The 56,068-nt window shown below is 73.0% G+C and carries 52 protein-coding genes (1 of these 52 only partly in view); 35 read left to right on the top strand and 17 right to left on the bottom strand.

Annotation, left to right across the window (positions count from 1 at the left end):
* The 3 genes in view from ACQP26_RS28715 to ACQP26_RS28705 are tightly spaced (at most 9 nt apart) and all read left to right on the top strand, a layout consistent with a single transcriptional unit that may run on beyond the window.
* On the top strand, window positions 1–788 hold the 3' end of the coding sequence (locus ACQP26_RS28715; protein WP_433494469.1) for an L-aspartate oxidase. It extends 904 nt beyond the left edge of the window; 788 of the gene's 1,692 nt are visible here — the last part of the coding sequence; the start codon falls outside the window, past its left edge; its stop codon occupies window positions 786–788.
* Window positions 785–1,681, top strand: coding sequence for a carboxylating nicotinate-nucleotide diphosphorylase (gene nadC, locus ACQP26_RS28710; RefSeq protein ID WP_281579578.1), 897 nt, complete (start codon window positions 785–787; stop codon window positions 1,679–1,681). The genes ACQP26_RS28715 and nadC overlap by 4 nt, the downstream gene beginning before the upstream one ends.
* A 9-nt stretch (window positions 1,682–1,690) precedes the next feature.
* Entirely contained in the window at window positions 1,691–2,449 is a 759-nt protein-coding gene (locus tag ACQP26_RS28705; RefSeq protein WP_013288955.1) for a type III pantothenate kinase, read from the top strand.
* A gap of 52 nt (window positions 2,450–2,501) precedes the next feature.
* On the opposite strand, the gene ACQP26_RS28700 is transcribed toward ACQP26_RS28705, so the two are convergent.
* Window positions 2,502–3,248: a class I SAM-dependent methyltransferase gene (locus ACQP26_RS28700; RefSeq protein WP_281579579.1), complete on the bottom strand. Its 747-nt coding sequence runs from the start codon at window positions 3,246–3,248 to the stop codon at window positions 2,502–2,504.
* 93 nt (window positions 3,249–3,341) lie between these two features.
* On the opposite strand from ACQP26_RS28700, the gene lysS reads away from it, so the two are divergent.
* The 3 genes from lysS (at window position 3,342) to ACQP26_RS28685 (ending at window position 8,353) form a co-directional block, all read left to right on the top strand.
* A complete protein-coding gene (gene lysS / locus ACQP26_RS28695; protein ID WP_433494468.1) occupies window positions 3,342–4,850 on the top strand; it encodes a lysine--tRNA ligase in 1,509 nt (502 codons plus the stop codon).
* 120 nt (window positions 4,851–4,970) lie between these two features.
* Window positions 4,971–5,321, top strand: a complete 351-nt coding sequence (locus ACQP26_RS28690; RefSeq protein ID WP_332367310.1) for a histone-like nucleoid-structuring protein Lsr2 — start codon at window positions 4,971–4,973, stop codon at window positions 5,319–5,321.
* A gap of 494 nt (window positions 5,322–5,815) precedes the next feature.
* Window positions 5,816–8,353 (top strand): ATP-dependent Clp protease ATP-binding subunit, encoded by a 2,538-nt coding sequence (locus ACQP26_RS28685; RefSeq protein ID WP_124779086.1) that lies wholly within the window; start codon window positions 5,816–5,818, stop codon window positions 8,351–8,353.
* 208 nt (window positions 8,354–8,561) lie between these two features.
* On the opposite strand, the gene ACQP26_RS28680 is transcribed toward ACQP26_RS28685, so the two are convergent.
* Window positions 8,562–9,461, bottom strand: coding sequence for an A/G-specific adenine glycosylase (locus ACQP26_RS28680; RefSeq protein ID WP_281579581.1), 900 nt, complete (start codon window positions 9,459–9,461; stop codon window positions 8,562–8,564).
* A gap of 96 nt (window positions 9,462–9,557) precedes the next feature.
* Here ACQP26_RS28680 and ACQP26_RS28675 point away from each other — a divergent pair, with 96 nt between their 5' ends.
* From ACQP26_RS28675 to ACQP26_RS28665, 3 genes are all read left to right on the top strand, one after another.
* A complete protein-coding gene (locus ACQP26_RS28675) occupies window positions 9,558–10,070 on the top strand; it encodes a glycine cleavage system protein R (protein WP_013288949.1) in 513 nt (170 codons plus the stop codon).
* Window positions 10,067–10,630 (top strand): peptide deformylase, encoded by a 564-nt coding sequence (locus tag ACQP26_RS28670; RefSeq protein WP_269703668.1) that lies wholly within the window; start codon window positions 10,067–10,069, stop codon window positions 10,628–10,630. Before ACQP26_RS28675 ends, ACQP26_RS28670 begins: the two co-directional genes overlap by 4 nt.
* Window positions 10,631–10,735: 105 nt before the next feature.
* On the top strand, window positions 10,736–11,509 hold the full coding sequence (locus ACQP26_RS28665; RefSeq protein WP_433494467.1) for a hypothetical protein: 774 nt from the start codon (window positions 10,736–10,738) through the stop codon (window positions 11,507–11,509).
* Between the two features lie 8 nt (window positions 11,510–11,517).
* Here the strand turns inward: ACQP26_RS28665 and disA are convergent, their stop codons facing one another.
* From disA to ACQP26_RS28645, 4 genes are all read right to left on the bottom strand, one after another.
* The gene (gene disA / locus ACQP26_RS28660; protein WP_013288946.1) at window positions 11,518–12,708 is read right to left on the bottom strand and encodes a DNA integrity scanning diadenylate cyclase DisA; all 1,191 of its coding nucleotides are present in this window, start codon (window positions 12,706–12,708) and stop codon (window positions 11,518–11,520) included.
* A 129-nt stretch (window positions 12,709–12,837) separates the two neighbouring features.
* Window positions 12,838–14,286, bottom strand: coding sequence for a DNA repair protein RadA (radA, locus tag ACQP26_RS28655; RefSeq protein ID WP_030272015.1), 1,449 nt, complete (start codon window positions 14,284–14,286; stop codon window positions 12,838–12,840).
* A 104-nt stretch (window positions 14,287–14,390) separates the two neighbouring features.
* The gene (locus ACQP26_RS28650) at window positions 14,391–15,131 is read right to left on the bottom strand and encodes a hypothetical protein (RefSeq protein WP_269703671.1); all 741 of its coding nucleotides are present in this window, start codon (window positions 15,129–15,131) and stop codon (window positions 14,391–14,393) included.
* Between the two features lie 141 nt (window positions 15,132–15,272).
* Entirely contained in the window at window positions 15,273–16,103 is an 831-nt protein-coding gene (locus ACQP26_RS28645; RefSeq protein WP_433494466.1) for a UbiA family prenyltransferase, read from the bottom strand.
* 45 nt (window positions 16,104–16,148) lie between these two features.
* Between ACQP26_RS28645 and ACQP26_RS28640 the strand changes: the two genes are divergently transcribed.
* The 4 genes from ACQP26_RS28640 (at window position 16,149) to ACQP26_RS28625 (ending at window position 19,969) form a co-directional block, all read left to right on the top strand.
* Window positions 16,149–16,907: a methyltransferase domain-containing protein gene (locus ACQP26_RS28640; RefSeq protein ID WP_269703673.1), complete on the top strand. Its 759-nt coding sequence runs from the start codon at window positions 16,149–16,151 to the stop codon at window positions 16,905–16,907.
* A 41-nt stretch (window positions 16,908–16,948) separates the two neighbouring features.
* Entirely contained in the window at window positions 16,949–18,115 is a 1,167-nt protein-coding gene (locus ACQP26_RS28635) for an acyl-CoA dehydrogenase family protein (protein WP_433494465.1), read from the top strand.
* 147 nt (window positions 18,116–18,262) lie between these two features.
* On the top strand, window positions 18,263–19,324 hold the full coding sequence (locus ACQP26_RS28630) for a type III polyketide synthase (protein ID WP_433494464.1): 1,062 nt from the start codon (window positions 18,263–18,265) through the stop codon (window positions 19,322–19,324).
* A 39-nt stretch (window positions 19,325–19,363) separates the two neighbouring features.
* The gene (locus ACQP26_RS28625; protein WP_269703676.1) at window positions 19,364–19,969 is read left to right on the top strand and encodes a hypothetical protein; all 606 of its coding nucleotides are present in this window, start codon (window positions 19,364–19,366) and stop codon (window positions 19,967–19,969) included.
* Between the two features lie 39 nt (window positions 19,970–20,008).
* Here ACQP26_RS28625 and ACQP26_RS28620 read toward each other — a convergent pair whose 3' ends face one another.
* A complete protein-coding gene (locus ACQP26_RS28620) occupies window positions 20,009–20,701 on the bottom strand; it encodes a hypothetical protein (protein WP_433494463.1) in 693 nt (230 codons plus the stop codon).
* Between the two features lie 328 nt (window positions 20,702–21,029).
* Between ACQP26_RS28620 and ACQP26_RS28615 the strand changes: the two genes are divergently transcribed.
* From ACQP26_RS28615 to ispF, 3 genes are read left to right on the top strand one after another with little or no spacing between them, the layout of a single operon-like run.
* Complete coding sequence (locus ACQP26_RS28615) at window positions 21,030–21,515, top strand: CarD family transcriptional regulator (protein ID WP_013288937.1); 486 nt, start codon at window positions 21,030–21,032, stop codon at window positions 21,513–21,515.
* A 53-nt stretch (window positions 21,516–21,568) separates the two neighbouring features.
* Window positions 21,569–22,264 carry a 2-C-methyl-D-erythritol 4-phosphate cytidylyltransferase gene (gene ispD / locus ACQP26_RS28610; RefSeq protein ID WP_269703679.1) on the top strand — a complete coding sequence of 232 codons (696 nt, stop codon included), beginning with the start codon at window positions 21,569–21,571 and terminating at the stop codon, window positions 22,262–22,264.
* Between the two features lie 50 nt (window positions 22,265–22,314).
* Window positions 22,315–22,797: a 2-C-methyl-D-erythritol 2,4-cyclodiphosphate synthase gene (ispF, locus tag ACQP26_RS28605; protein WP_269703681.1), complete on the top strand. Its 483-nt coding sequence runs from the start codon at window positions 22,315–22,317 to the stop codon at window positions 22,795–22,797.
* A 37-nt stretch (window positions 22,798–22,834) separates the two neighbouring features.
* Here ispF and ACQP26_RS28600 read toward each other — a convergent pair whose 3' ends face one another.
* Complete coding sequence (locus tag ACQP26_RS28600; RefSeq protein ID WP_269703683.1) at window positions 22,835–23,365, bottom strand: hypothetical protein; 531 nt, start codon at window positions 23,363–23,365, stop codon at window positions 22,835–22,837.
* Window positions 23,366–23,539: 174 nt separating this feature from the next.
* On the opposite strand from ACQP26_RS28600, the gene ACQP26_RS28595 reads away from it, so the two are divergent.
* The 3 genes from ACQP26_RS28595 to ACQP26_RS28585 are packed head-to-tail and all read left to right on the top strand — an operon-like array spanning window position 23,540 to window position 27,036.
* Complete coding sequence (locus ACQP26_RS28595; RefSeq protein ID WP_269703685.1) at window positions 23,540–24,892, top strand: BTAD domain-containing putative transcriptional regulator; 1,353 nt, start codon at window positions 23,540–23,542, stop codon at window positions 24,890–24,892.
* 50 nt (window positions 24,893–24,942) lie between these two features.
* Window positions 24,943–25,950 (top strand): tetratricopeptide repeat protein, encoded by a 1,008-nt coding sequence (locus ACQP26_RS28590; RefSeq protein ID WP_433494462.1) that lies wholly within the window; start codon window positions 24,943–24,945, stop codon window positions 25,948–25,950.
* Between the two features lie 45 nt (window positions 25,951–25,995).
* A complete protein-coding gene (locus tag ACQP26_RS28585) occupies window positions 25,996–27,036 on the top strand; it encodes an NAD(P)-dependent alcohol dehydrogenase (RefSeq protein ID WP_281579587.1) in 1,041 nt (346 codons plus the stop codon).
* 55 nt (window positions 27,037–27,091) lie between these two features.
* Here ACQP26_RS28585 and ACQP26_RS28580 read toward each other — a convergent pair whose 3' ends face one another.
* The gene (locus ACQP26_RS28580; RefSeq protein WP_269703688.1) at window positions 27,092–28,258 is read right to left on the bottom strand and encodes a homogentisate 1,2-dioxygenase; all 1,167 of its coding nucleotides are present in this window, start codon (window positions 28,256–28,258) and stop codon (window positions 27,092–27,094) included.
* Window positions 28,259–28,352: 94 nt separating this feature from the next.
* Between ACQP26_RS28580 and ACQP26_RS28575 the strand changes: the two genes are divergently transcribed.
* The 5 genes from ACQP26_RS28575 (at window position 28,353) to ACQP26_RS28555 (ending at window position 32,711) form a co-directional block, all read left to right on the top strand.
* Complete coding sequence (locus tag ACQP26_RS28575; RefSeq protein WP_433494461.1) at window positions 28,353–29,219, top strand: hypothetical protein; 867 nt, start codon at window positions 28,353–28,355, stop codon at window positions 29,217–29,219.
* Window positions 29,216–30,415: a fumarylacetoacetase gene (fahA, locus tag ACQP26_RS28570; RefSeq protein WP_433494460.1), complete on the top strand. Its 1,200-nt coding sequence runs from the start codon at window positions 29,216–29,218 to the stop codon at window positions 30,413–30,415. Before ACQP26_RS28575 ends, fahA begins: the two co-directional genes overlap by 4 nt.
* Window positions 30,416–30,589: 174 nt before the next feature.
* The gene (locus ACQP26_RS28565; protein WP_433494459.1) at window positions 30,590–30,799 is read left to right on the top strand and encodes a DUF397 domain-containing protein; all 210 of its coding nucleotides are present in this window, start codon (window positions 30,590–30,592) and stop codon (window positions 30,797–30,799) included.
* A 111-nt stretch (window positions 30,800–30,910) separates the two neighbouring features.
* The gene (locus tag ACQP26_RS28560) at window positions 30,911–31,393 is read left to right on the top strand and encodes an SRPBCC family protein (RefSeq protein WP_433494458.1); all 483 of its coding nucleotides are present in this window, start codon (window positions 30,911–30,913) and stop codon (window positions 31,391–31,393) included.
* Window positions 31,394–31,460: 67 nt separating this feature from the next.
* A complete protein-coding gene (locus ACQP26_RS28555; RefSeq protein WP_433494457.1) occupies window positions 31,461–32,711 on the top strand; it encodes a PQQ-binding-like beta-propeller repeat protein in 1,251 nt (416 codons plus the stop codon).
* 58 nt (window positions 32,712–32,769) lie between these two features.
* Here ACQP26_RS28555 and hisC read toward each other — a convergent pair whose 3' ends face one another.
* The 4 genes from hisC to hppD are packed head-to-tail and all read right to left on the bottom strand — an operon-like array spanning window position 32,770 to window position 36,859.
* Window positions 32,770–33,873: a histidinol-phosphate transaminase gene (hisC, locus tag ACQP26_RS28550; RefSeq protein ID WP_269703698.1), complete on the bottom strand. Its 1,104-nt coding sequence runs from the start codon at window positions 33,871–33,873 to the stop codon at window positions 32,770–32,772.
* Window positions 33,870–34,883, bottom strand: coding sequence for an RDD family protein (locus ACQP26_RS28545; RefSeq protein WP_433494456.1), 1,014 nt, complete (start codon window positions 34,881–34,883; stop codon window positions 33,870–33,872). The genes hisC and ACQP26_RS28545 overlap by 4 nt, the downstream gene beginning before the upstream one ends.
* Before the next feature lie 55 nt (window positions 34,884–34,938).
* Window positions 34,939–35,643 carry an RDD family protein gene (locus tag ACQP26_RS28540; protein WP_433494455.1) on the bottom strand — a complete coding sequence of 235 codons (705 nt, stop codon included), beginning with the start codon at window positions 35,641–35,643 and terminating at the stop codon, window positions 34,939–34,941.
* A 10-nt stretch (window positions 35,644–35,653) separates the two neighbouring features.
* Window positions 35,654–36,859, bottom strand: coding sequence for a 4-hydroxyphenylpyruvate dioxygenase (gene hppD / locus ACQP26_RS28535; protein WP_013288921.1), 1,206 nt, complete (start codon window positions 36,857–36,859; stop codon window positions 35,654–35,656).
* 140 nt (window positions 36,860–36,999) lie between these two features.
* Here hppD and ACQP26_RS28530 point away from each other — a divergent pair, with 140 nt between their 5' ends.
* The 6 genes from ACQP26_RS28530 to ACQP26_RS28505 all read left to right on the top strand — a co-directional run bounded on the left by ACQP26_RS28530 (window position 37,000) and on the right by ACQP26_RS28505 (window position 46,119).
* On the top strand, window positions 37,000–37,488 hold the full coding sequence (locus tag ACQP26_RS28530; protein WP_269703705.1) for an Lrp/AsnC family transcriptional regulator: 489 nt from the start codon (window positions 37,000–37,002) through the stop codon (window positions 37,486–37,488).
* Window positions 37,489–37,645: 157 nt separating this feature from the next.
* Window positions 37,646–39,046, top strand: coding sequence for a PQQ-binding-like beta-propeller repeat protein (locus ACQP26_RS28525; RefSeq protein ID WP_433496217.1), 1,401 nt, complete (start codon window positions 37,646–37,648; stop codon window positions 39,044–39,046).
* Between the two features lie 76 nt (window positions 39,047–39,122).
* Window positions 39,123–40,790 carry a fumarate hydratase gene (locus tag ACQP26_RS28520; protein WP_269703707.1) on the top strand — a complete coding sequence of 556 codons (1,668 nt, stop codon included), beginning with the start codon at window positions 39,123–39,125 and terminating at the stop codon, window positions 40,788–40,790.
* 247 nt (window positions 40,791–41,037) lie between these two features.
* A complete protein-coding gene (locus ACQP26_RS28515; RefSeq protein WP_433494454.1) occupies window positions 41,038–44,010 on the top strand; it encodes a BTAD domain-containing putative transcriptional regulator in 2,973 nt (990 codons plus the stop codon).
* A 44-nt stretch (window positions 44,011–44,054) separates the two neighbouring features.
* Entirely contained in the window at window positions 44,055–45,464 is a 1,410-nt protein-coding gene (locus ACQP26_RS28510) for a class II fumarate hydratase (protein ID WP_269703711.1), read from the top strand.
* A 55-nt stretch (window positions 45,465–45,519) separates the two neighbouring features.
* Window positions 45,520–46,119 carry a GNAT family N-acetyltransferase gene (locus tag ACQP26_RS28505; protein WP_269703714.1) on the top strand — a complete coding sequence of 200 codons (600 nt, stop codon included), beginning with the start codon at window positions 45,520–45,522 and terminating at the stop codon, window positions 46,117–46,119.
* Here ACQP26_RS28505 and ACQP26_RS28500 read toward each other — a convergent pair.
* Window positions 46,083–46,631, bottom strand: a complete 549-nt coding sequence (locus ACQP26_RS28500) for a CGNR zinc finger domain-containing protein (RefSeq protein WP_269703716.1) — start codon at window positions 46,629–46,631, stop codon at window positions 46,083–46,085. The genes ACQP26_RS28505 and ACQP26_RS28500 overlap by 37 nt on opposite strands.
* A gap of 66 nt (window positions 46,632–46,697) precedes the next feature.
* Between ACQP26_RS28500 and ACQP26_RS28495 the strand changes: the two genes are divergently transcribed.
* From ACQP26_RS28495 to ACQP26_RS28485, 3 genes are all read left to right on the top strand, one after another.
* The gene (locus ACQP26_RS28495; RefSeq protein WP_433494453.1) at window positions 46,698–47,660 is read left to right on the top strand and encodes an EamA family transporter; all 963 of its coding nucleotides are present in this window, start codon (window positions 46,698–46,700) and stop codon (window positions 47,658–47,660) included.
* A complete protein-coding gene (locus tag ACQP26_RS28490) occupies window positions 47,657–48,355 on the top strand; it encodes an HAD family hydrolase (RefSeq protein WP_433494452.1) in 699 nt (232 codons plus the stop codon). Before ACQP26_RS28495 ends, ACQP26_RS28490 begins: the two co-directional genes overlap by 4 nt.
* An 88-nt stretch (window positions 48,356–48,443) precedes the next feature.
* Window positions 48,444–50,132 carry a S8 family serine peptidase gene (locus ACQP26_RS28485; RefSeq protein WP_433494451.1) on the top strand — a complete coding sequence of 563 codons (1,689 nt, stop codon included), beginning with the start codon at window positions 48,444–48,446 and terminating at the stop codon, window positions 50,130–50,132.
* A 68-nt stretch (window positions 50,133–50,200) separates the two neighbouring features.
* On the opposite strand, the gene ACQP26_RS28480 is transcribed toward ACQP26_RS28485, so the two are convergent.
* Window positions 50,201–51,220, bottom strand: a complete 1,020-nt coding sequence (locus ACQP26_RS28480) for a hypothetical protein (protein WP_433494450.1) — start codon at window positions 51,218–51,220, stop codon at window positions 50,201–50,203.
* Between the two features lie 210 nt (window positions 51,221–51,430).
* The gene (locus ACQP26_RS28475; RefSeq protein WP_047891141.1) at window positions 51,431–52,078 is read right to left on the bottom strand and encodes an IclR family transcriptional regulator; all 648 of its coding nucleotides are present in this window, start codon (window positions 52,076–52,078) and stop codon (window positions 51,431–51,433) included.
* A 63-nt stretch (window positions 52,079–52,141) separates the two neighbouring features.
* On the opposite strand from ACQP26_RS28475, the gene cysS reads away from it, so the two are divergent.
* A complete protein-coding gene (cysS, locus tag ACQP26_RS28470) occupies window positions 52,142–53,557 on the top strand; it encodes a cysteine--tRNA ligase (RefSeq protein ID WP_281579598.1) in 1,416 nt (471 codons plus the stop codon).
* Window positions 53,557–54,678, top strand: coding sequence for a 23S rRNA (guanosine(2251)-2'-O)-methyltransferase RlmB (rlmB, locus tag ACQP26_RS28465; RefSeq protein WP_281579599.1), 1,122 nt, complete (start codon window positions 53,557–53,559; stop codon window positions 54,676–54,678). Before cysS ends, rlmB begins: the two co-directional genes overlap by 1 nt.
* A 60-nt stretch (window positions 54,679–54,738) precedes the next feature.
* Here rlmB and ACQP26_RS28460 read toward each other — a convergent pair whose 3' ends face one another.
* A complete protein-coding gene (locus ACQP26_RS28460) occupies window positions 54,739–55,830 on the bottom strand; it encodes an ABC transporter ATP-binding protein (protein WP_433494449.1) in 1,092 nt (363 codons plus the stop codon).
* Window positions 55,831–56,068: the final 238 nt, after the last annotated feature.

The raw sequence follows: 56,068 nt of genomic DNA, 5'->3' as shown, positions 1-56,068 counted from the left end.
TCATGGTCGGTCAGCACGAACTGGCCGAGCTGGCGCCCCGGGACGTGGTCGCCAAGGGCATCCACCGGGTGCTGCTCGCGTCCGGCGCGGACCACGTGTTCCTGGACGCCCGGCACCTGGGCGGCGACTTCCTGGCCCGGCGGTTCCCCACCATCGTGGCGTCCTGCCTGGCCATCGGCGTGGACCCGGCGACCGACCTGATCCCGGTCGCGCCGGCCGCGCACTACGCCTCCGGCGGCGTCCGGACCGACCTGCGCGGCCGCACCTCCATCCCGGGCCTGTACGCGTGCGGCGAGGTCGCCTGCACCGGCGTGCACGGCGCGAACCGGCTGGCCAGCAACTCGCTGCTGGAAGGGCTGGTCTTCTCCCGCCGGATCGCCGAGGACATCGCCGCCGGACTGCCCGAGCAGGCCCGGCCGGCGGAGACCGGCGCCTGGGTGGGCGGGCCGGGCGCGCTGGTGCCGGCGGCCGGTACGGCGGAGCTGCAACGGGCGATGACGCGGGGCGCGGGCGTGCTCCGGTCGGCGCGGACGCTGGAGGCCACCGCTGCCGCGCTCACCGGGCTGGGCGCGGGGCGGGGTGTGCCGCGTACCGCCGACTGGGAGGCGACGAACCTGCTGACGGTGGCGTCGACGCTGGTCGCCGCCGCGTACGCGCGCCAGGAGACGCGGGGCTGCCACTGGCGGGAGGACTTCCCGACCGCCGACGAGCGGTGGCTGGGTCACCTGGTGGCCGAGGTGGGCACGGACGGCATCGTGGCGGAGCGCTGGGAGGAGATCAACCGATGAGGGAGTCGACGGAGCGGGCGTTGCGGGACGGCGGTCTGGACCCGGAGCGGGTCCGGCACGTCATCGTCGACACGCTGCACGAGGATCTCGGGCCCGACTTCCTCGACGTCACGAGCGTCGCCACCATCCCGGACGAGCAGCGGGACACGGCCGATCTGGTCGCGCGCGCCGACGGCGTGGTGGCCGGGCTGCCCGTCGCCGCCGCCGTGTTCGAGCTGGTCGGCGAGGTCACCGGCGCGGGCCGTACGGTCGAGGTGTCGCTGGTCGCAGGCGACGGGCAGCGGGTGGCGCGCGGCGACGTGCTGGCCACCGTGTCCGGGCCGACCCGGCTGCTGCTGACCGCCGAGCGGACGGCGCTGAACCTGCTGTCCCGCATGTCCGGGGTGGCGACGCACACGCGGGCCTGGGCCGACGCCCTGGCCGGCACGAAGGCGATGGTGCTGGACACCCGCAAGACCACGCCGGGCCTGCGGGCACTGGAGAAGTACGCGGTCCGGGCCGGTGGCGGCACCAACAAGCGGATGGGCCTGTACGACGTCGCCATGATCAAGGACAACCACAAGGTCGCGGCGGGCGGGATCGCTGCCGCGTTCCGGCGGGTCCGGGAGGCGTTCCCCGACGTCGCGGTGCAGGTCGAGGTGGACACGCCGGCCGAGGCGGTGGAGGCGGTCGAGGCGGGGGCCCGGTTCCTGCTGCTGGACAACATGACCCCGGCGCAGCTGCGCGAGGTGGTGGCGTCGGTGGGCGACCGGGCGGAGCTGGAGGCCACCGGCGGGCTGACGTTGCCGATGGCGGCCGAGTACGGCGCGACGGGGGTCGACTTCCTCTCCGTCGGCGCGCTCACCCACTCCTCGCCGATCCTGGACATCGCCCTCGACCTGCGCGACGTCTAGGCTGCCGCTGTGCTGCTCTGCATCGACATCGGAAACACGAACACCGTGCTGGCGACCTTCGACGGCGACAAGCTGGTGCATTCGTGGCGGATCAAGACCGACGCCCGCTCCACAGCGGACGAGCTGGGTCTGATGTTCCGGGGACTGCTCGCCGGGGACGCCGTGGAGATCACCGGCGTGGCCGCCTGCTCGACAGTGCCGGCCGCGCTGCGCTCGCTGCGCACCATGCTCGACAGGTACTACGCCGACCTGCCCAGCGTGATCGTCGAGCCGGGCGTGCGGACCGGCGTGCAGCTCGCCATCGACAACCCGAAGGAGGTGGGCGCGGACCGGGTGGTGAACACGCTGGCCGCGTACACGCTCTACGGCGGGCCGTCGATCGTCGTGGACTTCGGCACCACCACCAACTTCGACCTGGTCAGCAGCCGGGGGGAGTTCCTCGGCGGCGCGTTCGCGCCGGGCATCGAGATCTCCTTCGACGCGCTGGCCGCCCGGGCCGCCCAGCTGCGCAAGGTGGAGGCGACCCGCCCGCGCTCGGTGATCGGCAAGAACACCGTCGAGTGCCTCCAGGCCGGGCTCTACTTCGGCTTCGCCGGGCAGGTGGACCGGATCGTCGAGCGGATGTCCGAGGAGTTGGGCGGGGTGAAGGCGGTCATCGCCACCGGCGGCCTGGCCTCGCTGGTGCTCGGCGAGTGCCACACCATCACCCATCACGAGCCGATGATCACGCTGATCGGCCTGCGGATGGTCTACGACCGCAACGTCTGAGGTGCAAGGAAGGGCCCCCTGTTAACGCCTCCGGTAGAGGAGGGGCCCCTTCTTAACGCCGCCGCGCCCGGAGCACCATCGTGCGGTACGGCAGCTCGACCGTCTCCCGGCCGGCCAGGTCGGGATGGGTCGCGAACAGTTCGGCCAGCTCCGCGTCGACCCGTCGCCGCTCGTCCGCGTCGGCGGTCAGCCAGAACGAGCGGGTGTGCAGCATGATCACCACCCCGTCCGGCGTCAGCGTGGTGGCGTGCGCGAACTCGCCCACCTCGACCTCGGTGAAGGCGGCGCCGAAGTCCGCGTACCGCTGCGTCACGTCGCCCGCGTTGTCGCCGAGGTGGGCGATCCGGGTCAGCTCCGCTACCCAGCCGACCCGCTCGTCCCGGATGTTCCAGACCGGCGCGAACGTGCCGCCCGGGCGCAGCACGCGGGCCACCTCGGCGTGCGCCCGCTCCCTGTCGAACCAGTGGTAGGCCTGCCCGACCAGCACCGCGTCCGCCGACCCGTCCGGCAGCGGCACCGCCTCGGCGCTGCCGGCGAGCGCCGTCGTGCCCGGCGTCGCGTCGGCCAGTTGCGCGCGCATCCCCGGGTCGGGTTCCACGGGTACGACCTGAGCCACCGGCCCGGTCAGCGCCAGGAGCCCGCGGGTGAGGATGCCGGTGCCGGCGCCCAGATCCACCACCCGGGCGTCGTGCAGCCCGTCCAGCGCCCAGCGCAGCGCGGCCTCCGGATAGCGGGGACGGAACCGGTCGTAATCGGCCGCGGCGGCGCCGAACGACAGGGCCGCAGTGGGGTCGGTCATGGCGGGCAGGTTATCCCGTAACGGCCGCCACGGCGCTTGAGTACGCTCATGTGCTGACCCCGCCGATGTTCCCAAGGCCTGAGGAAGCGTGCCGTGACCGAGCAGAACGCCCTGCCAACAGACCCCGCCGACGACCTTCCCGAGCAGATGAAGGTCCGCCGGGAGAAGCGGGACCGGATGCTCGCCGAGGGCATCGAGCCGTACCCGGTGGGTTTCCCGCGGACCACCACGCTCGCGCGGCTGCGGGAGCGCTATGCCGACCTGCCCACCGACACCGCCACCGGCGACCGGGTCTCGGTCACCGGCCGGGTGATCTTCATTCGCAACACCGGCAAGCTCTGCTTCGCGACGCTGCGCGACGGTGACGGCACCGAGGTCCAGGCGATGCTCTCGCTGGACCGGGTCGGCGCCGAGCGGCTGGCGGACTGGAAGCGCCTGGTCGACCTCGGTGACCACGTCGGCGTGACCGGCGAGGTGATCACCAGCCGGCGCGGCGAGCTGTCCGTTCTCGCCGAGGAGTGGGCGGTCACCGCGAAGGCGCTGCGCCCGCTGCCGGTGGCGCACAAGCCGCTCAGCGAGGAGTCCCGGGTCCGGCAGCGCTACGTGGACCTGGTGGTCCGGCCGCAGGCCCGCCAGATGGTACGCACGCGGGCCACCGCCGTCCGCAGTCTGCGCGACACCCTGCACGGGCAGGACTTCCTCGAGGTCGAGACGCCGATGCTGCAACTGCTGCACGGTGGCGCGGCGGCGCGCCCATTCGTGACCCACAGCAATGCGCTCGACACGGATCTGTATCTGCGAATCGCGCCGGAACTGTTTCTCAAGCGCGCGGTGGTCGGTGGCGTGGACCGGGTCTTCGAGATCAACCGCAACTTCCGTAATGAGGGGATCGACTCTTCGCACTCGCCCGAGTTCGCGATGCTGGAGGCGTACCAGGCGTACGGCGACTACCACACGATGGCGGAGCTGACCCGAAATCTCGTACAGCAGGCCGCAGTGGCGGTCGCCGGCTCGACGGTGGTGACCCACGCGGACGGGCGTGAGTTCGATCTGGGCGGCGAGTGGCGGTCGGTGTCGCTGTTCGGTGTTCTTTCCGAAGCGCTCGGTGAGGAGGTCACCGTCCGCACCGAAAGGGCACGCCTGGTCGAGTACGCGGACAAGGTCGGCCTCTCCGTCGACCCGAAGTGGGGACCGGGCAAGCTGGCCGAGGAGCTGTTCGAGGAACTGGTCGTGCCGTCGCTTCAGGCGCCCACGTTCGTCATGGACTACCCGGAGGAGACCAGCCCTCTCACCCGGGCCCACCGCAGTGAGCCGGGCCTGGCCGAGAAGTGGGATCTCTACGTGCTCGGATTCGAGCTGGGCACCGCGTACTCGGAACTGGTCGACCCGGTCGTCCAGCGCGAGCGGCTGGTGGCCCAGGCGCAGCTCGCGGCACGTGGCGACGACGAGGCGATGCGACTGGACGAGGATTTTCTCCGAGCGATGGAGTATGGAATGCCGCCGTCCGGTGGCATGGGAATGGGAATCGACCGGCTGCTGATGGCACTGACGGGGCTCGGAATTCGGGAAACCATCCTGTTCCCGTTGGTCCGGCCCGAGTAGGCGCTCCCCGCAAGCCTTCTCCGGCTCGTTACCCGGTCCTATTGACGGAACAAGCGCCGGACGGGTTATTGTGCTCGGTGTATTGCAGGTGTACAACCCTGCTCGAAAGGAATGTGGGACGTGGCCAAGCAGATCATTCACAAGCTGGTCGATGACCTGGACGGCGGGGACGCTGACGAGACCGTCAAGTTCGCGCTCGACGGGGTGCAGTACGAGATCGACCTCTCCGCATCCAACGCCGGGAAATTGCGCGACGTATTCGCGCCGTACATCGCGAGCGGAACGAAGGTCGGTCGCGGCGGCGTGGTCGTGGGTGGCCGGGCCGCTCGGGGCCGGGGCGGCGCGACCGCCGACCGCGAGCAGAACCGGGCCATCCGCGAGTGGGCCAAGAAGGCCGGCAAGGACATCTCCGACCGGGGCCGCATCCCGCAGGAGATCGTGGACGAGTACCACGCGAAGGCGGGGCACTGACCCGACCCTCGACACGGGCGACGCGACGCCGGACCGGAGTGCCATTCCGGGCCGGCGTCGCCGTATCCGCTCCGCCGTCCTGAGCGTGCTCGGTCGTGCCGGATGTCCGGTCCGGCCCACTCGGCGCGAGGGCCGCGGCAGTCGGGAAGAAATCCCCGCCCACGGCGGTTGTCCACAGGCGGTGGAGATTTCATCCACAGGCTGTGGACGACCCGGCGGACGCCTCGGTGCCGCCTCCGGTCCACTCGACCGGCCGTTCGGGTGCCGGTCGAATTTCGCTCTGCGCGTACAGGCAGGGGCCCCGGAACACCTCCTGAGCGTGGACGGTTGTCAGAAACGACGTCGGAACGGTCATTCGCGGGGGCACACGACCTCAGCAGAGACGGTCCGCGGCGATAGAGTAAGGAGGCACGGACGCCCGTCCCGGACGTCCGCGCACCGGCCCCGCCGAGATCTGACCATCAAGGCGCACGGCACGTGAGGAGCACGAGGGCATGTTCGAGCGGTTCACCGACCGAGCGCGACGGGTTGTCGTCCTGGCCCAAGAAGAGGCCCGGATGCTCAACCACAACTACATCGGTACGGAACACATCCTGCTGGGCCTGATCCACGAGGGTGAGGGTGTCGCGGCAAAGGCCCTGGAGAGCCTCGGCATCTCCCTGGAGGGCGTGCGTCAGCAGGTCGAGGAGATCATCGGCCAGGGCCAGCAGGCGCCGAGCGGGCACATCCCGTTCACGCCGCGGGCCAAGAAGGTGCTGGAGCTGTCGCTGCGCGAGGCGCTGCAGCTCGGCCACAACTACATCGGCACCGAGCACATCCTGCTCGGCCTGATCCGCGAGGGCGAGGGCGTCGCCGCCCAGGTCCTGGTGAAGCTGGGCGCCGACCTGAACCGGGTCCGCCAGCAGGTCATCCAGCTGCTCTCCGGCTACCAGGGCAAGGAGCCGGCCGCCGCCGGTGCCGCGCCGGGTGAGGCCGCGCCGTCGACCAGCCTCGTGCTGGACCAGTTCGGCCGCAACCTGACCCAGGCCGCCCGCGAGGGCAAGCTCGACCCGGTCATCGGGCGCGAGAAGGAGATCGAGCGGGTCATGCAGGTGCTGTCCCGCCGCACCAAGAACAACCCGGTGCTGATCGGCGAGCCCGGCGTCGGCAAGACCGCCGTGGTGGAGGGCCTGTCCCAGAAGATCATCAAGGGCGAGGTGCCCGAGACGCTGAAGGACAAGCAGCTCTACACGCTCGACCTCGGTGCCCTGGTCGCCGGTTCCCGCTACCGCGGTGACTTCGAGGAGCGCCTGAAGAAGGTGCTCAAGGAGATCCGCACCCGCGGCGACATCATCCTGTTCATCGACGAGATCCACACGCTCGTCGGTGCGGGCGCGGCCGAGGGCGCGATCGACGCCGCCAGCATCCTCAAGCCGATGCTGGCCCGCGGCGAGCTCCAGACCATCGGCGCCACCACGCTCGACGAGTACCGCAAGCACCTGGAGAAGGACGCCGCTCTGGAGCGTCGTTTCCAGCCGATCCAGGTGGGTGAGCCGTCGCTGGCCCACACCATCGAGATCCTCAAGGGCCTGCGGGACCGCTACGAGGCGCACCACCGCGTCTCCATCACCGACGCCGCACTGGTCGCCGCCGCGACGCTGGCCGACCGGTACATCTCCGACCGGTTCCTGCCGGACAAGGCGATCGACCTGATCGACGAGGCCGGCGCCCGGATGCGGATCCGCCGGATGACCGCGCCGCCGGACCTGCGCGACTTCGACGAGCGCATCGCCCAGGTGCGCCGCGACAAGGAGTCCGCGATCGACGCGCAGGACTTCGAGCGGGCCGCCCAGCTGCGCGACACCGAGAAGCAGCTGCTGGGCCAGAAGGCGCAGCGGGAGAAGGAGTGGAAGGCCGGTGACCTGGACGTCGTCAGCGAGGTCGACGACGAGCAGATCGCCGAGGTGCTCGGCAACTGGACCGGCATCCCGGTCTACAAGCTGACCGAGGAGGAGACCTCGCGCCTGCTGCGCATGGAGGACGAGCTGCACAAGCGCGTCATCGGCCAGGAGGACGCGGTCAAGGCGGTCTCGAAGGCGATCCGGCGTACCCGGGCCGGCCTGAAGGACCCGAAGCGCCCGTCCGGCTCGTTCATCTTCGCCGGCCCGTCCGGCGTCGGTAAGACCGAGCTGTCCAAGGCGCTCGCCGAGTTCCTGTTCGGCAGCGAGGACGCCCTCATCCAGCTCGACATGTCGGAGTTCCACGACCGGTACACGGTGTCCCGGCTCGTCGGTGCCCCTCCCGGCTACGTCGGCTACGACGAGGGCGGGCAGCTGACCGAGAAGGTGCGTCGCCGGCCGTTCTCGGTGGTCCTCTTCGACGAGATCGAGAAGGCCCACCCGGACGTGTTCAACACGCTCCTCCAGATCCTGGAGGACGGGCGCCTCACCGACGGCCAGGGCCGGATCGTGGACTTCAAGAACACGGTCATCATCCTGACCACCAACCTCGGTACGCGTGACGTCGCCAAGGCGGTGTCGCTGGGCTTCCAGGCCTCTGAGGACTCCGAGTCGAACTACGACCGGATGAAGCAGAAGGTCAACGACGAGCTCAAGCAGCACTTCCGGCCCGAGTTCCTGAACCGGATCGACGACACCATCGTCTTCCACCAGCTGCGTCAGAACGAGATCCTGTCGATCGTCGACATCATGATCGCCCGGATCGAGACCCAGCTGCGGAACAAGGACATGGGTCTGGAGCTGACCGACAACGCGAAGAAGTACCTCGCGAAGAAGGGCTTCGACCCGGTGCTGGGCGCGCGGCCGCTGCGTCGCACGATCCAGCGCGACATCGAGGACAACCTGTCCGAGCGGATCCTGTTCAACGAGCTGACCCCGGGTCAGATCGTGGTCGTGGACTGCGAGGGCGACCCGGAGGACATCGACAAGTCCAAGCTCGTCTTCCGGGGCGCGGACCGGCCGGACGCCGTGCCGGACGCGGTCCCGGCGGACCTCGGCGGCACCGCCGCCACCGGCGCGGACGACGCCGCGTAACTCCGCACAGTTCGAGGGCGACGGCCCCGGTAGGCGAAAGCCGCCGGGGTCGTCGCCTTTCCGTGCCCGCCGCCCCGGCCCTTGCCCCCGTTGATCATGAAGTTGACCGCACTTGGCGCCCCATTTGTCGCCGCTAACTTCATGATCAGCGGGGCGGGGCGGGGCGGGCGGGGGCGGGGGTGGGGCGGAGGCGGGAGGTGGGGCGCGGTCAGGGGAGGGGGACGGCGGGGCCGTCGCCGGCCAGGCGGAAGGACTCCTCGCCCACCGGTTCCACCAGGCCGTCGGTGACCAGGCCGGCCAGCGCGCGGGCCCGCTGCACGTCGTCGTGCCACACCTGGTCCAGCCGCTGGTGCGGCACCGGGCCGGTCGACTCCCGCAGCACCGCGAGCAGCAGTCCGCGTACCTGCCGGTCGGTGCCGGCGTAGCGCTGCGGCCGTCGGGTCGGCCCCACCGGGGCGGCCTGCCCGGAAGCCCGCCAGGCGCAGCTCGACTCGACCGGGCAGATCGCGCAGCGCGGCGCGCGGGCGGTGCAGACGACGGCGCCGAGTTCCATGAACGCGGCGCTGGCAAGCGCGGCGGCGGCCGGCTCGATCGGCAGCAGTTCCTCGGTGGCGACCAGGTCGGCGGGGCGGGTGGTGGGGCCGGCGTCGGGTTCACCGGCGATCGCCCGGCACACCACGCGCCGGACGTTCGTGTCGACCACGGGGTGTCGCTGCCCGTACGCGAACGCGGCGACCGCGCGGGCCGTGTACGTGCCGACACCGGGCAGCGCCAGCAACTGGTCGAGCCGGTCGGGCACCACGCCGCCGTGGCGCTCCACGATCGCCGTCGCGCACTCGCGCAGGCGTACCGCCCGGCGGGGGTAGCCGAGCCGTCCCCACATCCGGATCGCCTCGGCCGGGGTGTCCTCGGCGAGCGCGCGCGGGTCGGGCCAGCGGGCCAGCCACGCCTCCCACGCGGGCACCACCCGGACCACGGGGGTCTGCTGGAGCATGACCTCACTGACCAGGATCGCCCAGGCGCCGATGCCGGGCTTGCGCCAGGGCAGGTCGCGGGCGTTGCGCTCGTACCACCGGCTGACCTGGGTGGCGAATGTGGGCTCGGACATCGCGCCGCCGATCATGTCACGGCCGTCTTTCCCGCAGGATGGGCGGGCCGGGTGGCCGGGCGCGATCGATCATGGGCGACGGGGCAGAATGTCCGAATGAACGAGCTCGCGATCACCGTCATCGGCCGGGACCGGCCGGGCATCGTGGCCGACGTCGCGGAGGTCCTCGCCCGGCTCGGCGCGAACCTCACCGACTCCACGATGACCCGGCTTCGTGGACACTTCGCGATGACCCTGATCTGTGTGGGCCCGGCCGCCGCCGACGTGGAGGCCGCGCTGGCCCCGCTGGCCGCCGACGGGCACCTGCTGGCCACCGTACGCGCGGTCACGCCCGACGGCGGCAGCGAGCCGACGGGGGAGCCGTACGTGCTGGCGGTGCACGGCGCCGACCGGATGGGCATCGTCGCGGCCATGACCCGGGTGCTGACCGACGCGGGCGGGAACGTGACCGACCTGAGCACCCGGCTCACCGGTTCGCTCTACGTGGTGGTCGCCGAGGTCGAGCTGCCGCCGGGCGTGTCGGACGAGGTGGCCGGCCGGCTCACCCGCGTCGCCGCGGAGCTGGGTGTGGGGGTCAGCCTCCGCCCGGCGGACACGGATCTGCTGTGACCGGGCCGGAGTACGCGGGCCTGGGCGGCTGGACCCCGGAGAAGCTCGGCGTTCCCGGTGCGGTACGCCCGGTGGTCACCGCCCCGGAGCCGGTGCTGAGCCAGCCTGGTCCGGAGGTCGACCCCACATCTGCGGAGGTGGTGCGGCTCGCCGCCGACCTGGTGGCCACGATGCGCGTCTCGCCCGGTTGCGTGGGCCTGGCGGCGCCGCAGGTCGGGGTGAGCGCGCAGGTGTTCGCGGTGGACGTGACGGGCCATCCGAAGGCGGTCACCGTGCACGGCACGTTCGTGCTCTGCAACGCTCGCGTGGTGGAGGCGTCCCGGTGGAAGGCCGGGCGGGAGGGCTGCATGTCGGTGCCGGACCTGACCGGTGACGTGAAGCGGGCCAGCCGCCTGGTGGTCGAGGGCGCGCTGCCCGGCAGCGGCGAGCCGGTCCGGCTGGTGACCGACGGCTTCGAGGCGCGGGCGCTCCAGCACGAGATCGACCACTGCGCCGGGCTGCTCTTTCTCGACCGGGTGGCCGGCGCGCACGCGATCTACCAGCGCAAGGTCTACCTCTGACGGTGGCGACCGGTATCCAGTGTGGACGTCTGCGGCCGTACGGCGGCGGGTTCCCGGCGCGTCGGACCGGCGAGCCGTGCGCCGCGCGGCTACGGTAGGCGCATCATGCGTCTGACGGTCGGCCCCCTGCCCCCTGCCGTGTACTGGCGGCGTCGTGCCGTCGTGCTCGGAGCAGGGCTGCTCTTCCTGATTGTCCTGCTGTATTCCTGCACCGGCACGGATCGCAACACCGGCGCTCCGGGCACGGACCCGTCCCCGAGCGGCTCCGCCGGCGCTCAGCCGGACCCGTCCGGCTCGGTGCTGACCCCGCAGTCGGGCAGCCCGTCACCGACACCGGGTGAGGCCGGCGGCGGTGGCGCGAACAACGGCGGCGGAAACACCGGCGGCGACGCCACCGGCGACGGCGGGAACACCGGCGGGGGCGCGAACAACGGGGGCGGCAACGGCAACGGCGGCGCCACCGGTCAGCCGGTCTCCGACGACGGCACCTGCACCGACTCCGAGCTGCTGGTGACGCCGGTCGCGGTGCCGCCCACCGCCCAGCGGGGCACAGTGGTCACGCTGCGCCTCAAGGTCAAGAACGTGTCGAACCGTACGTGCAGCCGCGACGTCGGCGCCGACCTGCAGGAGCTGTACGTCAAGTCGGGCGCGGAGAAGATCTGGTCGTCGGACACCTGCGGCACCGGCAAGGGCTCGGACGTGCAGTCGTTCACGCCGAACTTCGAGCGCTCCTACGAGCTGGGCTGGAACGGCAAGCTGGACAACAAGTGCGCGAGCGGGCTGGCGAACGGCGACTTCGCGGCGATCGGCGCGTACCAGGTGTTCGCCCGGGTCGGCACCAAGATCAGTGAGCCGGTGAAGCTGACCATCACCGGCTGAGCCGTCGCTCAGACGTACCGTTCGAGGATGCTCGCCTCGGCGAGCCGGGACAGGCCCTCGCGGACGCCACGGGCACGGGCGTCGCCCACACCCTCGACCGCCTGGAGGTCTTCCACCGTCGCGCCGAGCAGCCGCTGGAGGCTGCCGAAGTGCACCACCAGCCGGTCGACCACGGCGACCGGCAGCCGGGGCACCTTGGCCAGCAGGCGGAACCCGCGCGGGCTGACCGCCGCGTCGAGCGCGTCGGAGGCGGACGGGTAGCCGATCGCCTTCGCCACCGCCACGAGGTCGATGAGCTCGGTGGCGCTGAGCAGGTCGAGCTCCACGAGCGCCTCGTCGAGCGTGCGCGACTTGCGGCCGGTCGGCAGGTAGTCGCGGATGACCAGGGTGCGGTCGGCGTCCACGCCGGCCATCAGCTCGTCGAGCTGCAGCGCCAGCAGGCGGCCGTCGGTGCCCAGCTCCACCACGTAGCCGGCGATCTCGTCGGCGATCCGCCGGACCATCTCCAGCCGCTGCACCACAGCGACCGCGTCGCGGACGGTGACCAGATCCTCGATCTCCAGCGCGGAGAGCGTGCCTGAGACCTCGTCCAGCCGCAGCTTGTAGCGCTCCAGCGTGGCGAGCGCCTGGTTGGCGCGGGACAGGATGGCCGCCGAGTCGTCCAGCACGTGCCGCTGGCCGTTGACGTAGAGGCTGATGATCCGCATCGACTGGCTGACCGAGATGACCGGGTAGCCGGTCTGCCGGGCCACCCGCTCGGCGGTGCGGTGCCGGGTGCCGGACTCCTCCGTCGGGATGGACGGGTCGGGCATCAGGTGCGCGCCGGCCTGCACGATGCGGGTGCCGTCACTGGAGAGCACCACAGCGCCGTCCATCTTGCACAGCTCGCGGACCCGGGTGGCGGAGAACTCCACGTCCATCGGGAAGCCGCCCGTGCAGATCTGCTCGACCACCTTGTCGTAGCCCAGCACGATCAGCGCACCGGTGCGGCCGCGCAGGATCCGCTCCAGGCCGTCGCGCAGGGCGGTGCCGGGAGCCATCAGGGCGAGGTTGGCGCGCAACGGATCGGCACCGGCCCCGCCGCCGACGCTTCCGTTGACGCTCACGCTGATGGCACGAGCGGGGTTGCCGCTCACGGCGCCGGTACGGGCGTGCGGCGTCGCCGTTGCGGGCTTGGTGGCATCGCGGTCGATCGGCACGGGCACAGTCTACGGACTGCCATGCGGTGGGTGCTCTCGTGGTTACTGTGATGTGTCACGATGCCCGGCTCGGGAGGCCGATTGCGCCCTGCGTGGCCTGCCCCGAAACGCCCGGAGCCTCCCACCGTGTCACTCCGCCGACGCGCGGGCGGCCGCCTGGAGGGCGGCACGCACGTCAGTGACCTCGATCACGCGCATGTTCTCCGGCCCGGCGCCGCTGCTCTCCGGCCCGCAGCCGGGCGGCACGAGGGCCAACCGGAAACCGAGCCGGGCGGCCTCGGCCAGCCGCCGGGGCACCGCACCGACCCGGCGGACCTCGCCGGTGAGCCCCACCTCGCCGATGGCCACCAGATGCGGGTTGAGTGCCAGGTTGAGCCCGCCGGAGGCGACCGCGAGCGCCACCGCCAGGTCGGCCGCTGGCTCCACCACCCGGATGCCGCCGACAGTGGCGGCGAAGACCTCCCGGTCGTGCAGCGTGAGCCGCTCGGTGCGGCGCTGGAGGACGGCGAGGACCATCGCGAGCCGGGCGCTGTCGAGGCCGGAGACGGTACGCCGCGGTGAACCGGCCACCGTGGCCCCGATCAGCGCCTGCACCTCGGTGACCAGCGCCCGGCGCCCCTCCATCGCCACCGTCACGCAGGTGCCCGGCACCGGTTCGGAGTAGCGGGTCAGGAACAGGCCGGACGGGTCGGCCAGGCTGCTGATGCCGCCCTCGTGCATCTCGAAGCAGCCCACCTCGTCGGCCGCGCCGAAGCGGTTCTTCACGCCGCGCACCATGCGCAGCGAGGAGTGCTTGTCGCCCTCGAAGTGCAGCACCACGTCGACCAGGTGCTCCAGCACCCGGGGACCGGCCACCTGGCCGTCCTTGGTGACGTGCCCGACCAGCACGGTGGCGATGCCGCGTTCCTTGGCGACGGCGACCAGGGCGGCGGTGACCGCGCGGACCTGGGTGACGCCGCCCGGCACGCCCTCGGTGCCGGTGGTCGAGATGGTCTGCACCGAGTCGAGCACCAGCAGCCCCGGCTTGACCGCGTCGAGGTGGCCGAGCACCGCCGACAGGTCGCTCTCGGCGGCCAGGTAGAGCTGGTCGTGCAGGGTGCCCATCCGCTCGGCGCGCAGCCGCACCTGGCTGACCGACTCCTCGCCGCTGACCACCAGCGACGGGCTGCCGGCACCGGCCGCCCACTGCTGGGCCACGTCGAGCAGCAGCGTCGACTTGCCCACGCCGGGCTCACCGGCGAGCAGCACCACAGCGCCGGGGACCAGCCCGCCGCCGAGCACCCGGTCGAGTTCGCTGACGCCGGTAGGACGCGCACGGGCGGGCGCGGCGCTGATCGTGGCGATCGGCCGGGCCGGCTCGGCCGGCATCCGCGAGCTGACCACCCGGCCGGAGACCATCGGGCCGGTGACCGTGCACTCGACCACCGAGCCCCACTCGCCGCACTCGGGGCACCGGCCCACCCACTTCGGGGGCTGGTGGCCACAGGCGTCGCACTCGTAGGCCGGGCGGGGTTCGCGGGTGGCGGCGCGACCGCGGCCGGCGCCGGCACGGGAGGGAGTCGATCGGGGCGTGGTCACCACCGGACGCTAACCGGCCCGTACGACGAAAGCCCACCCGGAACGGCGACACCGCCGGCGTGGCGCTGGCCACGACGGCGGTGCCGACGGAAGAAGGGGAGAGGTCAGTGGCCGCCCTCGACGCCGCTGTCCTCACCGACGTGCCGCGGCTCCACGATCTTCGACGGCGTGGCCTCCGGGGTCAGCGGGATGCCGATCGGCGCCGGGGTCGTGACGACCTTGCCGTTGCCGAAGTCGAAGGTCAGGTTGACCTGCTGGCCCACGAGCAGCTTCTGGTTCAGGCCGATGAGCTGCAGGAACCGCGGGTTACCGGCGTTGAGCTGCGCGTAGCTGAGCGCCGGGATCTCGATCCGGGCCGGCTGGCCGGCGGGCGCGGACTCGCTCGGCGACGGGCTGGCCGACGGCGACTCGGACGTCTCCAGCGACTGGCTCGGCGACGCGCTCGGGTCGGTGGCGGTCGGCGAGGCGGTGGCCGGCTCGGTGGGCGAACCGGTCGGGGTGGCCGCGCCGCTCTCGCCCGCGCCGGAACCGGTGAGCACGATCTCCCGGGCGCTGTCGGTGGTGACCGTCACGGTCACCGGCTTCTCGCTGTCGTTGTAGATCACCACGTTGACCGGCGCGTTCGACCCGGCCTCGTAGCCCTTCGGGCCCGGGAACTGCACGTAGAGCCCGCGCACCTTGTAGAGGTTGTCGGAGGTCTGGACGTTGACGCCCTGTACCGACGGGATCTTGTTGGCGGTCTCGGAAATCTGCCCGGCGCCGCACCCGGACAGCAGCAGGCTCGCCGCCGCCGTGCCGGCCAGCAGCAGGGCCGGCCCCCGGGAACCCCTGATCGAGCGCGTCACGTCGGTCCTCCTCGTCACGATCCCCGCCCGGTCGACCCCCGGGCACGGGGTGGCCATACCCGCGCAGACCGCGCTCCAGGGTAGTTGGAGCTGATCGAGGCCCGCACGCGGACCCGGCAATACCACCTCGGGAGGGACTGCTCAGACCACCCGGCCGCTCGTCACCAGCAGCACCACATCGATCAGCGCCACCACCAGCACCGCCCGGAAGGCGGTCGCCGAGCGTCCGGCGGTCGCGCGTCCCGCGTACCAGCCGACGGCCGGCACGGCGACGGCGGCCGCGACGGCCGACAGGCCGGTCCACGACGGCGGCCCGGGCGGGCCGAGGACCAGCGCGACGGTGGCCACGAGCAGCAGCCCGGCGGCGGCCAGCCGGCTGCCCGCCGGCCCGAGGCGGTGCGGCAGGCCGCGCACCCCGGTCCGGGCGTCGTCGGCCAGGTCGGGCAGCACGTTGGCGAAGTGCGCCCCGGCGCCGAGCAGCGCGGCGGCGGCCACCAGCCAGGCCGGGGGCACGGGTGAGCCGGGCAGGGCGAGCACCACGAACGCGGGCAGCGCGCCGAACGAGACCGCGTAGGGCAGCACCGACACCGGCGTCGACTTCAGCGGCCGGTTGTAGAGCAGCGCGGAGACCAGGCCCAGCGTCGCGCAGGCCGCCGCGGCCGGGCCGCCGGCCAGCGCCAGCACCGGCACGGCGACGGCGGCGACCACGGTGGCGCGGGCCAGCGTCGGCCGGGCGACCTCGCCGGTGGTCACCGGTTTGTCGGTACGCCCCACCGCCGCGTCCCGGTCGGCGTCGATCAGGTCGTTGCTCCACCCGACCGCGAGCTGGCTGGCCAGCACCGTCAGCGCCACCGCCACGACACCGGTCGCGGAGTGCCCGGCACCGGCGGCGAGCAGCGCGGCGACCACTGTGACCGCCGCTGCGGGTTCCGGATGGCTCGCCCTGACCAGCCCTAACACCCGTGTCGACATAAGGGAAGTCTGGTCGTTACCGGGCAGTCGTGCCACGCTCGACGCATGCCCGACGCGTCGCCGGTGTCCACTCCGTACCGGGTGCTGCCGCCGAACGACCCGCGGCAGTACGACGACCTGGCCGGCGAGTGGTGGCGGCCGGACGGCGCGTTCGCGATGCTGCACTGGCTGGCGAGGGCCCGGGCGGCGCTCGTGCCGGCGGCGTCCACGCCCGACGACCTGCTGGTCGATCTGGGCTGCGGGGCCGGGCTGCTGGCGCCGCACCTGGCCGGCAAGGGCTACCGCCACGTCGGGGTGGACCTGACGCGCTCCGCGCTCGACCAGGCCGCCGCGCACGGTGTGACAGTGGTCCAGGCCGACGCCACGGCGGTGCCGCTGGCCGACGGCTGCGCGGCGGTCGTCTCCGCCGGTGAGCTGCTGGAGCACGTGCCGGACTGGCGGCGGGCGGTCGCCGAGGCGTGCCGGCTGCTGCGTCCGGGCGGCCTGCTGGTGCTGGACACGCTCAACGACACGCTGCTGGCCCGGCTGGTGGCGGTGGAGGTGGGCGAGCGGCTGCCCACGGTGCCGCGCGGCATCCACGACCCGCGGCTGTTCGTCGACGCCCGCGCCCTGGTCGCCGAGTGTGCCCGGCACGGCGTGTCGCTGACGGTGCGCGGGGTCCGGCCGGAGCTGGGCGGCACGCTGGCCTGGCTGCTGCGCCGCGTGCGCGGTGGCGCCGACCGTCCGGGCAGGACCGAACCACGCATCGTGCCGACCCGGTCGACGGCGGTGCTGTACCAGGGCTGGGGGCGCCGGGGCGGGTAGCCGGGGCGGCCCGGGGTAAAGGACGCCGAGAAGGGGGCGACATGACTGTGCACGCGCTGGAGGCGGCCCGCCGGTTGGCGCCGCGACTGGCCGCCCGCGCGGCCGAGTACGACCGCGACGGTTCGTTCCCCGTGGACGACTTCGCGGACCTGCGGGCAGCCGGGCTGTTCGGCCTGATGGTGCCCCCCGAGCTGGGCGGTACGGGTGCGAGTTTCGCCGAGTACGCCGCGGTCGCCACCGAACTGGCCCGGGGCAACGGCGCCACCGCGCTGGTGTTCAACATGCACGCCTCGGTCACCGGCGCCCTGGGCGCGGTCACCGAGGAACTGGCCGAGGCGCTCGGCGTACCGGAGGAGGCGCTGGCGGCGCGGGACCGGCTGCTGCGCGCGGCCGCCGACGGCGCCTGGTACGCGGTCGCGATGAGCGAACGCGGCGCCGGCGCCCGGTTGTCCCAGCTCAGCACCGTCTACGAGCCGGTCGACGGCGGCTGGCACATCAAGGGCAGCAAGACGTTCTGCTCCGGCGCCGGCCACCCGGACGGTTACCTGGTGGCCGCCCGCAGCGCCGCCGACCAGTCGGTGGTGTCGCAGTTCCTGGTCCCGGCCGGGGACGGGATCACCGTCGAGCCCACCTGGGACTCGCTCGGCATGCGGGCCACGTCCTCGCACGACGTGCACCTGGACGTGACGGTGCCGGCCGACCGGCTGCTCGGCGGCGTCGAAGGGCTGGCCCTGGTGGTCGCCCAGCTCATGCCGCACTGGCTGGTGGCGAGCTACGCGGCGGTCTACGTCGGCGTGGCCCGGGCCGCCATCGACGCCGCAGCCGAGCACCTGAACGCCCGCAACCTCGCCGGCCTGCCCGCGGTACGGGCCCGCCTGGGCCGGGCCGACGCGGCCACCGCCGCCGCCGAACTGGTGGTCGCCGAGGCGGCCCGCCGGGTCGACGAGGCGCCCGGCGACGCCGAGACGAACCGCTGGGTGTGGCGGGCCAAGCTGCTCGCCGGCACCACCGCCGCCGAGGTGGCGGCCTCCATGTTGGAGGCGGCGGGCACGTCGGCGACCCGGCGCGGGCATCCGCTGGAGCGGCTCTACCGGGACGCCCGCTGCGGCTCGCTGCATCCGGCCACGTCCGACGTGTGCGCCGACTGGCTCGGCATCGCCGCACTTGGCGGCGACCCGGACCGGGACAGCGCGCTCCCTCGTTGGTGAGCGCGAGGAGTGAGCCGGTTTTGCGAGCCCCGCAGTCGCGAACGAAGAGCGGCACTGTGAGCGCGAGGAGTGAGCCGGTTTTGCGAGCCCCGCAGTCGCTAACGGAAGGCGGCACGGTGAGCGCGAGGTGCGAGTGAAGGGCGAGGGGTGGGGGACGTGGGCACACCGGTGATCGCGGGTCTGGGTACGGCGCAACCGCCGGCCGCGAAGCAGGACGAACTGTGGACGGGCTTCTTCGCGGGGCACTTCCAGGGCAACACCAGGGCGCTCGCCGAGCGGATCTTCGCCAACTCGGGCGTGACCCGGCGGCAGGCGGCGGTCAATCCGCTGCTGGAGGACGTCTCGGAGTGGCCGACCGAGCGCCGGATGCGCCGCTACCAGGTCGAGGCGCTGCCGCTGGGCAAGGAGGCGGTCAGCCGGGCACTCACCGCCGCCGGCCTGGACGCCGCCGACATCGGCCTGTTCATCGTCTGCTCGTGCACCGGGTACGCGACCCCGGGGCTGGACATCATGCTGGCCCGGGACCTGGGCATGTCCCCGAGCACCCAGCGCATGTTCGTGGGGCACATGGGCTGCTACGCGGCCCTGCCCGGGCTGGGTGCGGCGAGCGACTTCGTCACCGCCCGCGGGCGGCCCGCGCTGCTGCTCTGCGCGGAACTGACAAGCCTGCACATCCAGCCGCCGGGTGCCCGGGTGGACACCCAGCAGATCGTCTCCCACGCGCTGTTCTCGGACGCCGCGGTCGCCGCCGTGGTCGTCCCCGGCGGCCGGGGGTACGCGCTGCGCGAGGTCACCTCGGTCACCGACACCTCCACCGCCGACCACATGACCTGGGACGTCACCGACACCGGTTTCCGGATGGGACTGTCGCCGAAGGTGCCGCAGGTGCTCTCCCGGCACGTGCAGACCCTGGTCGACGAGCTGCTGGCGCGGCACGGGTGCGCGCGTTCCGACGTGGACGGCTGGGCGGTGCACCCGGGCGGGCCGCGCATCCTCAACGTGGTGGAGCGTGAGCTGGCCCTGCCGCCGGACGGGCTCGCCGCGTCCCGGGGGACGCTCGCCGACCACGGCAACTGCTCGTCGCCCACGGTGCTGCTGATCCTGGACCGGTTGTGGCGTACGGAGCCGTCGCCGCCGCGCTGGGTGGTGATGCTCGCGTTCGGGCCGGGCCTGACGCTCTACGCGACGTTGCTGGAACGGGTGGGCTGACGGCTCGCCCCGCCCGTGCCGCGCGGATACGCTGCCGTCATGGCCTCCGACGAGCGGGACGGGCGGGTACCGCTGACCGTCCTGACCGTTCTGGCGTTGACGGCCGGCGCGGCCTGGTGGCGGTGGGCGGCACCGGAGCCGGGTGCGGTCACCGCAGTGTCGGCGCCGCCGCCCGCGAGCGCCGAACCGATCGCCCGCACCTGGCGGGTCGACCCGTCGACCGGGGACGCCTGGCTGTCCCGCCCGGGGGGCGACCCCACGCTCCGGGCGCGCCGCGCACCGGCCACCGACCCGGACCGGTCGGTGATGGTGCGGGTGGAGCCGGACGGCACCTCGCGTGTGCTCCAGGTGTCGCACGTGGTGTGGCGGGAGACGTCGGACCTGACGCCGGACGGGCCGGCCGTCATCCGGCAGGTGAACCCCTCGCGGGGTGACGAATACCGGCTGTCAGTGAGCTGCTCCGGGGACGGGTCGATCGCCGTGCAGCTGTCCGGCGCCGGGACCGGCGACGCGCGGCGGCTGCTCCGGTGCGGCGGGCGACTGGAGCTGCCCTTGCTGGGCGGCACCGGCGCGCCGGTGCTGGTGCGGTTCAGCGGTGTACGCGGCCGGGCCGAGCTGAACGCCCGGCTCGAAGCGCTCTACTGACCGCTGTGGGCGCCCCGCTCGCGTCCTCGGCCCGGCGGCTCAGCCGCCCAGCCGGGCCAGGTCGGCGCCGTAGTCCGACAGCGGGCCCAGCTCCGGCACCACCCGGACCAGCGAGCCCTGCCGGTCCACGAGCACTGCGGCGGCGGTGCCGGGGTGGGCGGACAGGTGCAGGTAGGAGCGCAGCCCGCCGGCCGGGTCGCCGAGCGGGCGTACCCCGGGGACGCTCGCGGGCCCGGCGCTGCGGCCCTCGGTCACGGTGACCACCGTGACGCCGGGCGGCGCGGCGCGCGCGGCGGTGCCGACCTGCTCGGCGCAGGCGCAGGCGTCCACCAGGATGATCATGGCGGGCAGCAGGCTGCGCAGGGGTACCGGTGTGTCGTCGGCGCCGACCAGGTCCAGCGCGGGCAGCGGGCCGACCGGTTGCGGTGCGGCGGTGGAGCGGGGCAGCACAGTCGGCGCGCCGGAGCGGGTGGTGCGCGGCCAGGTGACCGCGGCCAGCCCGGCGAGCGTGACCAGTACCGACACGAGCAGGATCAGCACCGGCAGCCCGAGGCGGGCCGGAACGCCAGGCCGGCCGGCGCCCTGCCGCGTGCGGCGCAGCTCCCGGCGGACCTGCCGGGCCTCGTCGGCGAGCGCCGAGGCGTCGTCCGGGACGACCACCCGGCCCCACTCCGGGGGCAGGCCGGGCAGCCCGTCCGGCGGCCCCTGGCCGTCAGCGTCAGGCACGCCCATCGGACCCCCAGGAACGTCTCGGTGAGCGGACGTCACGTCCCTCACCAGCGTCCCGCACCGGCCGCCGTAACGCCACACCTGGGCGCGGACGGTCTTGCGGAGCTACCATGGAAGGAGCGCATCGCCCTAGATCTGGACGCTCCCGTCACCCCTTACCGGGTTGTCACGTGTTCCTCACGGAGCGTGTCGAAAGCATCGGTTTGACCGCCTGTCAAGCTGAAGAAATACCTCTCACAGGGCCCCTGAGCTGCGCCAACGATCAGGACAGCGGTGAGACATCGGTGCCTGAGCGTGTTACCCTAGACACAGCGAAAGGGGTTTCGAACCTATGGTTTTCAGTGTCGGCGAGACCGTTGTTTACCCCCACCACGGGGCCGCACTCATCGAGGCAATCGAGACTCGGGTCATCAAGGGCGAGCCCAGGGAATACCTCGTCCTGAGGGTCGCACAGGGTGACCTGACGGTCCGGGTGCCCGCCGAGAACGCCGAGATCGTGGGTGTGCGCGAAGTGGTTGGCGAAGAGGGCCTGGGCAAGGTCTTCGACGTGCTCCGTGCACCGCACACCGAGGAGCCGACCAACTGGTCGCGGCGTTACAAGGCGAATCTGGAGAAGCTGGCCTCCGGTAACCCGCTGAAGGTGGCCGAGGTCGTCCGCGACCTGTGGCGCCGGGAGCGGGAGCGGGGCCTGTCGGCGGGCGAGAAGCGGATGCTCGCCAAGGCCCGTGACATCCTCGTCGGCGAGGTCGCGCTGGCGGAGAAGAGCACGAAGGACGAGGCCGAGACGCTGCTCGACAAGGTGCTGACCGAGGCCTGATCCACGCCTCTGCCTCTACCCACCCCGCAGCGAACGAATCCGAGGACCGCGACGTGACCGCGCAGCTCAATCCGCGCGGTGACGTCGCGGTCCTCGTTCCTGCGGCAGGTGCCGGAGTACGCCTCGGACCCGGCGCCCCCAAGGCACTCCGGTTGCTCGCCGGCGAGCCGCTGCTGGTGCACGCGGTCCGCCGGCTCGCCGCCGCGCCCTCGGTGCACACGATCGTGGTGGCCGCACCGGCGACCGAGGTCGAGGCGGTACGCGCGATGCTCGCCCCCGTCGCCCCGGTGACGGTGGTTCCCGGTGGCGCCGAACGCCAGGAGTCGGTGGCAGCGGCCCTCGCTGCCGTTCCCGCCGGTCCGGAGATCGTCCTGGTGCACGACGCGGCCCGTGCGCTCACCCCGCCCCACCTGGTCGAGTCGGTGGCGGCGGCGGTCCGCGACGGGCACGACGCGGTGATCCCGGTGCTGCCGGTGGTCGACACGATCAAGGAGGTCGACGCGGCCGAGCGTGTGCTCGGCACCGTCGACAGGTCGGCGCTGCGGGCGGTCCAGACGCCGCAGGGCTTCCGCCGCTCGGTGCTGCTCACGGCCCACCGGTCGGCGGGCGACGCGCTCACCGACGACGCCGGGCTGATCGAGAAGCAGGGCGGCGCGGTCATGTGCGTGCCCGGCTCCGAGCTGGCCCTGAAGATCACCCGCCCGTTCGACATGGCCCTCGCCGAACACCTCCTGACCACAGGCGCCTGACGGCCGTCGTCCACCCGGCTCCCGGGATCCGCGGCGCGTACCCTCTGGTCATGATCGTTCCTCGGGTGGCTGTCGGCACCGACGTGCACGCGTTCGCGGCCGGGCGGCCCTGCTGGGTCGCGGGCCTGCACTGGCCGGACCAGGACGGCCTGGCCGGTCACTCGGACGCCGACGTGGCGGCGCACGCCGCCTGCAACGCCCTGCTCTCCGCCGCCGGTCTCGGTGACCTGGGCGCGAACTTCGGCGTGGACCAGCCGGAGTGGGCCGGCGCGCCCGGGGTGGCGCTGCTGACCGAGAGCGCGCGCCGGGTACGGGCGGCGGGCTTCCGGATCGGCAACGTGTCCGTGCAGGTCGTCGGCAACCGCCCGAAGATCGGGCCGCGCCGGGAGGAGGCGCAGCGGGTGCTCTCCGAGGCGGTGGGCGCGCCGGTGACCGTCTCCGCGGCCACCACCGACGGCCTGGGCTTCACCGGGCGCGGAGAGGGGCTGGCCGGGATCGCGGTTGCCCTGGTCTACGAGGCTCCGGCCGACTGACGCGGTGACCGGGGACGCCGGCCACCGCGTCACCCGATCAGTCGACGTCGGTGCAGACGTTGTGAGTCGTGCCGTGGAGCATCGTGATGGTCTTGTCGTAGGTGGGGGAGAACTCCACCCGGAACTGACCGTCGACGATCCACAGCCCCTTCGGCAGCGTGCCGGCGTTCTCCCGGAAGCCGAGCAGCACCGGCCCGGTCACGTACCAGGTCATCGAGCCGTCGGGGCGGTAGACGACGAGCGAGGTGCCGCTCGCGTCCGCCGTCGAGGTGGCACCGGTCTCCAGGTTCGTCACCCGGTTGATCAGAGCGCCGGTGAACAACTCCCGCTTCGGCGCGCCGTCCGGATAGGTCTCGATCGTCAGTTTCCGCACCTCGTCCACGATCGGCTCGACCCGTACCGCGAACTCGCACCGCGCGCCCGCCGGCATCTCGAACGGCTCCTGGGGTGCGGGTTCCCAGGCCCCGGGGGCGGGATGCCGCTCCGGCGCAGCGGACGCCGAGCCTGGTAGGGCCGCGACCACCGCCACCACGACGCTCGCCACCGCGATACTCATCCTGAACCGCATGTTCCACTCCATCCCTCGCTGGTCCGGGCGGCGAGCATCGCCGGGCCCGCTCACCACCGGCTCACCGCGCCGCGCGGCAGGCGTCGGGCGAACGGACCCGGCCGGCCGGGTTCCTCACCACGCGATCACCGTCGGGCGACAACCCCGGGCCGGTACCGGGTCGTCCTGTTCGGTATGGAGTTCCGCCTGCTCGGGCCGTTCGAGGCCCGCCACGACGGCCGGCCGGTCGAGGTCGGCAGCCGCCGCCAGGAGCGTTGCCTGCTCGGGGTGCTGCTGCTCGACGTGGGCCGGGTGGTGCCGACCGACCGCCTCATCGACCTGCTCTGGAACGGCCGGCCGCCGGCCACGGCGCGCAGTGCGGTGCAGACGTACATCGGGCGGCTGCGGGGCTCGCTCCATCCGTACGGGGTGTTGATCAGCACCCGGGGCGAGGGCTACGCGGTGGAGGAGGACGGGCACCGGGTCGACGTCGACGAGTTCGCCGAGTTGGTCCGGGCGGCCGGGCGGACCACCGATCCCGCCGAGCGGGTGCGGTCGCTCGACCGGGCGCTCGCCCTCTGGCGCGGGCCGTTGCTCGCCGACGCGGCGGACGACGAGCTGCGGGACCGGCTGCACGGCACGGTCGAGGAACTTCGCCTCGTCGCCGTGGAACTACGGGCCGAGGCCCAGCTCGCGCTGGGCCGGCACACGCGGGCGATCGCGGACCTGATGCCGCTGGCCGCCCAGCACCCGACGCGGGAGCATCTCGTGGCGGTCCTGATGACCGCCCTCTACCGGGGCGCCCGGCGGGCCGACGCGCTGCGCCTCTACCGCGCCACCCGGGACCTGCTCGCGGCCGACTTCGGCGTCGAGCCGGGACCCCGCCTCCGGGAGGTGCAGCGCCGGGTGCTCGCGGGCGACGACCGGCTGGACCGGGCCGCCCGGCCGATGCACGAGATCCGGGTCGGCGACGAGAGCCTGCCGTGGAGCGTGGGCGGCCATCCGGCCCTGGACTTCTGCAACACCCTCGCCGGGTGGGGGCACGAGCCTCCGATGCCCGGCGCCGAGTGGCTGCGCGGCTACCGCACCCTTGCCGTCTGGGCCGGCCATGTCGGGCTGGTGGACGAGGTCTCGACGAACCGCCTGCTGCACCTCGCGCGCCGTGACCCGGGAGCGGCGGAGGAGGTGCTCGACGAGGCCCGTACGCTCCGCGCGGCGCTCTACGCCAGCCTGGTCGACCCGGACGACGGCCCGGCCTTCGAGACGGTCGCGCGGGCCGCCGAGGCCGCCGCCCGTACGCTCGTCTTCCGGCGTGAGGCCGACGGACGCGGCCGCTGGTGGCCGGACCTTGCCGCCGGGCTGCGGCTGCCGGTGCACGCCGCCGCGTTCAGCGGCGCACAACTGCTCGCCGATCCGGCCCGGTTCACGGTGCGGGTCTGCCCGGACCGGCGGTGCGGGTGGCTGTTCCTGGACGAGAGCGGACTGCGCCGGTGGTGCAGTCTGGGGACGTGCGGCGGCCGGGCGGGCGCGTCCTGCCGGAGTGCCTGACGCCGGGCACCCTCGGCGCGCGGTGGGGCCGGGCGGATACGCTCGCCGGGATGCCGAGTGACGCCGCTCCCGACCAGTCCGCTGCCGACGGCTACCTGCAACGTGCCCACCTGCTCGCCGAGCTGGGGCGCTACGACGAGGGGATCGGCGAACTCACCGCGCTGATCGCGACCGAGCCGGCGCACGTGCCCGCGTTGACCATGCTGGCCCGGATGCACCTGGCCGCCGACCAGCCGGCCGAGGCGCTCGCCGTCGCCGAAACCGCAGTCGAGAAGGCAACCGCCGGCCCCGAGGCGGTGCCGCTGCTCGTGGCGCGCGGGTTCGCGCTGCTCGACCTCGAACGCTGGAAGCCCGCCGCGGCGACCGCCGACGAGATCCTGGCCCGTGCGCCGGGCGACGCGTACGCGCAGCGCAGCGCCGCCGCCATCCTCTCCGCGTCGCGCAACGGGCAGGCGGCGCTGGACGCGGCGTGGCGGGGTGTCGAGCTGTCGCCGGACGAGCCGGAGGCGCACCTGGTGCTCGGCCTGGTCGCGGTGCGGCTGCAACTGTTCGACCTGGCCGAGCGGGCCTACCGGGAGGCGCTGCGGCTGGACCCGGAGCTGGGTGAGGCGGGGCAGGACGTGGGCGTGGCCCGGCTGGAACGCCGCCGGTACGCCGAGACGCTGGAACACCTGACCGCGATGGCGGACCTGCCCGTGGCGCGGCCCGACCCGGCACGGACCGTGGACGACGGCATCCGGCGGCTCCTGCTGTCGGTGGCCGGTTTGTCCCTGGTCGCGAGCGTGCTGGTCGGCGCCCTGGCCCCGGCCTCGCCGGGCGCGTCCCGGCTGTTCGCGGTGCTGGCGGTGGGCGGGGTGGCGGTGCTGCTGCGGCGCCCGGCGACGTGGCGGCCCGGCCTGCGGGAGGCGATGGCGCGCGGCCTGGTCGTGCCGGTCTACGCGGCTGCCGCCGCGGTGGTGCTGCTGCTCGCGTACGCGCTGGTCGGGGGCCCGTGGCCGCTGGTCGGGGCGATCACCGCGTCGGTGGTGGCCGGATTCACCGCTTTCGCTCGCCGGTGAGAGGGTAGGAGGACCGGAAACACCGGCTGAAGGAAGCGGGACTCAGTGCTCACCGTCAACGCCTACGCGGCGACGTCCGCGACCGAACCGCTCGCTCCGACCACCATCGAGCGGCGGGATCTCGGACCGGACGACGTTCTCATCGACATCAAGTTCTCCGGCATCTGCCACTCCGACATCCACACCGCGCGCAGCGAGTGGGGCCCGACCCGCTACCCGATCGTGGTGGGTCACGAGATCGCGGGCGTGGTGCGGGAGGTCGGCTCCGCGGTCACGAAGTTCGCCGTCGGCGACCGGGTCGGCGTCGGCTGCCTGGTCGACTCCTGCCGGGAGTGCGACAGCTGCCGCAAGGGGCTGGAGCAGTACTGCCTCAAGGGAAGCACCGGCACGTACGGCGGGGTGGGCCGGGACGGCGAGCCGACCCAGGGCGGCTACTCGCAGGCCATCGTGGTCACCGAGGACTTCGTGCTGCGCATCCCGGACGGCATCGAGCTGGACGCCGCCGCGCCGCTGCTCTGCGCCGGCATCACCACGTACTCGCCGCTGCGGCACTGGAACGCCGGGCCCGGCCGCCGGGTGGCGGTGATCGGCATGGGCGGTCTCGGCCACATGGCCGTGAAGCTGGCCCACGCGATGGGCGCCGAGGTGACGGTGCTGTCGCAGTCGCTGAAGAAGCGGGAGGACGGGCTGCGGCTCGGCGCCGACCACTACTACGCGACCTCGGACGAGGAGACGTTCCGCGAGCTGGCCGGCTCGTTCGACCTGATCATCAACACGGTGAGCGCGACCCTCGACATGGACGCGTACCTGCGGCTGCTGGCGGTGGACGGGACGCTCGTCAACGTGGGCGCCCCGGAGAAGCCGCTGTCGGTGCACGCGTTCTCGCTGATCCCGGGCCGGCGGTCGTTCGCCGGGTCGAGCATCGGCGGCATCGCGGAGACCCAGGAGATGCTCGATTTCTGCGCCGAGCACGGGCTGGGCGCCGAGATCGAGGTGATCGGCGCCGACAAGATCAACGAGGCGTACGAGCGGGTGCTCGCCTCCGACGTGCGCTACCGCTTCGTCATCGACGCGTCCACGTTCTGACGACCACGTGAGAAGGGGCCGCGTCCGTGCCGGGCGCGGCCCCTTCTCGCGTACGTCAGGACTTGCGCGCCCAGGTCCAGGCGTAGCCGTCGTCCTCGCAGGCGGCGGCCGCGTCGCAGAGGTCCAGCGGGCGGAACGTGTCCACCATGACCGCCAGCTCGTCGAAGAACTCCGCCCCGATCGACCGCTCGGCCGCGCCCGGCTGCGGGCCGTGGGTGAACCCGGACGGGTGCAGCGAGATCGAGCCCTGCTCGATGCCGGAGCCGCGCCGGGCCTCGTAGTTGCCGCCGGTGTAGAACAGCATCTCGTCCGAGTCGACGTTGTGGTGGTTGTACGGCACCGGGATGGCGGCCGGGTGGTAGTCCACCTTGCGCGGCACGAACGAGCAGATCACGAAGTTCGGGCCCTGGAACGTCTGGTGCACGGGCGGCGGCTGGTGGATCCGCCCGGTGATCGGCTCGAAGTCGTGGATGGAGAACGCCCACGGGTACATGTGCCCGTCCCAGCCGACCACGTCGAACGGGTGGTTGGCGTAGACGTACCTCGTCCAACCGCGGCGGTGTCTGACCAGCACCTCGACCTCCTCGCCGTCGACGAGCAGCGGGGTGTCCGGTCCGCGGACGTCGCGCTCGCAGTAGGGCGCGTGCTCGAGGAACTGCCCGCGTACGGAGAGGTATCGCTTGGGTGGCCCGATGTGGCCGGACGCCTCGACGGCGAGCAGCCGGGTCGGTTCGTCACCGGTGGGCACCAGGCGGTGGATGGTCGAGGTGGGGATGACGACGTAGTCGCCGGCGACCGCGTCGAGCACGCCGAACGGCGACTCGACCCGCATCGACCCGGCCTCCAGGTAGAGGCAGTGGTCGCCGGTGGCGTCGCGGAACAGCGGCGACGGCCGGTCGGCGAGCACGTACGCGATCCGCACGTCGTCGTTGGCGAGTAGGTACTGCCGGCCGAGCACCGGGTCCGCGCCGGTGCCGTCGAGCTTGTGCGTGCGCAGGTGGCGCGGCTTGAGCGGCAGGTTCGGCAGGCGGGTGACGGTGGGCGGGGCGTACTCCTGCGCGGCGAGGATCGCGGTCGGCGCGTGCCGGTGGTAGAGCAGCGACGAGTCGGAGGAGAAGCCCTCCTGGCCGACCAGTTCCTCGGCGTAGAGCGTGCCGTCGGGCTGGCGGAACTGGGTGTGGCGCTTGCGCGGCACGTCGCCGACGCTGCGGTAGTACGGCATCTCGCCTCCCGATATGTCCCGTTCTCCGGCCGGTGGCGTCCGATAATCGGACGCGGTTGTCCGTTCCTCGTAGCGTCCCGTACATTCTTGTCTCGTGTCAACGCAGGTGCCCCGCCTCCTCTCCGGCCTGGTGGACGACGCCGCGGTCTTCCCGCCCGGCAACGCCCCGCTGCCCGACGCGGTGACCGCGCACCGCACCCACCGCACCGCCTGGTACGCCGACATGGTCGGCCCGCTGCTGCTGCCCGCCTCGGAGATCCAGCGCGGGTCGCTGAGCGGCCTGGTGGACCCGGCCGAAGGTTTGGTCATCGGCCTGATCGGCGACACCGGGCTGGACCAGCTCCCGCAGGCGCTGGAAGCGCTCGCGCCCCACGGGGTGACCGCCCGGCAGATCGAGGCGCCGGTGGCCAAGCGCGGCGAGGACCCGCAACCCGGGCTGGCCGAGCTTATGACACTCGCCGGCCGGCTGGACGGCACCGGCGTGTACGCGGAGATCCCGCTGACCTTCGGGCTGATGGGCGCGCTCGACGCGCTCGCCGAGGCACGCGCCGGCGGGCTGCCGGTGGCGGCCAAGTTCCGTACCGGCGGGCTCGCCGCCGAGCTGTTCCCCACCCCGGTCGAGCTGGCCGCGGTGATCTGCGCCTGCCGCGACCGGAAGCTGCCGTTCAAGCTCACCGCCGGCCTGCACCACGCGATCCGGCACCGCGACCCGGAGACCGGCTTCACCCACCACGGTTTCGTCAACGTGCTGGGCGCGACGCTCGCCGCCGTCGGGGGCGCCGAGGTGGACGGCGTGGCCGAGCTGCTCGCCGCCACCGACCCGGTACGCGTGGTCGAGCCGGCCCGGGCGCACCGCGACGCCGAGCGCCCGCTCTGGGTGGGGTACGGCTCGTGCAGCATCTCCGAACCACTGACCGATCTGATCCGGCTGGGGCTGGTGAACGGAGGCTACGAGGCATGACCTGGGTACCAGGAGCGGCGGGGTCGCCGTACGGGGTGACGAACCTGCCGTACGGCGTGTTCCGGCACGGCGAGGGTGAGCCGCGCATCGGCGTCCGCATCGGCGACGTCGCGCTGGACCTGGCCGGCGCGGAGGCGGCCGGTCTGGTGCTGGCCGGCGGCGCGCTGGGTGAGCCGACGCTCAACGCCTTCATGGCGCTCGGCCGCCCGCAGTGGACGGCGGTCCGGCAGCGGGTCGTCGAGCTGCTCACCGACCCGGAGCACCGGCCGGCGGTCGAGCCGCTGCTGGTGCCGCTGCGTGAGGTCGAGATGGCGCTGCCGTTCGAGGTGGCCGACTACGTCGACTTCTACTCCTCGGAGCACCACGCCTCGAACGTCGGGCAGATCTTCCGGCCCGGGCAGCCGCCGCTGCTGCCGAACTGGAAGCACGTGCCGATCGGCTACCACGGCCGGGCCGGCACCGTGGTCGTCTCCGGCACCCCTGTGGTACGCCCAGCGGGCCAGCGGGCCAGCGCGCAGGGCCCCACCACGGGCGCCTCGGTCCGGCTGGACATCGAGGCCGAGGTGGGCTTCGTGGTGGGTGTGCCGAGCCGGCTCGGCGACCGGGTGGCGGTGGCCGACTTCGCCGACCACGTGTTCGGCGTGGTGCTCGTCAACGACTGGTCGGCCCGGGACATCCAGGCGTGGGAGTACCAGCCGCTCGGACCGTTCCTCGGCAAGTCGTTCGCCACCTCGGTCTCGGCCTGGGTGACGCCGCTGGAGGCGCTTGCCGACGCGTTCGTACCGGCGCCCGACCAGGACCCGCCGGTGCAGGACTACCTGCGCGCCACCCCGCACCTCGGGCTGGACCTGACGCTGTCGGTGCAGTGGAACGGCGAGCGGGTCGCCGAGCCGCCGTTCGCCGGCATGTACTGGACCCCGGCCCAGCAGCTCGCGCACCTCACCGTCAACGGCGCGTCGCTGCGTACCGGCGACCTCTACGCCTCCGGCACCGTCTCCGGTCCGGAGCGCGGCCAGGTCGGGTCGTTCCTGGAGCTGACCTGGGGCGGGTCCGAGCCGGTCAAGTTCGCCGACGGCAGCGAGCGGACGTTCCTGGAGGACGGCGACACGGTGACGATCACCGCCACCGCGCCCGGCCCGGACGGCACCACTGTCGCGTTGGGCGAGGTCACCGGGACCATCCTGCCGGCCCGCTGACATCCGGCCTTCCGATGGCCCCGGTCGCACCCGTAGTGCGACCGGGGCCGTTTCCTTCGGCGTTGATCGCTCCGGATCACGTACGCCCCGGGCGGCGCCTCCAGGTCGAGTCGGAGTGCTGTCGGCACCGGGTCGGGGGGCGTACCGGGGCAAGCCGAACAGGAAGGACCGAGCATGACCGAGTTGACCGGTGCCGTCTGGCGTACCAGTAGCCGCTCGAACGATCAGGGCCTCTGCGTCGAGGTGGCGACGAACGTGGTCGCCGCGCACGGCGTGGTGGGCGTACGCGACTCGAAGGACCCGGACGGCCCCGCGCTCGCGGTGAGCCCGCCGGGCTGGGCGGCGTTCGTCACCGCGCTGCGGAGCGGCACGATCGGCGGCTGACCGCTCGTGCGCCACACCGGTGCCCCGGCCGGGGCACCGGTAGTGGAAATGTCACCGGGAGGCTCCCCGTTTCCCGTCACGGCCCGTACCGTGTACGACACGGGAGGTGCCATGTCGACGGTGACCGTTTCCGCATTCATCGAAGCGCAGGACGCCGACCTGTGGCGGCTCCTCACCGACCTCCCGGCCCGCGCCGACTGGCTCTCGGCGGTGGACGCGGTCGAGGTCGCCGGCCCCGGTGGGTTCGGGCCGGGCAGTGTGTGGCGGGAGATCCGCGTCCGGCCGGACGGCGGCACCGAACCCGAGGAGTTCGAGGTGATCGAGGCGGTCGCGCCCGGCCGCCTGGTGCTCGGGTCGCGCGGCGCGGGCGCCGACTACCGGATCACCTGGACGCTGCGCACCGTCGAGCGACGGCGGCGCGGCTGCACCGAGGTGACCGTCGAGCACGAGGCGGTGCCGACCCGGGCGTACGGGCGGGTGCTGGCCCTGATCCTCGGCGGCCTGGCCGCCCGCGCGGTCGAGGGCGCGCTCCGGCGTGACCTGGCCGACCTGGCGCTGGCCGCCGGTACCGCCCGATCCACCGAGGCCGCCTGAGCCGACCCGGCCGCTCCCCGTACCCGGTCCGCACGCGGCCGGTAGGGTGCCGGGGCGGAGGTGACGGATGGCGAAGGCCGCGAGGCGGCGGGCCGTGGTGGCGCTGGTGGCGGTACTCGCCGTCGCGGCGTCGGTCGCCGTGGTCGTCCGGGTGCTGGCGCCCGCCGAGGTCGACACCCCGGCCCGGAAGCCGTACCCGGCGGCGCCCGCGCCGACCGCCGGGGTGCTCGCGCGGCTGCCGGTGGCGCCGCTCGTCGTGGACGGCCGGCTCCGCGTCTACGCGGGCGCCCGCCAGGTGTACGCGGACCAGCCGGCCACCGGTCGGCACCGGGTCACCCCGTTCTGGTCCTTCCGCCGCTGGCCGGCGACGCTGGTCGGAGTGCTCGCCGAGGGGACCACTGTGGTCAGCCGCTGGTCCGACGGCAGGCTGGTGGCGCTGGACGCGCGTACCGGGCGGGTCGCCTGGCGGGCCGACGGCCCGGAGCCTCGGTCGGTGTCGGAGCCGAGGCGGACCTACGCCGGCACGGTCTGGGACCCGGCCGGGCTGCACGTGGCGCGTTCCGCCGGCCGGTCCGTGCTGGTCTCGGCGGGTCCCGGCGGGCTCGGCGGGTACGACCTCGCCGACGGCCGCCGGCTCTGGCGCGCCGACCTGCCCCGCGACTGCCGGACCGACGTGGGTACGACAGCCAGCGGCGAACTGGTCGGGGTGGACCGCTGCGACGGGCCGCCCGCGGTCGAGCTGCGGGACGCGGCGACCGGTACGGTGCGGACCCGCTGGCGGCCGCCGGACGCGCCGGAGCAGCTCGTGGTCACGCCGGTGGGCTGCCCGTACGGGCACTCCGGCTGTCGCGGGCTGCGTACCGCCGGGCCGGACGGCGCGGGCAGCCGGGGTTGGCTGGTGATCGACCCGGGCGAGCCGGCCGCCGCGCCGGGCCTGGACCACCCGGACACCGTGCTGGACGGCGAGCGGGCGGTGGACACGTCCGGCCCGGTGGTGGTCGGGCGTTCGGCGCGTACCGGCGAGGAGCTGTGGCGCCGGGCGGACATCCATCCGGCCCGGGTGCTCGCGACCGAGCCGGGGCGGGTGCATCTGCTGACCGACCGGCGGGAACTGGTCACCGTGGACCCGCTGACCGGCACCACCCGGTCCAGTTTCGTGCTCGACCTGGGACGGGACGGGATCGGCTGGAAGCCGGGCCGGGCGTACGCGGTGGACGGCTACGTCGCGGTGGAGCGGCTGCGGGAGACCGCCTCGCCGGAGGACGACGACCAGGGCTACTTCCTGATGGCCGAGCCGGTGCTGCTCGCCGTGACCTGATCCGGACGCCCGGCGCCGGTCCGTAGGGGGTTGACGGACCGGCGCCGGGCGCGCCCGGTCAGGCCAGCGCGGCCTCGGCGGCGGCCAGGAACGCGTCGTTCTCGGCCGGGGTACCGATGGTGACCCGTACCCCGTCGCCCGGGAACGGCCGGACGATCACGCCACGCGCCTCGCACGCCCGGCCGAACTCCACCGCCCGCTCGCCCAGCGGCAGCCAGACGAAGTTGGCCTGGCTGTCCGGCACGTCCGGCACGAACTTGCGCAGCGCCTCGGTGACCCGGTCCCGCTCGGCCACGACCAGCGCGCACCGGCGCTCCACCTCGTCGGCCTGCGCCAGCGCGGCCAGCGCACCGGCCTGGGCGGCCATGCTGGTGGAGAACGGGGTGACCACCTTGCGCACCGCGGCGGCCACCTCCGGCGCCGCGACCAGCCAGCCGATCCGCAGGCCGGCCAGGCCCCACGCCTTGGACAGCGTGCGCAGCACCGCCACGTTCGGCCGGTCCAGGTAGGTCAGGCCGTCCGGCACCTCGGGGTCGGTGACGAACTCCCGGTACGCCTCGTCGATCACCACGAGCACGTCGTCCGGCATCGCGTCGAGGAAACGGTCCAGCTCGGCCCGGCGCACCGCCGTACCGGTCGGGTTGTTCGGGTTGCAGACCAGGACCATCCGGGTCCGGTCGGTCACCGCCGCCGCCATCGCGTCCAGGTCGTGGCCGTGGCCGGCGTCGTTCGGCACCCGCACGCTCGTCGCGCCGCTGGTCGCCGCGATGATCGGGTACGCCTCGAAGGAGCGCCACGAGTAGAGCAGCTCGTCACCGGGCAGGCAGGTGGCGCGCACCAGGTGCTCGGCCAGCGCCACCGAACCGCAGCCGGTGGCGATCCGGTCGGCGTCCACGCCGTACCGCTCGGCGAGCGCCTGACGCAGCGCCACCACGCCCATGTCCGGATAGCGGTGCGAACCGGCCACCGCCTCGGCGACCGCCTCGACCACGCCCGGCAGCGGGCCGTACGGCACCTCGTTGCTGGCCAGCTTGATCGCCTCCGCCAGGCCCAGCTCGCGGGCCAGGTCGGCCGGGCTGCGGCCGGGCACGTAGTTCGGCAGCGCGTCCAGGTCGGCGCGGGTGAGCCGCAGCGCGGGCTGCTGGCGTCCGGTCTCGGTCATGGGGTGTCTCCCGGGGTGTCGGCGCTCTCGGGCGGGGCGGTACGGGGGTCACGCTTGCGGGGAAGCTGGACCACCACCGTCTGCGCCCGCTTGTCGTGCAGGGCCTGGCGCAGGGGGTGGTCGAACAGGGGCGATACCGCGTCGATGAGCTGGAGCACCAGGCCCAGCCCGCAGCAGTACCAGAGCAGCGTCGGCAGGCCGAGCGTGCTCCAGCGCCGGGTGGCCCGGCCGAAGCCGAGCGGCTGGTCCGCCTCGACCGGCAGCGCGCGAATGCCCATCAGCCGCTTGCCGAAGGTCTGACCGCGCGCCGCCATCGACGGCACCTCGTACGCGTACCAGAGCGCGGTGGCGATCACCAGGATGGCGATCTGGAGGCCGCCGGCCTGCTCGTCGATCTGGGGCAGCCCGTCCGTGGACGTGTCACCGTTGAGCGCCCGGCGCACCGATTCGCGCAGGTACGGGGAGACCGCCTCGACGTAGCGCCAGACGAACCAGCCGTTGACCACGCCGTTGAGCAGGAACACCACGCCGAAGTCGATCAGGCGCGCGACCAGCCGGGCGCCGTACGACGCCAGCGGCAGCCCGTGCGGACGCGGGACCGGCTGCGCACCTGGCCAGTGCGGGTACGGCCAGCCCGGCGGCGGTCCCTGCGTGCCCGGCTGACCCGGCTGTCCGGGCTGCCCCGGCCACGGGTTCGCCGGACCCGGCTGCCCCGGCCACGGCCCTGCCTGACCCGGTTGCCCCGGCTGACCCGGCTGGCCCGGCCACGGGCTCGGTCCGCCCGGCGTGCCGGACGTCGGCGTCGCGTCGGGACGGCCGCCGGTACGCGCGGCCTGGTGGTCGGCGGCGGGCGTCGCGGTGGCCGGCGCGGGCTCGGGTTCGGCGGGCGGCGGGCCGTCGGGCGGGGTGACGTCGACCGGGATCGGCGCGCCGATCCACCCCTCGCCGTCCCACCAGCGGCGGGTCTCCGGATCGGCGGGGTCGACGTACCAGCCAGGTTCCAAACTCACGATGCCGTCCTTGTTCCCGACTGCGGGGCTCGCAGACCCGGCTCACTCCTCGCGCTCACGGGCCAACCTTAACGACGACGGTTCCGGCGAACTTGTCGTGGAGGCACTGCTGCCAGGGCTTGTCCCAGAGTTGCCAGAAACCGTCGAGGTAGCTGAGGAACGGCACGAACATCCCGCCGGCGAACTCGACGACCCAGCGTTTGCCGAGCATCCCCCGGGTCAGGGTGGTGTCCGGCTGCAGCGGCACGATCCGCAGCTTCATCACCTTCTTGCCCAGCGTCTGCCCGGTCCGGCGGGCGTACTCGACGTGGTAGAGCCAGTAGAAGGCGAGCATCAGCAGCAGGACCCCGAGCTCGGCGGCGAACAGCGGCAGGAGCAAGCCCGTCCAGAGTTCGGCCGGGTCGGGGCCGTTCGGGCCGGCCTGCTCGATCTCGTCGATCATCCGGAAGACGACGAGGAAGAAGACGGGCACGAACAGCACCAGCGTCACCGCCATGGCGACGGCGGTGTCGATCAGGTAGGCGAGCAGCCGGTCACCGAAGCCCGCCAGCGGCTGCCCGTTCGGCGCCACCGGAGGCGGGAGGGGCATCGGGGCGTACCCGGGCGGGGGGTAACCGGGCGGCGGGTAGCCGGGCGGCCCGGCGTACCCCGGCGGCATGTGCTGTGCGGGCACCGCCGGTCCGCCGGGCGGCGCGAAGCCGCCGCCCGCGGGTGGATGTCCGGCGGGCGGCGGCGTCGGGTTCGGAGCAGGCTGGGTCACGCGGACAGTGTTACAGGTTCCCGCGCTTCTCCTGCTCGCGCTCGATCGCCTCGAACAGGGCCTTGAAGTTGCCCTTGCCGAAGCCGAGCGAGCCGTGCCGCTCGATCAGCTCGAAGAAGACGGTGGGGCGGTCCTGCACCGGCTTGGTGAAGATCTGGAGCAGGTAGCCGTCCTCGTCCCGGTCGACCAGGATCTTGCGGGACTGGAGCTCCTCGATCGGCACCCGGACGTTGCCGATGCGGGCGCGCAGCTCCGGGTCCTCGTAGTACGAGTCCGGGGTGTCCAGGAACTCGACGCCCGCCGCCCGCATGGCGTCCACGCTGGCCAGGATGTCGTTGGTGGCCACCGCGATGTGCTGGGCGCCGGGGCCCTGGTAGAACTCCAGGTACTCGTCGATCTGCGACTTCTTGCGGGCCACGGCCGGCTCGTTCAGCGGGAACTTCACCTTGCGGGTGCCGTTGGCGACGACCTTGCTCATCAGCGCCGAGTAGTCGGTGGCGATGTCGTCGCCGATGAACTCGGCCATGTTCGAGAAGCCCATGACCCGCTTGTAGAACTCGACCCACTCGTCCATCCGGCCCAGCTCCACGTTGCCGACCACGTGGTCGACCGCCTGGAAGAACCGCTTCGGCTGGAGGCCGGCGTCGATCATCGGCTGGCGGTCCACGATCGGGCCGCGAGCGACGAAGCCGGGCAGGAACGGGCCGGTGTAGCGGGACCGGTCGACCAGGCTGTGCCGGGTGTCGCCGTACGCGGCGATGGACGCCATCCGCACGGTGCCGTGCTCGTCGCTGACGTCGTGCGGCTCGACCAGGCCGGTCGCGCCCTGCGCCACGGCGTGCGCGTACGCGGCGTCCACGTCCGGCACCTCCAGCGCGATGTCGGAGACACCGTCGCTGTGCTTCGCCACGTGCTCGGCGCCGTCGGCATCCGGGCGGACCGCGCCGGTCAGCACGAAGCGGGCCGAACCGCTGGTGAGCACGTACTGCGCGTGGTCGCGGTAGCCCTGCTCCGGCCCCCGGTACGCCACGCAGGTCATGCCGAACGCGGTGGAGTAGTAGTGCGCGGCCTGCTTGGCGTTGCCCACCAGGAAGTGGACGTGGTCCATGCCCTTGACCGGGAACGGGTCGCGGGTGATGTCGTGGTCGACTGCGCCGACGAGAGCGTCGACGTCGACCTCCTCGGTCGACTGGGGTCGGTCGATCGCCTGGGTCATGGTGGCCTCCCTCGCGTACCGGCCGGCCTCGTAGGCCGCCGTGGATGTGCTCTTCCGGCGAGGATCTACGGACTGCGGTGAGTTGGGCAACAGTTGGCGTTATTCCTGGTCAGGTTGTGCATTCGGTACCGTCGGACACCATGAACACTGGTCAGGATGTACAGCTCGACGAACTGGACGCCCGCTTGATCGAACTGCTCGCGGAGGAGCCCCGGATCGGCGTGCTGGAGTGCTCCCGGCGCCTCGGTGTCGCCCGGGGCACGGTCCAGGCCCGGCTCGACAAGCTCGTCGGCCGGGGAGTGGTCACCGGGTTCGGGCCGGACATCACGCCCGCCGCGATCGGCTTCGGGGTGACCAGCTTCGTCACGCTGGAGATCAGCCAGCGGCACGGCCACGACCAGGTCACCTCGCACCTGGCCGCGATCCCCGAGGTGCTGGAGGCGCACACCATCACCGGCTCCAGCGACCTGCTCTGCCGGATCGTCGCCCGCTCGAACACCGACCTCCAGCGGGTCATCGACCAGATCGTCGCCTCCGAGGGCATCCGGCGCGCGTCCACCATCATCGCGCTGGCCGAGCAGATCCCGTACCGCACGCTCCCGCTGGTCCGCTCCGCCGCCCGCGGGTAAGGAAGGGCCCCCTGTTAACGCATTCGGAGGTGGAAGGGCCCCTTATTAACACCCCGGACCATGCAAGAAGCGCCGCGACACGCACCGCACGCGGCACGAGGGACCGGTGATCGTCGCTACCGTGTGCGGTGTGAAGGGCCTAGGGATACGCGGCTGGTTGCTGCTCGGGCTCGTCACCGTGGTCGTCCTCGCCGCGACAGGCGTCTGGAACCCGTTCCCGGCGCTCTGGGACTGGGTCGACCGCAGCAAGCCGATCAGCGAGCCGGACGTGGTCTGGCAGCAGCGCGTCGGCGGCACGCCGCGCAGCGTCACCATCGCCGGCGACACCGTGATCGTCGAGCAGCGCACCCGCATCGAGGCGCGCAACCTCGCCGACGGCGGCCAGCTGTGGGAGCGCAAGGCCGACTGGTCGGCGGTCGCGGGCAACGGCCGGGAGTCGGTCGTCGCCGTGGGCAAGCTGCTCGACAAGGGGTACGAGGTGCTCGACCCGGTCAGCGGCGTGACCCGCCGCCGCGACGACCGCGCGATTGCCGTCTGGACCTACCGGAACCTGCTGCTCGACGCGTACTGCGTGCAGGCCACCGACTGCACGCTGCGCGCCTGGGACCCGCGCGGCACCGCTCCGCTGTGGAGCGCGTTCCTGCCCGGCGTGCACAGCGGCGTACTCGCCGACAACCCGGAACTCCTCGGCACCCGGCGGCTCGGCGCCACCCGGATCGACGGCGGGGTGGCCGGGCCGGAGTCCGTCCCGCCGCTGCTCGGCTTCCCGGTCGACGGCCGGGTGCACGTGGTGGACACCGCCACCGGGCGGGTGCTCCAGAACGTCCAGCCGGGCCGGGAGGAGCGGCTCGCCGTGGTCGGCGGGCGGCTGCTGCGGATCGCGGCCACCTCCCGCGACGGGAGCTGCTACTACGCGGTCACCGCGGTGGACCCGGCGACCGGCCAGCAGGTGTGGCGGCGTACCGGGATCAACCTGCGCACCGCCGACTACGCCGGCTGCGTGCAGCGGGAGGATCCGCAGGGCGGTCGCAACGTGATCATCGGGGTCGCCCCGGACGGGCGGGAGGCGGTGCTCGACGGGTACGACGGCCGGCTGCTGCAGGTCGGCGCGGACGGCGAGAAGCTGCTCGCCGTGGACGACCGCTACGCGGTGGTGCGCAGCGCCGACAAGGACTCGCTGCTGGGCCGGGAACTGTCGGCCGACCGGACCCGCTGGACCCGGCCGGCGGGCGGCAAGAGCGGTGCGGCGCTCACTCCGTACGCGGCGGTGATCAGCGAGGAGAAGCCGTCCCGGCTGATCGCGGTCGAGCCGCGGGAGGGCCGGGTGCTGGTCGAGCTGCGGACCTCGGCGAACGCGCTGGCGGTCGGCCCGAACGGCATGATCATCGGCGAGGGGCGGGAGATCGGGTACGTCCGCTGGGGCGCCGGCACGGGCGAGGCGCCGGGGCCGGGCCAGGACGGCGCTCCGGTGGCGCCGGACCCGGACGGAAGCTGGCGGCCGCCGAGCGACCAGGGCAGTTGCGGGCCGAAACGGGAACTCTGCGCTGACGGCAAGTGACACCGGGTGAGAGCGTCGTCCCACGACCCACCTGCGGGTGTCACCGATCGACGGCTCTGCCCTAGGCTTTTCGGTCATGAGCAGTGCCGCCGCCTTCTCGTACGCACCCCTGCTGCCGACCGGTCCCGACCTGACGGAATACCGCCTGGTCACCGACGAGGGCGTGGACGTCGTCAACGGCCCGGGAGGCCGCCGGTTCCTGACTGTGGATCCGGGCGCGCTGACCGCGCTGACGGCCGAGGCGATGCACGACATCGCCCACTTCCTGCGCCCGGCCCACCTGGCTCAGCTCCGCTCGATCATCGACGACCCGGCGGCCTCGCCGAACGACCGCTTCGTCGCGCTCGACCTGCTGCGCAACGCCAACATCGCGGCCGGTGGCGTGCTGCCCATGTGCCAGGACACCGGCACCGCGATCGTGATGGGCAAGCGCGGCCGGCACGTGCTCACCGACGGCACCGACGCGGAGGCGATCTCGCGCGGCGTCTACCAGGCGTACACCCGGCTCAACCTGCGCTACTCCCAGCTCGCCCCGCTGACCATGTGGGACGAGCGGAACACCGGCAGCAACCTGCCCGCCCAGGTGGAGCTGTACGCCGAGGACCCGGACGGCCACGCCGACGCGTACAAGTTCCTGTTCATGGCCAAGGGCGGCGGCTCGGCCAACAAGTCCTACCTCTACCAGGAGACCAAGGCGCTGCTGAACCCGACGCGGATGATGCAGTTCCTGGAGGAGAAGCTGCGGCTCATCGGCACCGCGGCCTGCCCGCCGTACCACCTGGCCATCGTCATCGGCGGCACCTCCGCCGAGTACGCGCTGAAGACCGCGAAGTACGCCTCCGCGAAGTACCTGGACGCGCTGCCCACTGAGGGCTCGATGAGCGCGCACGGCTTCCGTGACCTGGAGCTGGAGGCCGAGGTGCTGGAGCTGACCCGCAACTTCGGCATCGGCGCGCAGTTCGGCGGGCGCTACTTCTGCCACGACGTGCGGGTGGTCCGGCTGCCCCGGCACGGCGCCTCCTGTCCGGTGGCGATCGCGGTGTCCTGCTCCGCGGACCGGCAGGCGGTGGCGAAGATCACCCCGTCGGGCGTCTGGCTGGAGCGCCTCGAGACCGACCCGGCCCGCTTCCTGCCCGACGTGACAGACGAGACGCTGGACACCGAGGAGGTGGTCCGCGTCGACCTGAACCGGCCGATGGCCGAGATCCGCGCCGAACTGTCGAAGTACCCGGTGAAGACCCGGCTGTCCCTGACCGGCCCGCTGGTCGTGGCCCGGGACATCGCCCACGCGAAGATCGCCGAGCGGCTGGACGCGGGCGAGCCGATGCCGCAATATCTGCGCGACCACGCGGTCTACTACGCCGGCCCGGCCAAGACCCCCGAGGGCTACGCCTCCGGCTCGTTCGGTCCCACCACCGCGGGCCGGATGGACGCGTACGTGGAGAAGTTCCAGGCGGCCGGCGGCTCGATGGTGATGCTCGCGAAGGGCAACCGGTCCGCCCAGGTCACCCGCTCCTGCCAGGCCCACGGCGGCTTCTACCTCGGCTCGATCGGCGGCCCGGCCGCCCGGCTGGCGCAGGACTGCATCAAGCACGTCGAGGTGCTCGAATACGCCGAGCTGGGCATGGAGGCGGTCTGGAAGATCGAGGTGGAGGACTTCCCCGCCTTCATCGTCGTCGACGACAAGGGCAACGACTTCTTCGCCGAGGTCACCAAGCCGGTGCTCACCGTCGGCCGGCGCTGAGTTCGGACGTATGCGAGGGGCGCCCGGGAGTGAACCCGGGCGCCCCTCGGCGTGTCCGTCGTGCATCGACATCGGTGCGCCTGCCGACCGAGCGGCCGACAGGCGCACCGCCCCCGTCGGATGTCGTCACCGACAACCCGCGACGAGTCTGGGTGCCGTCGCTATCGGATCGCTATCGCCTCGACGAGGCGTTCGGTGACCGTAGGGCTACGCTGCTGGAAGTTGCATGCGGCGGGCGGGGGCGCGGGTGCGGTTCGGGATCTTGGGACCCTTACGGCTTGGCGGTGGCGAAGCCACAGTTACCGCGGGCCGGGACCGGACCGTGCTCGCCATGCTGTTGCTGCGCCCGGGCCGTGTGGTGCCGGTGGAGGACCTGGTCGACGCCGTCTGGGAGGAACGCCCTCCGGCCACCGCGCGGACCCAGCTCCAGATCTGTGTGTCGCGACTGCGGCAGCGGTTCGCGGCGCTCGGGCTGCCGGCTGACACGATCGTCACCGACCCGGCCGGCTACGGCTTGCGGGTGGGGCCGGACGACCTCGACGCGGAGACGTTCGCCCGTACCGTCGAGGCGGCCCGAGCCGAGGCCGCCACCGGCCGGCTGACCGACGCGCGGCACCGCTTCCGGGCCGCCCTGGATCTCTGGCGCGGCCCGGCGCTGGCGGGCATACCCGCCCAGAGTGTGCGGCGGCGAGCCCAGGCGCTCGACGAGCAGCGGCTCGCCGTGCTGGAGGAGTGCGTCGACGTCGAGCTGCGGCTACGCCGAGCGGCGGAGCTGGTCGACGAGCTGACCGAGGCGGTCGACCGCAACCCGCTGCGGGAACGGCTCCGGGGGCAGCTCATGCTGGCCCTCTCGACGGTCGGCCGCCACGCGGACGCGCTTGCCGTCTACCGGGAGGGCCGGCGGATCTACGCCGAGGAACTGGGCATCGAGCCCGGCGCGGCGTTGCAGGAACTGCACCAGCGGCTGCTCGCCGGTGACCTGGCGCTGGGCGGGCCGGAGAGCCGGACCGGCACCCCGGTGCGGGCGCTGCCACGGGCGATCAGCGACTTCACCGGACGGCGGCAGACCGTGGCCCGGCTGGTGAAGGAGATCGAGGAGGAGGCAATCCGCGTCCAGCTCATCGACGGCATGGCGGGCAGTGGCAAGACGACGCTCGCCGTCCAGGTGGCCGGCGCGGTCGCCGATCGGTTTCCCGACGCGCAACTCTTCATCGACCTGCACGGGCACAGCGAACGCAGCCCGGTGGCCACGACCGCGGCCGTGGCCACCCTGCTCCGGCAGCTCGGCGTACCCCCCGAGCGGGTGCCGGTCGACCTGGCGGACCGGCTGGCGACGTGGCGTTCGGAGCTGGCCGGCCGGCGGGCCGTGGTGGTGCTCGACAACGCCGCCGACGCCGGCCAGGTCGCGCCGTTGCTGCCCAACGGGCCGGACTGCCTGGTGCTGATCACCAGCCGTCGCCGGCTGGTCGGCCTGGACGCGGGCCGGCCGTCCTCGCTGCCGGTGCTCGACAGCGACGAGGCGGTCGAGCTGCTGGCTCGGGTGGCCGGCGTGGAGCGGGTCACCGCCGAGCCCGAGGCGGCGGCGGAGGTGGCCCGGCGCTGCGGTCATCTGCCGCTCGCCCTGCGGCTGGCCGGGGCCCGGCTCGCGCACCGGCCGCGCTGGCGGGTGGCCGATCTGGCCGAGCGGCTGGCCGGGGCGTCCGACCCGCTGGCCGAGCTGGTCGCCGGCGAGCGCTCGGTGGCCCGGGCCTTCGCGCTGTCGTACGAGCAGGTGTCACCGGTCGCGCAGCGGGTCTTCCGGCTGCTCGGGCTGCACCCGGGCGTCCACGCCGACAACCGGGTGCCGGCGGTGCTCGCGGAGCTGCCGCTGCCGGCGGCCCAGGACGCGCTCGACGAGCTGGTCGACGCGCACCTCGTCGAGGAGACGGAACCGGGCCGCTACCGGCTGCACGACCTGATCCGGGAGTACGCCCGGATGCTCGGCGCGCAACGCGAGTCGCCCGAGGAGCGGAGGGCGGCGACGGCCCGGCTCCTCGACTTTCACCTGCACGTCGCCGCGATCCTCGTGAAGTCGCTGGAACCGGTCGTCCTGCACCCCCTGCCGGAACCGGCGCGGCCCGACCTGGTGGCGGCGGCCACCGGCCTCGGCCGTCAGTGGCTGGAGGAGAACAGGCCGACCATGACGGCGCTCGTCCGGCTGGCCGAGAACGAGGGTTTCCTCCGGCAGTGCTGGCAGCTCGCCCGGGTCGGCTGGGCGATGAACTTCTACGGCGGTCATCTCGACGATCTGGTGGAGACACACCAGATCGGACTGCGTGCCGCCGAGCGTCTGGGTGACGACGAGGCCGTGGCGACGATGCTCAACTATCTGGCTTCGGCGGACTACCGCCGGGGGCGGTTCGCCGAAGCCGTCCGGCGGATGGAGGTGGCGGTCGGCATCTACCGGCGGCTCGGCCGCCCGGACGAGTTGAGCAGGGCGCTCGGCAACCTCGGCACGGCGTACGGAGTCGACGGGCATCCTCGGCTGGCCATCGAGGTGTTCGAATCGTTGGCGGTGCTCACCCGCCGGCTGGCGGACCCGACCGCGCTGATCAACTGGCTCAACAACCTGTCGTTCACCCTGATCGGGATCGGCCGCTACGACGAGGCCGCGCGGATATGCCGCAACCAGATGGCCCTGGCTCGGCAACGCGGCGACCTGCGGCAGCTCGGCAATGCGATCGGCCACCTCGGCATGGCGCGGCACCGGCGTGGGGAGTGCGGCCCCGCGCTCCGGCTCCTGCGTGCCGCCCTGGGACTCAAGCGCCGGGTGGGCAACCGCTACGGCGAGGGTGAGCTGCTCAACGAGCTGGGCGCGCTGGAGCGCGAGGAGGGCCGGCCGGAGTCGGCCGCCCGGCTGCACTGGGAGGGGCTCGTCGCCATGACCGACGCGGGGGATCTGGTCGGGCAGTGCGCGTCCCGGAACCTGCTGGCCCGGGCGATCCTCGACCAGGGCGACGTCGCCAGCGCGCTGGACCTGCACCGTCGGGTGCTCAGCGACGCCACCCGGCTCAGCGCCCGCTACGAGCAGGCCCGCGCGCTCGACGGCATGGCCCGCTGCATGGGGCACACCGACGCCGACCAGGCCCGCCGGTACGCCGGCCGCGCGCTGGCGCTGTTCCGCCAGGTCGAGTCGCCGGACGGGCGGGAGACCGAGGAGCTGCTGGCGGAGCTGGGCTGAGGGCCGCGCCACTTTCCCTGCACACCGCCGGGAGGCGCGGCAGGATGGTAGGCGTGACGACTCCAGAGGCGACCGGCTACCGGATCGAACGCGACTCGATGGGCGAGGTGGAGGTGCCCGCCGAGGCGCTGTGGCGGGCGCAGACCCAGCGCGCGGTGCAGAACTTCCCGATCTCGGGGCGCGGGCTGGAACCGGCCCAGATCAAGGCCCTGGCGCAGATCAAGGGGGCGGCGGCCCTGGTCAACGGGGAGCTGGGGGTGATCGACGCGGACGTGGCGCAGGCGATCGCCACCGCCGCCGCGCACGTGGCCGAGGGCGGCTACGACGACCAGTTCCCGGTGGACGTGTTCCAGACCGGCTCCGGCACCTCGTCCAACATGAACACCAACGAGGTGATCGCCACCCTGGCGAGCCGCGAGCTGGGCCGGGACGTGCACCCGAACGACCACGTCAACGCGTCGCAGTCCAGCAACGACGTCTTCCCCACCTCGATCCACCTGGCCGCCACCCAGTTCGTGGTTGAGGATCTGATCCCGTCGCTGAAGCAGCTCGCGGGCGCGCTGGAGGAGAAGGCGGCCGAGTTCGAGACGGTGGTCAAGGCCGGGCGTACCCACCTGATGGACGCCACGCCGGTCACGCTCGGGCAGGAGTTCGGCGGCTACGCCGCGCAGGTCCGCTACGGCGTCGAGCGGCTGGAGTCGGCGCTGCCCCGGCTGGCCGAGCTGCCGCTGGGCGGCACCGCCGTCGGCACCGGCATCAACACGCCGCTGGGGTTCGCCGACCGGGTGATCGGCAAGCTGCGGGAGTCGACCGGTCTGCCGCTGACCGAGGCGCGCAACCACTTCGAGGCGCAGGGTGCCCGGGACGCGCTGGTGGAGACGTCCGGCCAGCTCCGTACCATCGCGGTCGGCCTCTACAAGATCGCCAACGACGTGCGCTGGATGGGCTCCGGGCCGCGCGCCGGGCTGCGTGAACTGCGCATCCCCGACCTCCAGCCGGGGTCGTCGATCATGCCGGGCAAGGTGAACCCGGTGGTGGCCGAGGCGATGCGGCAGGTCTGCGCCCAGGTGGTCGGCAACGACGCGGCGGTGGCGTTCGCCGGGTCGCAGGGCGACTTCGAGCTGAACGTGATGCTCCCGGTGATGGGCCGCAACCTGCTGGAGTCGATCAAGCTGATCGCCGCGTCCAGCCGGCTGTTCGCCGAGCGGCTGGTGGCCGGCCTGGTCGCGGACGCCGAGGTCTGCCTGGCGTACGCGGAGGGCTCGCCGTCGATCGTCACCCCGCTCAACCGCCACCTCGGGTACGACGAGGCCGCCTCGATCGCCAAGGAGGCGCTGGCCAAGCAGGTGTCCATCCGCGAGGTGGTGATCTCGCGGGGTCACGTCGACTCGGGCACGCTCACCGAGACCCAGCTGGACGAGGCGCTGGACCTGCTCCGGATGACCCACCCCTGAGGGCGGCGCCGGTAATTGCCTCGACCCGTCACCGTGCGCGCGGCATGATCCGACCGTGCGTGACGACGGTGGCGTGTTGCTGGAGACCGCGCGGCTGACGCTGCGCCGGTTCACGACGGACGATGTGGACCGGCTGGTGGCGCTGGACGCCGACCCGGAGGTCATGCGCTTCCTGACGGGCGGCGTGCCGACCCCGGCCGGGACGTTCCGGGACGAGGTGCTGCCCCGGGTGCTCGCGCAGTACGACAGGTTCCCCGGGCTCGGCCGCTGGGCGACGCTCGACCGGTTCACCGGCGAGTTCCTCGGCTGGCACTCGCTCGACCCGTCCGACGACGGCGCCGAGGCGGAACTGGGCTACCGGCTGCGCCGCGCGACGTGGGGGCACGGGCTGGCCACCGAGGGCGCGCGGGCGCTGGTGCGCCACGCGTTCGACACGGTCGGCGTCCGCCGGGTGTGGGCGCAGACGATGGCGGTGAACGACCGTTCCCGTGCGGTCATGGCCCGCGCGGGGTTGCGCTACGTCCGCACGTTCCACCTGGCCTTCGACGACCCGATCCCGGGTACGGAGCACGGCGAGGTGGAGTACGAACTGCGCCGCGACGCCTGGCCCGCGATCCGTCAGGAGTGGGACGCGGCGGCCCTGCGGGCCCGGTAGGCGCTCACCGCAGCCCGGTTGCCGCAACCGGCGTCGCAGAACCGGCGGGACCGGTTCCGGGACAGGTCGACCAGCACGTTGTCGCAGTCGGGGTGGTCGCAGTGCCGCAGCCGGCTCAGTTCGCCCATCCGGACCAGGTCGGCCATCGCCATCGCGGCTTCGACAGCCATCCGGGTCGCCAGCGGTGCGTCCTGTGGTACGGCGTGCACGTGGTACGGCTCGTCGTCGTGCCGGACGAGTTGCGGCAGCGCGTGCGACTCGCGCAGCAGTCCGTTGACGATCGCCACCACCTCGTCGATGTCGGCGTACCAGATGCGGCGCAGCCGGGGCCGCAGCGCGCGGACCTGACGCAGTTCGGTCTCGGAGTGCTCGTGTCGGCCGCTCCACCCGTGCATGGTGAAGAAGCCGTCGAGGGCGGTCACGTCGGGCAGCCCCTCCCGGCCGTTGCCGGCGGTGTTCACCAGCGCGGCGGCGGCGACGAGCGCGCATTCGGTGTCATGAGCAAAAAGCAACTTGACTCCTGTCAGGGGCTCCGCCTAGCGTCATCAGCATAACCTTCCTTCACTCATGACCGGGAGATGCCGATGCGGGAACGGTCAAGCGTCGGGCTCGGCCTGGCACTGCTGTCCGCGATCACGTTCGCCACCTCGGGCACCTTTGCCCGTCCGCTGATCACCGGTGAGTGGTCGGCGGTCGCTGTGGTGATCGCCCGGGTCGGCATCGCCGCCCTGGTGCTCGCCGTCCCAGCGGTGCTGGCACTGCGCGGCAGGTGGGCGGTGCTGCGCCGCAATGCGGGCACCGTCGTGCTGTTCGGGCTGCTCGGCGTGGCCACGGCGCAGGCGTGCTTCTTCAACGCGGTCCGCTACCTCCCGGTCGGCGTGGCGCTACTGCTGGAATACCTCGGCATCGTGCTCGTGGTCGGATGGATGTGGCTGGTCCACGGGCAGCGCCCCCGGCTGCTCACCGTGGCCGGCTCGGTCACCGCCCTGTGTGGACTGGGACTCGTCCTCGACCTCACCGGCGCCGCGCGACTGGACGCGGTGGGCGTGCTGTGGGGCCTGGGCGCGGGCGTCGGGCTGGCCGGTTACTTCGTCATCGCCGGCCGGATCGACGCGGGCCTGCCCTCGGTGGTGATGGCCAGCGGCGGCATGGCCGTCGGCGCGCTGGTGCTGCTCCTGCTCGGCGGCCTGGGAGCGCTGCCGCTCGCGGCCGGCACCGCCGACGTCACCTTCGGCGGGCACCGGGTGAGCTGGCTGGTGCCGATCGCCGGGCTGTCGCTCATCGCCGCAGTGATCGCGTACCTTTCCGGGGTCGCCGGCACCCGGCTGCTCGGTGCGCGGCTGTCCTCCTTCGTGGGGCTGACCGAGGTGATGTTCGCGGTGCTGATCGCCTGGCTGGTGCTCGACGAACTGCCCAGCCTGATCCAGCTGGCCGGCGGCGTGCTCATCCTCGGCGGCGTCGCGCTGGTCCGGGCGGACGAACTGCGGGGCACACCGTCGGCGCCTTCGCCAGCCGAGCCGGTGCTGGCAGGCGACCGATGAGCGAGCCGCGTGGCGCTGTCGTCTTCGACGCGGACGAGACACTCGTCGACCTGCGCCCGGCGGTCACCGGTGCCCTCGTCGCCGTACTGGAGGAGATGCGGCGGCGGACCCCGGCGGCGGCCGGGGTGGTGCTCGCGGACCTGGAGGGGGACTGGGGTGCCGTCTTCGGCGCGCTCAGCGGCGCCCCGGTGCAGGAGATCCGGCGGGCCGCGCTGGCCCGCTCGCTGGCCCGGGCCGGGCTGGAGGCGGACCTGGACGAGTTCGCGGCGTTGTTCTTCGCCCGCCGGTACGCGCTGAGCCGGCCCTTCCCCGACGCGCTGCCCGCGCTGGCGGCGCTGCGCCCGCACCACCTGCTGGGCTTCGCCACGAACGGCAACAGCCGCGCCGAACGCTGCGGCCTCGCCGGGCAGTTCGCCTTCGAGCTGTACGCGCACGAGGGTGGCCTGCCCAAGAAACCGGCGCCGGAGTTCTTCGCGGCGGTGGTGGCGGCGACCGGGCTGCCCGCCGCGCGCATCGTCCACGTGGGCGACTCGCCGGCACACGACGTGGCCGCCGCCCAGCGGGCCGGGCTGCGCACGGTCTGGCTCAACCGGGCCGGGCTGCCCCGCCCGCGCGGCCTCGAACCCGACGCCGAGGTGTCCACCCTGGCCGGACTGTCCACGGTGCTCGACACCTTGACAAACGCGAATGCCTAGTTGAGGCCGATAACGGACGTCGATCTGGCGGAACCGGCTCCCGTGATGTGGGATGACACCACGTCCCTCAACGAGAGGATCTGATGTGGTGAGCAAGCGCTTCACCGTCGGCGCGGTCGCGGCTGCGGCCTCGCTGGCACTCACGGTGACCGGCCTGAGCATCCCGGCGAACGCCGCGCCGTCGGAGTTCCGGACCTTCACCGTGCTGGCCGAGAGCGGCGTCTCCAGCGACGCCGCGGTCGCCGCGATCACCGCCGCCGGCGGCAAGGTCGTCGCCCGCACCGACGACGTCGGCCTGTTCCAGGTCACCAGCGACCGGGCGGACTTCGCCAGCCGGGCCACCGCAGCGGGCGCGCTCGTCGGCGCGGCCGAGGAGAAGGCGATCGGCCGCAAGCCGAAGCTGGACCGGGTCGAGCAGGAGCACCTGCTGGCCGCCGCGGCGTCCAAGGGCAAGGCCGCCAAGGGCAACGGCAAGAAGATGGACCCGCTCGACGACAAGCTCTGGGGTCTGGACATGATCCGGGCCGACAAGGCCCGCAAGATCGAGCCGGGCGACCGCCGGGTCACCGTCGGCATCCTGGACACCGGCGTCGACGCCAGCCAGCCCGACCTGGCGCCGAACTTCAACTGGGCGCTGTCGCGCAACTTCGCCCCGGACATCCCCGAGGTCGACGGCCCGTGCGAGGTGGCGAGCTGCCTCGACCCGGTCGGCACCGACGACGGCGGACACGGCACGCACGTGGCCGGCACCATCGGCGCCGCCGCGAACGGCTTCGGCCTCTCCGGCGTGGCCCCGAACGTCTCCCTGGTCGAGCTGAAGGGTGGCCAGGACAGCGGCTACTTCTTCCTCAACCCGGTGGTGAACGCCCTGGTGCACGCGGGCCGGTCCGGGCTGGACGTGGTGAACATGTCCTTCTACGTCGACCCGTGGCTCTACAACTGCACCGCCAACCCGGCCGACTCGCCGGAGGCGCAGGCCGAGCAGCGCACCGTCATCGAGGCCATGAAGCGGGCGCTCAACTTCGCGCACCGCAAGGGCGTCACGCTCGTCGGCTCGCTCGGCAACAACCACGAGGACCTGGGCGCGCCGCGCACCGACGTGAGCAGCCCGGACTACGGCGCGGACCCGTACCCGCGCCCGATCGACAACGCGACCTGCTGGGACCTGCCGGTCGAGGGTCCGCACGTGATCGGCGTGTCGGCGGTCGGCCCGTCCGGCAAGAAGTCCGACTACTCGAACTACGGCACCGAGCAGATCTCGGTGGCGGCGCCGGGTGGCTGGTTCCGCGACGGCTTCGGCACCGACACGTACCGCACCGACGCCAACATGATCCTCTCCACGTACCCGAAGAAGGTGCTGCAGGAGGAGGGGTCGGTCGACGAGAACGGCAACATCGTCGCCGGATTCGAGAACTCGGTGTTCAAGCAGTGCACCGCCAAGGGTGAGTGTGGCTACTACACCTACCTGCAGGGCACCTCGATGGCATCGCCGCACGTCTCGGGCGTGGCGGCGCTGATCGTCAGCAAGCACGGCAAGAAGGAGGGCCGCAACGGCTACGGCATGGCGCCGAACCTGGTCGAGCAGCACCTCTACCGGACGGCGGCCGAGCACGCCTGCCCGGAGCCGCGGCTGCAGAGCTACACCAACGAGGGCCGGGACGCCGAGTTCGACGCGTACTGCGCGGGCTCGCTGAACTTCAACGGCTTCTACGGCTACGGCATCGTCGACGCCTACGCCGCCGTGAAGACCCCGGTCAAGCCGAACATCCGGCCGTAACGAGCGTTTCTCCGAGGTGGCGGTGTCCGGTGGTCCCGGACGCCGCCACCTCGGCGTTCCGGCCCGCTTCACGGCCGCCACCCCCGGGCCACCAGGGCGGCGCGGATCTCCCGGACCAGGACGGGGAACTCCTTGCGCAGACGGCGGCCGGTCACGTGCAGCACCAGCCAGCCGGCCGCGACGAGCTGGTTGAGCCGCCGCCGGTCGAGGTGCGTCCGGTCCGCGTCGGCGTGCCACTGACCGTCGTACTCGACAGCGACCCGGAACTCCGGCCAGGCCAGGTCGGGGTGCAGGATCAGCCCGGTCGACACCCGCACCGGATACTGGGCCACCGCGCGAGGCAGGCCGGCGAGGACGAGACGGACCCGCAGGTGGGACTCGGGCGGGGACTGGGACAGCCCGTCGGTCAGGCCGAACACCCAGGCCGCCCGCCGCCCACCGGGGCGGGATGCGTTCCGGGCCGCCTCGCTCGCCAGCGCCGACCGGTTCACCGAACCGGTACGCAGCAGCCCGTCGATGATGCCGACCGCCTCCACCGGATCGGCCCAGACCGCAGTCTCCCAGGCGCAGGCGGCCGGCTCGGTGCGTGGCGGAGGCCCGGTCAGGATCATCACCGCGCCGGGAGACGACTCCGCGAACGGGTTCGATGCGGCGGCGGAAGCCGCCGAGACGGTCCGGCCGTGCGGTCCGGGCCCCCTCGCGGCGCTGCCGACGGGGACCAGAAGACCGCTGCGTGTGCTCGACATCGGGGCGTGGTGCACCCGGACACCCGGCTGCGAGTCGGCCCGGACCGTGGCCGGCAGGAGCACGTGCACGTCGTCGGTGAAGCCCGCGGCGTGCTCGACCCCGTGCAGGTAGGCAGCCGACGGACCGGCTACCGCCGCGCCGGGTGGCAGGCGCAGCAGCGCCGCGCGGCAGGCGAGCGCGTGGTCGCGGTCCAGTCGCGCGTCGGCGTAGACGTCCTGCCGGAGCCGGATCCAGGACGCGCCGCGTAGATGATGCCGGGACAGCAGCCCGCGCCGGATCGCTTCCGAGCCCCGGAAGACCTGCCAGGCCAACTCCGGCGGTCGATGAGGATGAGGTGGCATGGGACGAGCGTGGCGGCGCACGGGTCGAGATCGGTACCCCTGTGGACAGCCGCCACCGTGCCGTCCTCCGCGCCCTGTGGACAACCCCCGCACGGCCCTGTCCGCGTGCTATAGACCCTCGGCCTGTCCATGATCGGCTCCAGCTCGGGGAGGTGGTGGTGTCCGGGGCGTGTTGATGCAGCCACTTCGCCGAGCTGACGTCGGGGCCGGTCAGGAGAGCGCGGCGGCAACCGCCTCGGCGGCTGCGGTGACCTGGGCGCCGACGTCCGCCACGTCGAGCGGGGTCAGCGACACCACCCCGACGCTGCCCTCCAGACCCGGTACGCCGAGCACCGGTGCCGCCACCCCGTACGCGCCCGACTGAAGCTCACCGCTGGTGCTCACCGGCCCCGGATCACCGGCCCGCCCGGCCAGCACCGCCCGGCCGGCGGCCCCGCGTTCCAGCGGATGCCGAGTGCCCGTCCGGTACGCCACGTGGAAGGACGTCCAGCTCGGCTCGACCACCGCGAGCGCGACACCCTCGCCGCCCTCGACCACAGTCAGGTGGGCGGTCGCACCGGTGCCCTCGGCGAGCCGGCGCAGCGCCGGCAGCGCACCCTCGGCCAGCAGCGGCTGGGCGCGGCGGGCCAGGTGCAGCACGCCCACGCCGATGCGCAGGCGGCCCTCACCGTCGCGCCGCAGCATCCCGTGGCCGGTCAGCGCGCCGACCAGCCGGTAGACGGCCGCCCGGCCGATGCCCAGCCGGTGCGCCGCCTCGGTGACCGTCAGCCCGCCCGGCGCGTCCGCGACCAGGTGCAGCAGCCGCAGGCCCCGGTCCAGGGTCTGTGCCGTCTCTCCCGTGCGCGCCGCCGTGTCCACAGCACGCAGCGTACGACCCGGCTCCGGCCAACCCGGAAATGTGCGGACGGCTACCCTTGGGAGGTGACGCTACGCCTGTATGACACCGCCACCCGATCGGTGCGGGACTTCGTCCCGCGGGAAGCCGGCAAGGTGGGGGTCTACCTGTGTGGTCTCACGCTCCAGGCCCCGCCGCACATCGGCCACCTTCGCTCCGGCGTCAACTACGACGTGCTGCGCCGCTGGCTGCTCGACAAGGGCTTCGAGGTCACGTTCATCCGCAACCTGACCGACATCGACGACAAGGTCCTGGCCAAGGCGATGGAGCAGGACCGGCCGTTCTGGTCAATTGCGTACACGAACGAGCAGATCCTCGCCGCCTCCTACCGGGCGCTCAATGTGCTCCCGCCGACGTACGAGCCGCGGGCCACCGGGCACATCCCGGAGATGCACGAGCTGATCGCCCGGTTGATCGAGACCGGTCACGCCTACCCGGCCACCGACGGCTCCGGCGACGTCTACTTCGACGTGGCCTCCTGGCCGGCGTACGGCTCGCTGTCCGGCCAGTCCCCGGCGGACATGCAACCGGCCGGTGACGCCCCCGACCGGGGCAAGCGGGACCCGCGCGACTTCGCGCTGTGGAAGGGCGTCAAGCCGGGCGAGCCGGCCGACGCCTCCTGGCCGTCGCCGTGGGGTCGTGGCCGGCCCGGCTGGCACATCGAGTGCTCGGCCATGTGCTGGCGCTACCTGGGCCCCGAGTTCGACATCCACGGCGGCGGGCTCGACCTGACGTTCCCGCACCACGAGAACGAGATCGCCCAGTCGCAGGCCGCCGACCTGCCGTTCGCGCGCTACTGGGTGCACCACGGCCTGCTCGGCATCGGCGGCACCAAGATGGGCAAGTCGCTCGGCAACACGCTCGACCTCGACTACGTGGCGTCGCTCGGGGTCCGCCCGGTGGAGCTGCGCTACTACTACGTCGCCGCGCACTACCGGTCCCGCATCGACTACTCGGAGGACGCGCTGCGCGAGGCCGCCGTGGCGTACCGGCGGATCGAGGGCTTCGTGCAGCGGGCGGCCGAGCGGGTCGGCGGCGGCCGGCCCGGCGGCCTGCCGGCCGGTTTCACCACCGCGATGGACGACGACCTCAACACCTCGGCGGCGCTCGCGGCGCTGCACGAGGTGGTCCGTGACGGCAACACCGCGCTGACCGCCGGGGACGATGTGACCGTCCGCACGGCGCTGGCCGCCACCCGGGCGATGCTGGATATCCTCGGCGTCGACCCCCTGGATCCGGCCTGGACCGGCGGCGGCCGCACGGACGACCTGCGCGGCGTGGTGGACTCCCTGATCGCGCTGGCCCTGGAGCAGCGCGCGCAGGCCCGCGGCCGCAAGGACTGGGCTGCCGCCGACGCCGTACGCGACCAGCTCAAGCAGGCAGGCGTGGTCGTCGAGGACACCCCCCAGGGCCCGCGTTGGACTATTGGAGAGCAGGACTGATGGCCGGCAACTCGCAGCGCCGTGGCCGGCGACTGACGCCGAAGGCGGGTGCCCCCAAGGGCACCGGTGGCAAGAACAAGGACTCGCTCGCCGGGCGGGGCCGCACGCTGCCCGCCGACGAGCGGCCGTGGCACAAGGCGTACTCGGGCACGGAGAAGCTGCCCCAGCGCACCGCCTGGAAGCAGGACAAGGAGCGCCGCGCCGCCGCCGAGGAGGGCCGCGCGCCCAAGATCGGCCAGCCCGGCACGAAGGACACCACCTGGGGCAAGGGCGGTGGCCGGGGCACGCCCACGACCAAGGGCCGGGGCGGCAAGCCGGCCGCCGGCCGGGGCGGTCCCCGGGTCGCGCCGGGCCGCAAGGCCAACCCGGCGAAGGACAGCCCGGAACTGCTTGTCGGACGCAACCCGGTGCTGGAGGCGTTGCGCACCCAGGTGCCCGCGACCGCGCTCTACACCGCGCACGGCATCGACATCGACGACCGGGTCAAGGAGATCGTCCGCACCGCCGCCGACCGGGGGATCGCGATCCTCGAGGTCAGCCGCGCCGAGCTGGACCGGATGACCGGCGGCGTGCTGCACCAGGGCGTCGGTCTCCAGGTGCCGCCGTTCGCCTACGAGCCCTTCGACGACCTGGTCGCCGCCGCGCTGGAACAGGCCGCCCCGCTGCTCGTCGCGCTGGACGGCGTCACCGACCCGCGCAACCTCGGCGCGGTCATCCGGTCGGCCGCCGCGTTCGGCGCGCAGGGTGTCTTCGTACCCGAACGGCGTGCCGCCGGGATCACCGCGACCGCCTGGCGCACCAGCGCCGGCGCGGCCGCGCGCGTGCCCGTCGCCCAGGTCACCAACCTGACCCGGTCGCTGAAGGCGTGCAAGGAGGCCGGCTTCGTCGTGGTCGGCCTGGACGCCGACGGGCAGACCGATCTGTACGACCTGGAAGCAGCCGTCGGCCCGCTCGTCGTGGTGGTCGGCTCGGAGGGGCGCGGGCTGTCCCGCCTGGTCGGGGAGACCTGCGACCTGACCGTCAGCATCCCGATGGTCTCCGACGTGGAGTCGCTCAACGCCAGCGTCGCCGCCGCGGTCACGCTCGCCGAGGTCGCCCGCCGCCGGTCCGTCGAGGGCTGATCGAGAGCAACGAGAAGGGGCGGTCCGCCGTGGCGGGCCGCCCCTTTTCGCGTACGTACGTCAGATCCGCTGGCCGGTGGCGGAGTGGAAGACGTGGCTGCGGCCGGTACGCGGCTTGACGAACACGGTGTCACCCATGTTCGGCATGCTGCGCCGGTCGGTACGGACCACGAACCGCTCGTTGTGGCCCTCCAGCGCGGCGTGGCCGTAGACGTTGGCGTCCGAGCCGAGGTCCTCGACCAGTTCGACCACGACCGGCATGCCGCCCTCGGACGGGCTGACCAGGTCGCAGTCCTCCGGCCGGAAGCCGACGGTGACCTTGCCGTCGCCGCCCTCGGCGCTGGCCGCCTGGACCTGCTCGCGGGTCAGCGGCACGATCATCTCGGCGAACGCGCCGCCCTGCTCGGTCAGCTTCACCGTCTTGATGTTCATGGCGGGGGAGCCCATGAAGCCGGCGACGAAGACGTTGGCCGGGGTGTCGTAGAGCGCCCGCGGGGTGTCCACCTGCTGGAGCACGCCGTCGAGCATGACCGCCACCCGGTGACCCATGGTCATGGCCTCGACCTGGTCGTGCGTGACGTAGACGGTGGTGACGCCCAGCTTCGCCTGCAGCGAGGCGATCTGGGTACGGGTCTGCACACGGAGCTTGGCGTCGAGGTTCGACAGCGGCTCGTCCATGAGGAAGACCTGCGGCTCACGGACGATCGCGCGGCCCATGGCGACACGCTGGCGCTGACCGCCGGAGAGCGCCTTCGGCTTGCGGCTGAGGAACTCCTCCAGCTGGAGCAGCCCGGCCGCCTCCTTGACCCGCCGGTCGATCTCCGCCTTCGAGGTCTTGCGCAGCTTGAGCGCGAACGCCATGTTCTCGTACACCGTCATGTGCGGGTAGAGGGCGTAGTTCTGGAAGACCATCGCGATGTCGCGGGCCTTCGGCGGGAGGTGGGTGACGTCCCGGTCGTCGATGTAGATCGCGCCGTCGTCGACGTCCTCCAGGCCGGCGAGCATCCGGAGGCTGGTGGACTTACCGCAGCCGGACGGGCCGACCAGGACGAGGAACTCCCCGTCACCGATCTGGAGGTCGAGCTGGTTGACGGCGGGGCGCTCGGTGCCCGGATAGATCCGGGACGCCTTCGCGTAGGTGACCGTAGCCATGATGGAGCGCTTCCTTTCACCGGCAGGAACGTGCCGGACGATCCGAGTGAAGGAGCGACCGGCGCCCAAGGCACCGGCCAACGGGGTCGTCGCTCAGGCAGCCGAGGCCGGCCGGAGTGTCGTCCGTGTCACTGCACGGTAAACGGCTTTCGCGATCGTGCCAAGACGTGGCGCTCGGGATGGGATGGACGGCATACACATAACGGTCAGTCGGGCACTGCGAGGCATCAATCTCCCG

It is taken from the genome of Micromonospora sp. CA-248089 (genome assembly GCF_050948515.1).
Lineage (GTDB): Bacteria > Actinomycetota > Actinomycetes > Mycobacteriales > Micromonosporaceae > Micromonospora.
This window is presented reverse-complemented; position numbering and strand designations above follow the sequence as displayed.

What these genes read in the sequence shown, in the direction of transcription:
- nadC (WP_281579578.1), top strand. Translation starts at nt 785, where the DNA reads ATGAGGGAGTCGACGGAGCGGGCGTTGCGGGACGGCGGTCTGGACCCG.
- hisC (WP_269703698.1), bottom strand. Translation starts at nt 33,873, where the DNA reads ATGACCGAGACCGGACGCCAGCAGCCCGCGCTGCGGCTCACCCGCGCC.
- fahA (WP_433494460.1), top strand. Translation starts at nt 29,216, where the DNA reads ATGACCTGGGTACCAGGAGCGGCGGGGTCGCCGTACGGGGTGACGAAC.
- ACQP26_RS28510 (WP_269703711.1), top strand. Translation starts at nt 44,055, where the DNA reads ATGGTAGGCGTGACGACTCCAGAGGCGACCGGCTACCGGATCGAACGC.
- ACQP26_RS28675 (WP_013288949.1), top strand. Translation starts at nt 9,558, where the DNA reads ATGAACGAGCTCGCGATCACCGTCATCGGCCGGGACCGGCCGGGCATC.
- ACQP26_RS28640 (WP_269703673.1), top strand. Translation starts at nt 16,149, where the DNA reads ATGCCCGACGCGTCGCCGGTGTCCACTCCGTACCGGGTGCTGCCGCCG.
- ACQP26_RS28555 (WP_433494457.1), top strand. Translation starts at nt 31,461, where the DNA reads ATGGCGAAGGCCGCGAGGCGGCGGGCCGTGGTGGCGCTGGTGGCGGTA.
- ispF (WP_269703681.1), top strand. Translation starts at nt 22,315, where the DNA reads ATGATCGTTCCTCGGGTGGCTGTCGGCACCGACGTGCACGCGTTCGCG.
- ACQP26_RS28680 (WP_281579581.1), bottom strand. Translation starts at nt 9,461, where the DNA reads ATGTCCGAGCCCACATTCGCCACCCAGGTCAGCCGGTGGTACGAGCGC.
- ACQP26_RS28490 (WP_433494452.1), top strand. Translation starts at nt 47,657, where the DNA reads ATGAGCGAGCCGCGTGGCGCTGTCGTCTTCGACGCGGACGAGACACTC.
- ACQP26_RS28620 (WP_433494463.1), bottom strand. Translation starts at nt 20,701, where the DNA reads ATGGGCGTGCCTGACGCTGACGGCCAGGGGCCGCCGGACGGGCTGCCC.
- ACQP26_RS28565 (WP_433494459.1), top strand. Translation starts at nt 30,590, where the DNA reads ATGACCGAGTTGACCGGTGCCGTCTGGCGTACCAGTAGCCGCTCGAAC.
- ACQP26_RS28520 (WP_269703707.1), top strand. Translation starts at nt 39,123, where the DNA reads ATGAGCAGTGCCGCCGCCTTCTCGTACGCACCCCTGCTGCCGACCGGT.
- ACQP26_RS28700 (WP_281579579.1), bottom strand. Translation starts at nt 3,248, where the DNA reads ATGACCGACCCCACTGCGGCCCTGTCGTTCGGCGCCGCCGCGGCCGAT.
- ACQP26_RS28595 (WP_269703685.1), top strand. Translation starts at nt 23,540, where the DNA reads ATGGAGTTCCGCCTGCTCGGGCCGTTCGAGGCCCGCCACGACGGCCGG.
- ACQP26_RS28645 (WP_433494466.1), bottom strand. Translation starts at nt 16,103, where the DNA reads ATGTCGACACGGGTGTTAGGGCTGGTCAGGGCGAGCCATCCGGAACCC.
- ACQP26_RS28635 (WP_433494465.1), top strand. Translation starts at nt 16,949, where the DNA reads ATGACTGTGCACGCGCTGGAGGCGGCCCGCCGGTTGGCGCCGCGACTG.
- ACQP26_RS28590 (WP_433494462.1), top strand. Translation starts at nt 24,943, where the DNA reads ATGCCGAGTGACGCCGCTCCCGACCAGTCCGCTGCCGACGGCTACCTG.
- ACQP26_RS28460 (WP_433494449.1), bottom strand. Translation starts at nt 55,830, where the DNA reads ATGGCTACGGTCACCTACGCGAAGGCGTCCCGGATCTATCCGGGCACC.
- ACQP26_RS28530 (WP_269703705.1), top strand. Translation starts at nt 37,000, where the DNA reads ATGAACACTGGTCAGGATGTACAGCTCGACGAACTGGACGCCCGCTTG.
- ACQP26_RS28600 (WP_269703683.1), bottom strand. Translation starts at nt 23,365, where the DNA reads ATGCGGTTCAGGATGAGTATCGCGGTGGCGAGCGTCGTGGTGGCGGTG.
- ACQP26_RS28495 (WP_433494453.1), top strand. Translation starts at nt 46,698, where the DNA reads ATGCCGATGCGGGAACGGTCAAGCGTCGGGCTCGGCCTGGCACTGCTG.
- ACQP26_RS28560 (WP_433494458.1), top strand. Translation starts at nt 30,911, where the DNA reads ATGTCGACGGTGACCGTTTCCGCATTCATCGAAGCGCAGGACGCCGAC.
- ACQP26_RS28615 (WP_013288937.1), top strand. Translation starts at nt 21,030, where the DNA reads ATGGTTTTCAGTGTCGGCGAGACCGTTGTTTACCCCCACCACGGGGCC.
- ACQP26_RS28625 (WP_269703676.1), top strand. Translation starts at nt 19,364, where the DNA reads ATGGCCTCCGACGAGCGGGACGGGCGGGTACCGCTGACCGTCCTGACC.
- hppD (WP_013288921.1), bottom strand. Translation starts at nt 36,859, where the DNA reads ATGACCCAGGCGATCGACCGACCCCAGTCGACCGAGGAGGTCGACGTC.
- ACQP26_RS28580 (WP_269703688.1), bottom strand. Translation starts at nt 28,258, where the DNA reads ATGCCGTACTACCGCAGCGTCGGCGACGTGCCGCGCAAGCGCCACACC.
- rlmB (WP_281579599.1), top strand. Translation starts at nt 53,557, where the DNA reads ATGGCCGGCAACTCGCAGCGCCGTGGCCGGCGACTGACGCCGAAGGCG.
- ACQP26_RS28685 (WP_124779086.1), top strand. Translation starts at nt 5,816, where the DNA reads ATGTTCGAGCGGTTCACCGACCGAGCGCGACGGGTTGTCGTCCTGGCC.
- ACQP26_RS28665 (WP_433494467.1), top strand. Translation starts at nt 10,736, where the DNA reads ATGCGTCTGACGGTCGGCCCCCTGCCCCCTGCCGTGTACTGGCGGCGT.
- ACQP26_RS28480 (WP_433494450.1), bottom strand. Translation starts at nt 51,220, where the DNA reads ATGCCACCTCATCCTCATCGACCGCCGGAGTTGGCCTGGCAGGTCTTC.